The organism is Streptomyces sp. AC555_RSS877 (genome assembly GCF_019049245.1).
GTDB lineage: Bacteria > Actinomycetota > Actinomycetes > Streptomycetales > Streptomycetaceae > Streptomyces.
The window spans coordinates 112,893-166,959 of record NZ_JAGMUK010000022.1 but is presented as its reverse complement, the minus strand read 5'-3'; the positions used below and the strand labels follow the sequence as shown (position 1 = coordinate 166,959).

The window sequence follows — 54,067 nt, the reverse complement described above, 5'->3', positions numbered from 1 at the left end:
CTCAACACCCCCGCACCCCCCAAACACCCCACCGAGGGTGGCACCTTGGGCTTCGTTCACCTGACCGCTCAGGCCGGCGTCATCGAGAGCATGCCCACCCTGGAGGAGATCGCCGCACGGCCGGGCGTCGTGCATGCCGAGCTGAAGGTCGGCGTGGGCGATGTGATGGGCGACGCCACGACGGACTCCAACACCCGCGCCGGGCGCATCGTCGTGGCGGGGCCCGACGAGAGGACGACGGCGGACCTTCTCGCGGAGACGGCCGAGTGGTTCTCGTCGCGAGTGACCGTTGAGATCGAGGGCGCCCGCCGGGTGAAGCGGACGCCGTGCTGAAGTCACTCGCGACTCGGGTGGCCACCGCGGTGATCCCCGCAGGCCGGGCCGGACGCCTGCTGGTGGCCGGAGCCCTCGTCGACTCGTTCGGCTCCGGCCTGTTCGGAGCCTCGTCGACACTCTACTTCGTCAGCGTCCTGGACTTTCCGGCCTCTCAGGTGGCCGTCGTCCTGTCAGTCGCCGCGTTGTGCGGCCTGCTGAGCCCGGTGCCTGCGGGTCGGCTCGCGGACCGTTTTGGAGCGGTGCGGGTCTATATTCCCCTGGTGCTTCTGCGCGGTGTCGGGTACGCCTGCTACACCGTCGTCGACAGTGTGCGGTCCTACGCGGTGCTGACGTGCCTGCTCTACGCGGCGGACCGGGCCTGTTCCCCGCTCTTTCAGGTGATCGTCGCAGGAGCCTGCAGCGACACCGATAGGACCCACGCCCTAAGTTCCATTCGAGCGGTCCGCAACATCGGTATCACCGGTGGACTGTTTTTCGCCGCCCTGGTGCTGGCTTCTCATTCAAAGGCCGCGTATGACGCCGTTTTCCTCACCGACGGCGTTTCCTACGTGGTCTTGGCCGGCTTGGTCGCGCGCGCGACGAGTACGTCCGCTGGCCACGTGGTGATGCCTGCGAAAAAACAAGTCGCTCCTCCGGCCGGATCTCCGATCCGCAATCTGCGATTCATGTTGTTCACCATCTCTAATGGCGTCCTGATGCTTTACGACACGGCCATTACGGTCCTGCTTTCGATCTGGCTCGTCCAGCGGACGGAACTGCCCACCGCTCTGCTTCCGGTGCTACTGGGCTTCAATACCGTACTGACCGTGATCCTTCAGGTGTCGCTTTCCCGGCGAGTTTCCGGCGCACCTGCTTCTCTGCGTGTGATTCCGTGGACTGCGGCACTGATGGTTGCCGCCTGCGGGCTGTTCGCAACGGCCGAGTCAGTGCCCGTCTGGGCCTCGGCTGCGGCGGCCCTGACCGCGGTGATAGCCCTGACCTTCGCCGAGAACCTTCACTCAGTCGCGAGTTGGGAACTGTCCTACGCCATGGCACCAGCGGCAGCCAGAGCACACTACCTCGGGGCGTTCAGCATGGGAGTGACCGCGCAGAAGATCGTGGGTCCCACCCTGCTGGTCACGATGCTCCTGCCGCTGCGTGCTGGCGGGTGGGCGATCCTCGCGTCCCTTTTCGCCCTGGCTTCGATCGCCGCTCTCTGGTCGGCACGGGCGGCTCTGACTGCTCTCGGCGACCGCGCCACACGGGCAACGACCGGCCTGAAACCCACCGAAACCACCACCTGACTTCCGTTCATCTCTTCCGCTGTTCTAGGCATGCGCATGTCCGGACCGGACGTCCGCTGCCTCACCTGCGATGACAGCCGATCGGCAAGGCACCACCCCGTCCTGCTGACTCCCTCACTGACAGGCTGTGGCTTCCCGACGTCGTCGCCGCGCTCATGGCTCACACCCGAGTAATGCGCCCCATCACGTCTCCACACCCGCTGAGACCCGACATCCGACGTGTGACTCCGCCTCGCTTGAGAGACCTTGATGAGCCTCACTTCCGCAACCGCACCCACCGTCGAAGCGTCCGCACGGGCGCAGCGCACCAACCCCTTTCACTTCAAGTCGGCGCCCGGCCGCGGCCTCGTCGTCGCGGACGACGGCATTTTCCTCTTCGGTGGCGCATTGCTGTCCCCGATCATGCTGATCAACCGTGGCGCGCTGGACCACAACATCGCGGAGATGGCTGCCTACAGCCGCCGGCACGGAGTTCTCCTCGCGCCGCACGCGAAGACCGCGATGTCCCGAGAACTGGTGACCCGTCAGTTGCAAGCTGGCGCCTGGGGCGCGAGTGCGGCCACCGTGGCCCAGGTGCGCAGCCTGCGCTCATTCGGCGTGGCCAACGTGCTGCTCGCCAATCAACTGGTCGACACCGCCGCCATCGAATGGGTCGCCGACGATTTGCGGGCCCACCCGGAGCACGGCTTCATGTGCTACGTCGACTCAGCCGCCGGGGCCGAACTTCTCGATGAGCGCCTCACACTTGCCGGTACCGGAGTGGTGCTGCCGGTCCTGCTGGAGATGGCGCCGGCCAAGGGCCGGGCCGGTTGCCGCAGTGTCGCCGAAGCGGTGGCCGTCGCCCGCACTGTTGCCGCCTTGCCCGGGTTGTGCTTGGTCGGTCTGGCGGGTTATGAGGGCGTGATCGGATGCGACCGCGCCTCGGACACCACCACTGCGGTCGCCTCGTTCTGCGATCTGCTGGAAAACACCGCCCAGGCGATCGGGCTGGAGGGCCTCTTCGCCGTCGAACGGGTGCTGATCAGCCTGGGTGGAGCCTTCTTCGACGTGGTCACCGAGCATTTGTGCGCACGGTACGGAACGCGGCAGGACCGCCAACTCCTGATCCGTCCCGGCGGATATGTCAGCCATGACCACGGCATGTACGCCCGCAGTTCGGTCTGCGCCGAGCCGAGCAGCACCTTCCGGCTGCGTCCGGCCCTTGAACTGTGGGGCCGTGTACTGTCCCGCCCGGAGCCGGAGCTGGCCATCCTCGACTTCGGCCGCCGCGACGCACCGTACGACCAGGATCTTCCGGTTCCGCAAACGATCCGCGATCTCGACGGCACCGCGCCACGCCCCGCCACCGGCTGCACCGTCACCGCCCTTAACGACCAGCACGCCTACCTGTCGGTGCCCCGTGAAACGGAGCTGGTACCCGGGCAGTGGGTGGGATGCGGGATCTCACACCCGTGTACGGCATTCGACAAGTGGCGTTACCTGCCGATGGTCGACGACGACTATCTCACCGTAGGGGCCGTGACCACGGATTTCTGACGGAACCGCGCGACTGGCTCTCCTCCTCCCCGTACTACTTACCTCCTGCCTTCCCATCACCATGCAAGGAGACCCCTCCCATGAGACCTCTCGTGATCTACACCGGCACCAGCCTCGGCGACGCCGACATGGCCAAGACCGCCTACGGGATCGTGCGGTTCGCGCCGGAACGCGTCCACAGTGTCTGGGACACCAAGCACGGCGGGGCCCGCGCGCAGGACATTGTTCCGGCGGTCACGTGTGACGCGCCCGTGGTCGCCACGCTCGACGACGTCCCGGACGAGTACGACCTCGTCATCGGATTCGCGCCGATCGGGGGCGGTCTGACCGAGAGGCAGTACGCAGACCTTGCCTCGGCTGCCGGCCCGGGCGTTCGCATCATCAACGGACTGCATCAGGAACTCGAGCTGCCCGGTGTGGTCAACCTGCGGCACCTGCGCACCGGGGAGCGCCCCATCGCCCAGGGCCACCCGCTCGCCTCGTACCGCATCCTCACCGTCGGCACCTCCCATGCGGTCGGCAAGATGACCGCGACCTGTCAGCTGTACAACGGCTTGCGGCAGCACCGAGGAAAGGTGGAGTGGCTGGCGACGGGACAGACCGGCATGTTGATCGCAGGGCAGGGCCGCGTGCTGGACTCCATACCGGTGGATTTCGTTCCCGGCCACATCGAGCAGATGCTGATGGACGTTGACAGCACGGGGAAGGTGGTGATTGTCGAGGGCCAGGGGTCGATCTTCCATCCCAGCTACTCCGGACTGGCCGCTTCCCTCTTCCACACGGTGGCCCCGCAGGCGTACGTCCTCTGCGCGCGCGTGGGCCAAGAGAAGCATCTCGGCTTCGACTGGCAGGTCCCCTCGGTTCCGCAGGCCATCGAAGCCTACGACCGGCTTGCCACCGTCTTCGGTATCGACTCCTCCTGCATCGCGGTCAGTCTTGACTCCACCCGCGTCAGCGAAGAGGAGTACCTGGCGGAGAAGGAGAAACTGTCCGCCATCACCGGCCTGCCCGTGGCCGACCCCGTACGTGAGGGAGCCGACACACTGCTGACCGCCGAGGTCATGGCTCGTCTCCCGGAGCAGCCGTGAGCAAGGCTGAGAACCTGGCCCTCCTCGAGTCCTGGGCCCTGTCCGCGCCCGTTCCAGCATGGACGGTGGTCCGGCATGGGGAGCTCGTCGACCCACAGGCTCTGAACGCCCTGCCCGGTGACCTCTTCGCGGTGCGCAGCTCCGCCGACTGCGAAGACGGGAGCGAGCACAGCTTCGCCGGCCTGTTCGACACGATGCTCGGGGTGAGACGCGAGGACGTCGCACAGGCGGTTCGGACGGTCCGGGCGTCCGCGGACAGCAAACGATCTCGCACCTACCTTGGCCGCATCGGCATTCCACGGAACGGCGTCCGGATGGACGTGATCGTGCAAACCATGCTCCGCCCGAGGATCGCGGGTGTGGCCTTCTCCTGCCACCCCGTCCCGGGTGAACGGGGCCGGGTCATCGAGGTCGTTCGTGGGCTCGGTGAACTTCTGGTCAGCGGATCCATCGACGGCGACCGTGTAGTCATCGACCCTGAGAGCGGGGCTGTCACCTCCTATGAGGTGCACCACCAGAGCAGACAGCTCGTCACCGGTAGCCACGGCACCCGCATGACCGCTGTTCCGCTGCTGCGGCAGAGTGCCCGCAAGCTGACCCGGAGGGAGATTGGCGGCATCGAACGGCTGCTGCTCGACGTGCAAGACCGAATGGGCTGCCACGTCGACATCGAGTTCGCCTACGACGGCGACACCCTCTACCTACTCCAGGCCCGGCCCATGACAGTCGTGCCCGACGAAGCAAGGAGTGCCTGACATGTGTGGCCTGGTAGGGGTGGCAGGCGACGCTTGTCTGCTGGAACGGCTACCCGAGGCACTTCGGAGGATGCGACATCGTGGGCCGAACGCGCTGCGCGAGGCCGAGTTCACGTCCGACGGCTTCTCAGTGCGCATGGGTTTCGCCCGGCTCTCCATCCGCGACCTCTCCCCGGTGGCCGATCAGCCGCTGTCGCGCGGCACTGTCACCGTGTTGTTCAATGGGGAGATCTACAACGCCGACCACCTGCGCGGACACCTGCAGGCGCTGGGTCGGAGATTCCTCACGACGGGCGACTCCGAGGTGGTGACCGAGGCTATCCGCACCTGGGGTTTCGCGGACGCGATCGCCCGGTTGGAGGGCATGTTCGCGATCGCCGCGTACGACCACGCGGACGGCAGCGTGCACCTCGCGAGGGACCGGTTCGGTATCAAGCCCCTGTACTACCACCACAGTGCGGAGCGGCTCCTCTTCGCCAGCGACATTACCTCTCTGACGTGCATCGATCCGGCTCTTCGTCGCAGCATCGACCATGACGTGCTAACCCGCAAGATCCTCCTCGATCCCTTCATCGGCTTCCAGCCGGAGCGGACCGCCTTCAGCCCCATACAGGCCCTCGCTCCAGGAAGCGTCTTGACCTGGAGGCATGGCCACCACGCCAAGCATCGCCGCTACTACGACCTGCTGAGCGCCGCTCAGGACGGCAGCGGTCCCCAGGACCTGCACGAGCTGCTTCGACGGACCGTGCGCGAGCACATCGTCTCGGACGCACCACTTGCCTTCGCCCTCTCCGGGGGCTTCGATTCCTCTCTCCTCACCACACTGGCGGCCGAACTCCATGAGAACATCACCGCGTTCACGGTGGACCTGGGCTCGGACAGCATGGAGTACGGGGAAGACGGGCACTACGCCCGGCTACTTGCGCAGAGTCTCGTCGGGCTGCGCGGCCGGCACATCGTCCTCGACAGACTGCGCCCGTGGACCATCGACCGGATCGACCGGTGCGTCACCACCCTGGGCAGCCCGCTCTACGACGAACGCGTCCGGCTCTGGGACGAGATCTACAGCACGGTCGCCGCGCACGGCATCCGTGTCTTCATCAACGGCCAGGGTGCGGACGAGATGTGGTATGGCTACTACCCGAAAATTTGGAACTGGTTCACCAATCTCTACCAGGAGCCACACCACAGGAACTCCTACCGAAGCTACTTCGATGGGCGCTGGTCGTCATCGCCCCTGAGGGGAATCCTGCGCCCAGAACACGAGGTGCGACTCCCCGACCTCGCGAACGAGGTATTCGACGACGTCGAGGGCGGAGACCCAACGGGCGAGCCCGGCCGCAAACTCTCCCTGCATCTGGTACGCACGTGCCTGGGCGCGATCCTCGAGTTCGAGGACGCGCTCTCGATGAGGCACAGCGTCGAGGTACGTGTCCCGTTCGTCGACCACAAAGTGGCTGAGACGGCCCTGCGTATCCGCGCGGCCGAGCACATCGGGGACGGAAGCACCGGCAAAGCCGTACTCAAGGGCGCCTTCGCCGACCTGCTTCCCAGGGATGTAGTGCGCCGTCAGAAAGCCCCATTGCCCAAGCCGAGGCACGACAACGGTTCACTGCGCCGACTGTACGCCCAGCACCTGTCCGAATTGGTCGAAGACGGACTCGTCCAGTCCCTGTACTTGCCCCATGAGCTGAAGCGTCTACTGGAGCCCTGCGAGGCCGGAACCTTCTACGCAAACCCCGGCGAGGCCATGCTGCAGATCCTGAGCACCTGGCGCTTCAACGAGGTGAACCGTGCCTGACTTCGTCCTCCAGTGGGAATCCCCCCAGCTCGACTACTACTGGTGTCATCACCTGCTCCACGAGGTCTACGCCAAGAACCTGGTCCGTGACCGGCTCGGCGACCAAGAGAACGACTGGATCGCCTCGTGCGACGTCCACGGCTTCGGATTTCACCTCGATCGACGCGAGATTGACCGTCTGGCCCCCTTGGCACGGGCGTTTTACGCCGACCGGGAACGCCTGATGGCGTACTTCCGCGACATCGAGGCCCTGAGCCGGCAGGTGGAGACCTTGCCCTGGCACCCGACGCCGGGCGACGACCCCATCACTGAACTGAACAAGATCGAGCCGCTCTTCCACGAGGCCATCGGCCTGCACCTGTGCAGCCAGCCGCACCTGACCGCAGCGGTCGAGCGGGAGCTGGCCGAAGCCCTGGACACGCTCGATCTCGGCGACCAGGAACGCGACGAGGCGCTGGACTGGCTGCTGCGCCCACGCCGACTGCCCCTTGTGCTGCAGGAACGTCTCGACTGGTTCGAGCAGGTGCTCACGGCGCCTGCCGAGCTCACCGAGCAACGGCTACAAGGTCACTTGGGTACCTGGCGCTGTCTGACGGCCGGGGACTCCAAGCAGCCAACCACCGAAAGCGAACTCCGCGCCCGCCTTGAGGCGGACCGACGCTCAGCCGATCAAACCGCTGAACAGGCACAGCGGCTGCGGGACATCGCCGACGGCCGCGTTCCGCCCATGCCGTCACCGCTTCGCGGCCCACAGTCGGTGATGGAGTGGGCCGAACGCGCCCGGGAGCTGGCCTACCACCGCTTCATGACCAAGCAGACATGGCTGAAGCTCTGGTACCTGATGGAGCAGTATCGCGTCCTGCTGGGTCCGCAAAGCGCCGGGCTGATCACTCAAGAGGTAGACCAGGAACCATTGGAGGATGAAGACCGCTCCTGCTATGTCCTCCTCAGCACCGGCGGCTTCGTTGAGCTCTACTACAACGGCACTGATGAGGCTACGCGCGAACGTCACCTCAGTCCCCTCCAGCCACTGGGCGACCGACCGTTGAGCGGAAGCACCGGCTATCCGGGTCTGGTAGAGGGGATCGTCGTCGTCATCGACTGGAACGAGTCCCTGGAGAACAAGAGTCACCTCGTTGACGCGAACACCGTGCTGGTCGTACCGCAAACCACCCCGGACTTCGTCCCCGTCCTCAGCCGGTGCGCTGGTCTGGTGGTGGACGAGGGCGGCCTGACCGGCCACGCCAGCATCATTGCCCGCGAGATGCGACTGCCTGCTCTCATCGGTTCCCGTGTGGGGACCAAGCTGCTGCGTGACGGTGACAGGGTGCTTCTCAATGCTTCCGAGGGCTGGGTCCGGATTACGCACTGAGCTTGGCGTTTAACCTCGCCTGTCACTCGACCTGCTGATCTGCGGTTCTTCCTGGGACAGCGGACGCGGCCGTTCTCCACGCTTCGAGATGTCGAGTCACAAAGCTCAAGAGAACGGCCGCTGCGTATGAGTCTCCCCGCCCCATGAGGTTCCCCCGCTGTGCGGGGTGGCTGACTAGCTGGTCAGGGCGGTCTGACGTGGTTTCAGCTTCACTTGTTCGGTCGTTGCCTGGATGGCGTAGTGCTTCTCCTCGTACTCGATCGGGCTGAGGTAGCCGAGTCGTTTCTGGATGCGGCGAGGGTTGTAGAAGGTCTCGATGACCCCGTTGCCCAATTGGGTGAATGCCTCTGATCTCCGCCTTGGTGGGTGGTTGAGGGGTGGAGCCTGAGGTCGGGGGGGCTTGGGTCGTGAGCCCGCCTCGATCTCGGGACGGAGGGGTTGGGTGTCGATGCGGGCGGACTCGGGTCGGGATGTGCCCGAGGGAACACGGGTGGTGGCTTCGGCAGCGTTTCCCAAGGGGTGTCTGGCGATGCGGGTGCGGGACGCGCTCGGTCCGCTGTTCGACGACGAGGTCTTCAGGTCCGCGTTCGGCGTGCGTGGCCGCCCCGGTGTCGCTCCGGGCCAGCTGGCGCTGGTCAGCGTGCTGCAGTTCGCGGAGACCCTGACCGACCGCCAGGCGGCCCACGCGGTGCGCGCGAGAATCGATTGGAAGTACCTGCTTGGCCTCGATCTGACAGACCCGGGCTTCGATTTCACCGTGCTGACAGGGTTCCGCGACCGTCTCCTGGCCCACAGTCTGGAGGAGGAGATTCTGGATCTGCTGCTGGAACGGCTCACGGAGCTGGGGCTGGTGGCAGGCCGGGGCCGGCAGCGCACCGACTCCACGCACGTGCTTGCCGCGGTGAGGGACCTCAACCGCCTGGAGTTCGTCGGCGAGACGCTGCGGGCCGCGCTGGAGGCAGTCGCCGTCACCGCCCCCCAGTGGCTCGGGTCCTGGATGCCCCCGGCCTGGCAGAAACAGTACGGGGCACGAATGGACTCCTACCGGCCGCCAAGTGATGAGAACGAGCGGACCCAGCTCACCTGGCGCATTGCAGCCGACGGCTACCTGTTCCTTGAGGCGGCCTTCGCGTCAGCGGCTCCCGACTGGCTGCGGGAGGTGCCCGCCATCGGCATCCTGCGGACAGTGTGGCTGCAGCAGTTTCAGCGGACGGTCATGGGCGGGGTGCAGGAGGTGGCCTGGTGTGACCACAGACGTTAGTTGTCACATACCGAGGATAGTTGGCACCGTGATTCTGTGGGATCAGGATGACGGCCGAGCCGTGATGCGGCAGTTGGCACTTCGCCGCGAGCACTGGAAACGCCGTCGACTGCGACTTCGCGGCGATGGCGGCTCCAACTCAAGATCGAGAACTTACCGCCTGCCAGGCTGAAGTTCTCCGCTGGCGCCGCGTCCGAGGTTGCCCGTGGGCGTACACCATCGGCAGCGGCCGTTCTGGCGGGGATCTTGGAGATGCCGTTCGCGGACTCGAGGGCGGTGGATGACTGAGCCCTGCTGCCCTCTCGTCAGGTGACGTCCTCGAAGCGGGTGTGCGCATCGATCAGTTGGTGCAGGGGGCGGGCCGGCTCGCGATAGCGCGGCAACGTGGGCGGGCCCCATCCCTGGTAGGGCGGCAGCTCCGGCTTGGCACCGGCCGGGCGGGCGATCTCCTTGGGCTCGACAGCGACGATGTAGGACCAGCCGCGTTCCTCCAGGGCCAGGCGGAAGCAGACACTGCGGCCGTAACCGCAGTCGGCCACAATCACCGGCACCGACGGAAGCCAACCCGCCAGCCTCTCCAGCAGCCCCAGGGTCAGGCGGGGCTTGGGCACATGCCCCACCTCATCGGGCACGCCCGCAGCCGTGCGACGCCGGGTGTCGTGCGCCCATTCCTCGGGTAGGAACAATTCCCATTCCAGTGGGCAGGAGGCGGTATCCGTGGCCGCATGCACACTGACGGCGACCTGGCAGGTTGCCCGCTTCCCCAGTGCCCCGCAGTACTGCCGGGCCACCCCCACCGACGCCCGCCCGCACTTGGGAAACGCGACGTCGTCGATGACCCACACCTCGGGCTTGACGACCTGGACCAGCCGCTCGGCGATCCGCCGCCGCACCGGCGTCCACTGCCACGGCGACTGGTTGACGAACTGCTCCAGGGCCTGCATGTTCCCGTCCGGCAGCCGCTGCGCCATCGGCTGGATCGACTTGCGTCGGCCGTCCAGCATCAGCCCCCGCAGATAGCAATCGCTCTACATCGCAGGCATCTTTCTTTGGTCCGCACGATGATCCAAACGAAAGTCCCTAGGTGCGACTGGGCCAGCCGGAAGGCGACGTGGGGAGTGTCTGCGAGGTGACAGTGGACATGTCCGGCAGGCCGTTTTGTCACGCCTCGGCAAACCTGGCAAAAGGAAGTGATGACTGTGTCGGGCACTTCTTGCTCCGTGCCGCGTCCGCCGAGCACGCACCTGGTCACCGGGAATGCCTCGAAGCGCGGTGAACTCCAGCCTCTGGCGGGCCGCGGACCGGGTCCGCTCCGCTCGGGGCGTGCGTCGGCGCTACGGGGCGGTGGGACGCGGGGCGGGTGAGGACGAAGAGGTAGCCGCGTTCGTCGTCGAGACGCAGGGCGTGGGGGACGGAGGGACGGCTTCGGAGAGGTGCGGGTGGCGGCCCTGCTCCAGGCAGGTGTAGCGGGTGGTGACACACGCCAGGGGCGCGACCTCCTCACGGCTTGGGCACCCGGCGCGCCCCGCGCCCAGTGGCAGTCCGGCGGTGTTCGGGGTGAGGAGGGGGCGACGGGAGCGGAGAAAGTCGCCGAGTTCGCCGTTGTACCCCATTCCTCAGGTAGTTGGAGGCGCGTGGGACTGTGTGCGGTGCGAGGATGGCCCAGACGACGCTCAGGTGGCCGGTGCGGTAGAGGGCGGGGCCGTCGTCCCCCGGACCACGAGGTGTGGAGCCACCACCTGTTCCCCGGTACCGGTGTCGCGACCGTCCAGGCGTGCGATGGCCCGGTCCACGGCGAGGTGGGCGAGGCGGGGGATGTCCTGCCCGACGGTGGTGAGGTCGATATGGGCCAGGCGGGCCAGATGGCTGTCGTCGAAGCCGACGACGGAGATGGCGCCGGGGACGGGAATGCCGCTGCGGAGGAAGACATCGAGGACACCGGTCGCGCAGCGGTCGTTGAAGGCGAGGACCGCGGTGGGGCGCGGGTGGGAGGCGGCGAGAACCTGGGCGGCCTCGGCGCCCTCTGCCTCGGTGAGGCCCCCGGGCACGACGCGGATGTGCTCGGTGAGACCGTGGCGGCTCATGGCGGTGCGGTAGCCGCGTCGCCGGTCGGCTGCGCCGGGTGCCTTGCCGCCGTCGATGTGGGCGATGGCGCGGTGGCCCAGCGCCACGAGGTGGTCGACCGCCTGGCGGGCGCCCTTGTCGTCGGCGGTCCGTACGACCTCCAGGCCGGGGACGGGTGGCCGCAGGTGGCGGGCCACAGAGACGACCGGCAATTGCCCGGCGAGCTCCGTCAGCCGTGAGGCGGGGGCCTGTGGGCCTAGCAGGATCAGCGCCTCGCAGCGGTCGTCGAGCAGGGTTTCGACCGCACGCTGCTCACCCCGTTCGGCGGTCACGGCGCTCAGCGCGATCTGGTATCCGGCTGGTTCGGCGGTGGCGTAGATGCCCTCCACCAGGTCGGCGTGGAAGGGATGCTGGAGGCCGAACTGCACGCCGAGCAGGTGGGAGCGGTGGCTGCGCAGCAGTCTCGCCCGGGCGTCCGGGCGGTAGCCGATCTCCCGCGCGGCCTCCAGGACACGCTCGCGGGTGGCGGCGCTGGCCCCCTTCGCCCCGCGCATCACGATGGAGGCCAGCGCGGTGGACACACCTGCCCGCGTCGCCAGGTCGGCGAGCGTCGGCCGCTTCCCGTCCGGGACCGCCGGGGTCGCAGGCATCCTGTCCTCTCCTGGTCGGTCTCGTCTGCTGGGGACCGATTGTAGAACGTTCCATGTGGGCGTTGCTTCAGGAGGGGGCTCGGCAACGGCACGGTGACGTGAGAGGTACGACCCTGGCGGCGGCCGCTCGGGCTGGAGAAGGCGCCGCCGAGTCGGCGTCGTGTGCTCGGTGCTACGGCCGCACTGTCACCGGGCTCTCCCTGACGTCACCCACGCTGACCGCACCGCCCGTGGCGATCGAACCGATCGAGGCGAGGGCGATGCCCAGCGCGGCCCGAGCGTCCTCGCCGGTCACCGACGGAGCACGCTTGTCCCGGACGCTGTCGGTGAACTCGGCCAGTTCGGCAACGTAGGCCGCGTGGAAGAGATCCTGGTCGTAGCTGACGCACTCGGCGGCAGCGCCGGCCGCACCGTAGGACGTGAGGTGGCTGCTGCGCAGGTCACCCAGGGTGAGCATGCCGGTCGAGCCCTTGACCTCACCGCGGACGTCATAGCCGTACACCGCCTGGAAGTTGGCCTCCGCCGTGGCGATGGCGCCGTTGTCGAAGCGGATCGTCACCACGGCCGTGTCGAGCAGTCCGTGGTCCTTGAAGTCGGGCCGGATCAGGGCGTCGGCCATGGCGAAGACCTCGACGGGCTCTGAGCCGGGGTTGAGGTAGCGCAGGACGTCGAAGTCGTGGATGAGCGTCTCCAGGAAGATCGTCCATGGCGGGATGCGCGACGGGTCGTGCAGTTTGGGGTCCCGGGTGAGGGAACGCAGCAGCTGTGGGGCGCCGATGTCACCGGCGGTGATCTTCTCGTGGGCGGCGCGGAAGCCGACATCGAAGCGGCGGTTGAAGCCCACCTGGAGCGCCACGCCCGCCTCATGTGCGGCGGTGATGGCGCGGTCGGCTTCGTCGAGGGTGATGGCCATCGGCTTCTCGCAGAAGACCGACTTGCCGGCGCGTGCTGCGGCCTCGATGAGTCCGGCGTGGGTGCGGGCGGGCGTGACGATCACGACCGCCTCGATCTCGGGGTCGTCGAGCAGGTCACCGATCTCCGTGTACGTCTTGGGGCAGCCGAGACGATCGGCCAGAGCCTTCGCGGCCCCGGGTGCGGGATCGGCAATGGCGGCCAGCCGTACACCGGGGAGGCGGCGGGCCAGGGTCTCGGCGTGGAAGGAGCCCATGCGTCCGGCGCCGATGAGGCCGACCGCGAGGGACTGGGGGGAGGTCATGGCACATACTCCGTGATCTACGTCGTGGCTTCGGTGGTGGCGGCTGCCGTGGTGCGCGGACGCGAGGGCGGGCAGATATCCCGCGGCCGCTCCTGTCAGACGGTGAAGGCGGCCCGGAAGCGTTCCAGAGCGGCCTCGCTGTCGCTGGAGGCCCATGCCTCCATGGCGACGGTGCCGTCGTAGCCGATGTCTGCGAGGGTGCGGGCGATGGCCGGGTAGTTGATCTCTCCCGTGCCGGGTTCGCAGCGGCCCGGCACGTCCGCCACCTGGATCTCACCGATGAGTCCCGCGCCGTGGGCGCGGCGCACCAGCTCGATCAGATTCCCCTCGCCGATCTGGGCGTGGTACAGGTCCAGGTTCATGCGCAGACCGGGCCGGTTCACGGCGGCAACCAGCGCCAGGGTGTCGGCAGCCTTCGCGAAGGGCACCCCGGGGTGATCGACGGCGGTGTTGAGATTCTCCAGGGTGAAGGTGACCCCGGCGTTCTCGCCGAGCTCGGCAATCCGTGTGAGTGTGCGGTGCGCGGCCATCCACATCGCGCCCGTGGGCTCCCCGGGGACCGGCACCACGGGCAGCCCCTGGCCGTCCAGACCGGTTCCGTGGAGGTTCAGGCGAGTGCAGCCCAGGTGCTCGGCCGCCTTGAGTGACTCCTCGGCCGTGCGCAACAGTTCGGCGGCGCCGTCGTCATCGGTGAGGCTGCCGCTCACATACCCCGTCATCGAGACGATCTCGGCGGACGAGCGGGCGAGGGCATCGAGATCGTGCTTCGTCCAGTCCCAGATCTCGACCTGGAAGCCGGCCTCGTGGATACGCCGCGCCCGCTCCTCGATCGGAAGGTCGCGGAAGACCATCTCCGCACAGACCGCTAGTGCGTACATCGTGGTTCTCCTCATCTCCGGACGACCGGGAACTAGAACGTTCTATATACTCTGACCAGTACGCCAGTCACCATGAGTCGCTGTCAAGTGTCCGGTGGCCATGAAGCCTGTAACGTTCTAGAAATCTCGCGCGGAAGCCGTCAGCACCGCATGGAAGCCCGCCACGGCGCGTCAACTGCGCCGGGGGTCTCCATGCGCCGGCCACCGCGCGAGCCGGTGGCTTGGTTACTTGGGGGCTCTGCCCGGCTGCTCGTCGGCAGGGAGCGTCAGCCTCGGGCGTCGGGTGCCGGTCAGGCCGCAGCCGGCCAGGTGCTCGCGCGTGCTGACGGCGATGGGCAGCGGCACCTCGGGTGCGCAGGGGTAGAGGTCTTGTTCGACGATGACGAACAGCTCGGCGTCGAGGGTGGCGAGTGCGGTGACGATGTCGGCGGGGTTGGGGACGCCGGCGGGCGGGGAGACGCAGACGCCGCGTTTGACGGCCTCGCCGAAGGAGAGACTTTCGGCGGCGACCTGGGCCAGGACGGCGGGGTCCATCTGTTTGATGTGGACGTAGCCGACGCGTTCGCCGAAGCGGCGGATGAGGTCGAGGTTGTCGCCGCCGCCGTAGGCGACGTGGCCGGTGTCCAGGCAGAGGTTGGTGTAGCGGGGGTCGGACTCGTTCAGCAGCCGTTCGATCTCGGGCTGGGTCTGGATGTGGCTGTCGGCGTGCGGATGGATGACGAGGCGTACGTCGTACTCGTCGAGCAGCAGCTTGCCGAGCCGGTCGGCGGCCCTGCCGAAGCCCGCCCACTGTTCGGCGGTCAGCTCGGGCGACTCGGTGAACGCGCCCGTCTTCTCGTCCCGGTACATGGGCGGGATGAAGACGAGGTGGTGGGCGTCGGCGGCGGCGGTCAGGCCGGCGATCTGCCGGACGTGGGCGAGCATGTCGTCCCAGGCCTCGGGGCGGTGCAGCGCACCGAAGACGGTGCCGCCGGAGACCTGCAGGCCGCGGGCGTCGAGTTCGTCCTTGAGGCGCTGCGGGTCGGTGGGGAGGTAGCCGTAGGGGCCGAGCTCCAACCACTCGTAGCCGGCCTGGGCGAGTTCGTCGAGGAAGCGGGTGTACGGCACCTGGTGCTCGTCCTCGGGGAACCAGACGCCCCACGAGTCGGGGGCCGAGCCCAGGCAGAGGTTGCCCGCAGTGGTGCGGAAGGGGGGTGGCGCCGTTGCCATGGTGTGTCCTTCGGAGAGCGGCACGGAAACTCAGTTGGAGGTGGGGAAGTTGAAGCCCGCGCTGACCTGCTGCTTGGGCTGGGGCCAGCGAGTGGTGACGACCTTGGGGCGGGTGTAGAAGCGGATGCCTTCGGGGCCGTGGATGGGGGAGTCGCCGATGAGGGAGTCCTTCCAACCGCCGAAGGAGTAGTAGGACATCGGCACGGGCACCGGCACGTTGATGCCGATCATGCCTACCTTGATGTTGCGCTGGAAGCGGCGGGCGGCTTCACCGGAGGCGGTGAACAGGGCGGTGCCGTTGCCGTAGGGGTTGGCGTTGATGACGTTGATCGCCTCGTCCAGGGTCTCGACTCGGAGGATCGCCAGCACCGGGCCGAAGAGTTCCTCCTTGTACGCCGCCATCTCGGTGGTGACGTGGTCCAGGAGGGAGGGGCCGGTGAAGAAGCCCTCGGCGTAGGCCGGGTCGTCGAGCTTGAGACCGCGGCCGTCGACGACGACGGTGGCGCCCTGCGTGGCGGCGACGCCGACCGCGCTCTCGACGCGCTCCTGGGCGGCCTTGGTGACCAGCGGCCCCATCTCGGTGCCGGGCTGGTCACCGGGGCCGACCTTCACCTCACGGGCCTTGCGCTCCAGCACCTGCACGAGTCCGTCGGCGGCGTCGCCGACGGCGACGGCGACGGAGACGGCCATGCAGCGCTCGCCGGCGGAGCCGTAGGCGCCGGCGGTGATGTGGTTGGCGGCGAATTCGAGGTCGGCGTCAGGCAGGACGACGGCGTGGTTCTTGGCGCCGCCGAGGGCCTGGACGCGCTTGCCGTGCGCGGTGGCCTGTTCGTGCACGTACTTGGCGATCGGAGTCGACCCGACGAAGGAGACGGCCTCGATGCCGGGGTGGGTGAGGATCGCGTCGACCGCGTCCTTGCCACCGTGCACCACGTTGAAGACACCGTCGGGCAGGCCGGCCTTCTTGTACAGATCGGCGACGAAGTTCGCGGCCGACGGGTCGCGCTCACTGGGCTTCAGGATGAAGGTGTTGCCGGTGGCGATGGCCATGGGGTGCATCCACAGCGGCACCATCGCGGGGAAGTTGAACGGGGTGATGCCGGCGACGACGCCGAGGGGCTGGCGGAAGTTGTGCACATCCACGCCACGCGAGACCTGGTCGGAGAAGGAGCCCTTGAGGATGTCGCCGAGGCCGCAGGCGAACTCGACGACCTCGCGGCCCCGGGTGATCTCGCCGCGGGCGTCGTCGACGGTCTTGCCGTGCTCGGCGGAGATGATCCGGCCCAGCTCCTCCTCGTGCTCGAGGAGCAGCTGGCGGAAGGCGAACATCACCTGCGTGCGCTGGGTGAGCGACGATTCCGACCAGGTCTCGAAGGCGGCAGAGGCAGCCTGGACGGCGGCGTCCACGTCGGCCGCGCCGCCGAGGACGACCTGGGCCTGCTCGGCGCCGGTGGCCGGATTGAAGACCGGCTGGGTGGCGGTGGCGGTGCCCTGGACGGGAGCGCCGTTGATCCAGTGCTGGATGGTGGTCACGGTGCGGGTTTCCTTTGCGGGGACGGGACTTACAGGTAGTGGCGCTGGTTCTGCTTCTGAGCGGCGTACGTCTCGTAAGCGGAGCGCGTGGTGTCGAGGGCGGAGGTCTGGCTGACGGGGACGTCCCACCAGCCGTGGCCGGGCGGGTTGGGGCCGTAGAGATCGGTCTCGACGTGCACGACGGTGGTGCGGGTGGCGGCCTTGGCCTTCTCCATCGCCGCCCGGAACTCCTCCACCGACGTGGCGTGCAGGACGTCCGCGCCGAGGGAGGAAGCGTTGGCGGCGAGGTCGACCGGGAGGACGTCGCCGTCGAGGAGGCCCGAATCGCCGTCGCGGAAGCGGTACTTGGTGCCGAAGCGCTGGCTGCCGAGTGACTCCGACAGTGAACCGATCGACGCGAAGCCGTGGTTCTGGACAAGCACGATGATGACCTTCAGTCCCTCGGAGACCATGGTGACGATCTCCTGGGCCATCATCAGATACGAGCCGTCGCCGACCAGCACGACGACCTCGCGGGTCGGGTCGGCCATCTTGGCACCGGCACCGGCGGCGACCTCATATCCCATGCAGGAATAGGCGTATTCGACGTGGTAAGCCTTAGGGTCTCTGGCGCGCCACAGCTGCTGCAGGTCGCCGGGCATGGAGCCGGCCGCGTTGATGACCACGTCACGGTCGCCGAGGACCTCGTTCAGGGCGCCGAGGATCTGCGTCTGGGCGGGCAGATCACCGGTGTTCCGCTCGGGAGCAAAGCACTCGTCCTCGATCTGCCGCGTCCGGGCGATCAGCTGGCGGATGTGACGGCGGTAGGTCTCCTCGACCTCCCAGCCGTCCAGCGCTCCGGCGAGGGCCTGGATGCCGAGCCGGGCGTCGGCGACCAACGGCTCCGCCGAGTGTTTGACGGCGTCCAGGCGGGCCACGTTGAGGTTGACGAAGGTGACGCCCGGATTACCGAAGACGGTGTGGCTGGCGGTGGTGAAGTCGGAGTAGCGGGTGCCGATGCCGAGCACCACGTCCGCCTCGCGGGCGAGTTCGTTGGCGGCATACGAGCCGGTGGAGCCGATGCCGCCGGCGGCGTAGGGGTGGTCCCAGGGGACGGCGCCCTTGCCGGCGTGGGTGTCGGCGACCGGGATCCCGGTGGCTTCGGCGAACGCGCGCAGCACGGTCTCGGCGCCGGAGTACACGGCCCCGCCGCCCGCCACGATCAGCGGCTTGCGGGCATTGCGCAGCAGACGGGCGGCCCGCTCGACGGCGGCCGCCTCCGGCACTGGGCGGCCCACGTGCCACACCCGCCGCCGGAAGAACGACACCGGCCAGTCGTACGCCTCGGCCTGCACGTCCTGCGGCAACGCGAGGGTGACGGCACCTGTCTCGACCGGATCGGTCAGCACCCGCATGGCCGCGAGGGCGGCCGGGATGAGCTGCTCGGGACGGGAGATGCGGTCGAAGTACTTGGATACGGCGCGGAAGGCGTCGTTGACGGTGACGTCCCCGCCGCGGGTGTCCTCCAGCTGTTGCAGCACCGGGTCGGCGGCGCGGGTGGCGAACATGTCAGAGGGCAGCAGCAGGACCGGGAGCCGGTTCGTGGTGGCCAGCGCCGCGCCGCTGATCATGTTGGTGGAGCCGGGGCCGGTGGAGGCGGTGCAGGCGAAAGTGGCCAGCCGGTCCCGCATCTTGGCGTAGGCCACCGAGGCGTGGACCATGCCCTGCTCGTTGCGGGCGAGGTAGTAGGGCAGGTCGGCCTCGCCGGTCGTGGCCGCTTGCAGCAGCGCCTGGCCGATGCCGGCCACGTTGCCGTGCCCGAAGATGCCCCACACCCCGGGGATGAGGCGCTGCTCCTGGCTGTCGCGCTCGCTGTACTGGTTCGCCAGGAAACGCACCAAAGCCTGAGCGGTGGTCAGTCTGATCGTGTTCATCAGTGGTTCTCCTCGGCCGCGAACGGCAGCCGGTCATCGATGTCCTGGGCGTCCCAGGTCGAACGCACCCAGCCATGGGCGGGGTCGTCGCAGATCAGCCAGGCACGGTCTGGGCCGGGGCCGGCCATGACGTTGAGGTAGTACAGGTCGTAGCCGGGCGCGGCGATGGACGGCCCGTGCCAGCCGTGCGGGATCAGCACCGTGTCCCCGGAACGCACCTCGGCCAGCACGTCGATCGGCCGCTCGGCGGTCCCGTACACCCGCTGGTAGCCGAAGCCGTTCTCGCCGCCGGAGACCTCGAAGTAATAGATCTCCTCCAGCTCCGACTCCTGGCCGGGCCGGGCCTGGTCGTGCTTGTGCGGCGGATACGACGACCAGTTGCCGCCGGGTGTGAGGACCTCGCAGACCAGCAGCTGCTCGGCCTCGAAGGTGCCCGGCAGGCAGTAGTTGTTCACCTGCCTTGAGCAGGCCCCGGCACCGCGCAGCTCCACGGGCACGTTCTCCTTGGACCCGTACCGGGCGGAGAGTGAGCTCCGCCCGGTACGGGCGCTGGGCAGTGCGAACCGGCCGCCGGCCGCACTGCTGATCAGGGCCTCCGACTCGCGGGGGAGGTAGGCGAAGTCGGTGACCGAGGCGAACACGCCTGTCCGACCGGTGAGTTCGAAGACGCTGCCGTCCGTGGTGACGGTGCAGGAGCCCGTCAGCGGCAGGACCAGGAACTCGGAGTCGCCGGTGGACACGGCGTGTGCCTCGCCCGGCTTGAGGGTCAGGATCCTCAGGCCGGAGTATCCCCAGCCCGCCGACTCCGGCGTGACCAGGAGGTCATAGGTGCCATCGGAAGAAGTCCCCGTCGGCAGGTGGTACTTACTCACAGCAGGCTCACCGCCTTGTCCACCGCACCGGCGACGTCACCGTTCGAGGGGTAGAGCAGAGACCGGCCCACGACGAGCCCCTGCGCGGTCGGCTGCTGCAACGCCTTGCCCCATGAGGCGAAGGCCGCGTCCGCGTCCTTGACCTCGCCGCCCAGCAGCAGCGCCGGGAGGGTGGAAGAGGCCAGCACCCGTCCCATGTCCTCCACCACCGGAAGCTTGAGCCAGGTGTAGGCGGTACGCCGGCCGAGCCCCGAGGCGATGGTGACGGACTTGACGACGGCATCGGTGGACAGATCGTTGCGGATCTTCCCGTCCTGCCAGGCGGACAGGAACGGCTCGACCATCGCGATAAGCTGACGGTCATTCAGCTCATCGATCGCTCGGGCACTGTTCTCCAGGACGGCCGGTGTGGCGGGGTCGCCCAGCGCGATGCGGGTGAGCATCTTGCCGCCGTCGAAGCCCATCGCGGCGATCGTGGCGGCGTCGTAGCCGGTGAACCGGTCATCGATCTCGAACACCGACCCGGCCAGGCCCGCCCGGTTCATGGAGCCGAAGACGCTCTTACCGTCCAGCACGCCGAGCAGCAGCAGGTCCTCGAGGATGTCCGCGGTTCCCAGGACACCGGTCACGCCGGGCCGTTCCAGCGCGATGCACAGGCGCTCCAGCAGTTCGAACCGGTCCGCCATCGCATTCGGGTCCCCGCCGACGCCGTTGGCGCCGCGGGCAGGGTGGTCGGCGGCGATGATCATCGCCTTGCCGTGCTCGCCGAGCAGGGAGGGAGCCTTCACCCGGCGCGCAGCGGCGGCCGCGACCGCGCCGGGGTCGCCCACCCGGGCGTTCACGATCCGGCTCACAATCTCGGACAGCACGTCGTCACACCTCTTGCTGGGAGTCGTTGGTGGATGTTCCGGCCGCCTCGCCGAGCTTGGCGTCGACCTCGGCCTCGGTCGGCATCGCGTCGGAGCAGGAAAGTCGGCTCGCGACAATGGCGCCGGCGGCGTTGGCGAAGATCACGGTGCGGCGGGTGTCCCAGCCCGACAGCAGGCCGTGGCACAGCGCGCCGCCGAAGGCGTCTCCGGCGCCGAGCCCGTTGACGACCTCCACCGGAACCGGCGGGATCTCGACGGTAGAACCGCCCCGGTCCATGGCCAGGACTCCCTTGGGGCCCTGCTTGACTATGGCCAGCTCCACTCCGGCGGCCAGTAGCGCCTTCGCCGCCGCATACGGCTCACGCTCGCCGGTGGCCACCTCGCACTCGTCAAGGTTGCCCACAGCAACCGTCGTGTGCCGCAGGGCCTGCGCGTAGAACCCGCGCGCCTGGTTCGGGTCGGCCCAAAACATCGGCCGCCAGTCCAGGTCGAAGACCGTCGTCCCCGCCTTGGCCCGGTGAGCGAGGGCGGCTAGCGTGGCCGAGCGGCTCGGCTCCTCGCTGAGCCCGGTACCCGTCACCCAGAGGACCGCCGCGTCCCGTACTGCCCCCAGGTCCAGCTCACCAGCGGTGATGTCCAGGTCGGGGGCCTTTGGGAGCCGATAGAAGTACAGCGGGAAGTCATCCGGTGGGAAGATCTCGCAGAAGGTCACCGGCGTCGGTGCGATGTCCGACGTACCGACGAACCGGCTGTCGACGCCGTAGCTCTCCAGTGCCTGCCGGACGAAGTCCCCGAACGGGTCCCTGCCCGTCTTTGTGATCACAGCCGAGGAGTGCCCGTACCGGGTCGCGGCCACCGCCACATTGGTCGGGCTACCCCCGAGATACTTGCCGAACGAGGTGACCTCCGCCAGCCCCACGCCGGTCTGAAGTGGATAAACATCCACTCCCACGCGGCCAATGGTCAGCACTTCGAACGGCATAACACTGATTTCCCTTCGCTCCGGAGACTCCGGGGGTGGAGAGGTGGACTTGGCGTCTCAGTTGGTTGCGCCCGTCGGTGGCGGAGACGTGTGGGCGGGGCCGGCCGCCACGGTTATCAGGAGGCGGCTTCCTTGGTGACTGCTACGGGTGCGGTGAGGTCGGCCTCTTCGGGGAGTTCCTCGACGTCGACGCCGCGGACCTGGGACAACTCGTGCTTGAGCGCGGCGAGTTCGGCGCCGCCGGCCATGTGGTTGGTCAGCTCCTCGAGCGTGATCTGGCTGCGCTCGGCGGAGAGTTCCATGGTGCCCAGGCGCAGCACGCTGAAGTGGTCGCCGACCATGTAGGCGTGGTGCGGGTTGTGGGTGATGAAGATGACCCCAAGCCCGCGGTCGCGGGCGGCGGCCACGTACTTGAGGACCACGCCGGACTGCTTCACGCCCAGGGCCGCGGTGGGCTCGTCCAGGATCAGGACGCGGGCGCCGAAGTAGACGGCGCGGGCGATGGCAACGCACTGGCGCTGGCCTCCGGAGAGGGTGCCGATGGGCTGTTCGAGGTCGTCCAGGACGATGCCCATCTCGCGCAGCTCGTGGTCGGCGGTCTGCTTCATCTTCTCGATGTCCAGACGGCGGATCGGCCAGGGGCCCTTCGTCATCTCGGAACCGAGGAAGAAGTTGCGCCACACCGGCATCAGCGGGACCACGGCCAGGTCCTGGTAGACGGTCGCGATGCCCTTGTCCAACGCCTCACGGGGGGTGGAGAAGCGCACCGGGGCGCCGTCGACGAGGAACTCGCCCTCGGTGTGCTGGTGCAGCCCCGAAATGATCTTGATGAGGGTGGACTTGCCGGCGCCGTTGTCGCCGAGCACGCAGGTGACCTGGCCGGGATGCACCGTCAGGCTCACGCCGTGCAGGGCACGGATGTTGCCGTACGCCTTGCCCGCGTTGCGCAGTTCAACGACCGGGAAGTTCTTCTCGGGGGCCCTGTCCGCGAGGACAGCGCCGTGGGTGCCGGTTTCGTTGGTTGTCATTCGGGTCACCTCCGGGTCGCTGTGCGCTGGACCCACAGATTGATCAGGACGGCGCCAAGGAGCATCACGCCGAGGAAGGCCTTGAACCAGTCGGGGTTCCAGCCGGCGTAGACGATGCCCTGCTGCACCATGCCGAACATGAACGCGCCGAAGACCGGGCCGATTGCGGAACCAGAGCCGCCGGTCAGCAGACAGCCGCCGATCACCGCGCCGGAGATGTAGATCAGCTCGATGCCCACGCCCTCGCCGGACTGCACGGTGTTGAACGAGAACAGCTGGTGCATGCCGACGAACCAGGCGCCGACGCCGACCAACATGAACAGCGAGATCTTCGTGAAGGCGACCGGGACGCCGACCGCGCGGGCCGACTCCTTGTTGCCGCCGACCGCGAAGATCCAGTTGCCGTACTTGGTGCGCAGCAGCACCCAGGTAGCGATCGCCGCGAACAGCAGCCACCAGAAGACGGTGATCTTCACCTGGACGCCGCCGATGTCGAAGCTGGAGGCGAAGACCTTCCTGGCCTGGTCGAAGCCGTCCATGGTGCTGATGTCGTCGGTGGCGACGTTGCCGGTGACCAGCTTGGTCACCGCGAGGTTGACCCCTTGCAGGATCAGAAAGCTGCCCAGGGTGACCAGGAAGCTCGGCAGGCCAGTTTTGACGACCATCCAGCCGTTGAAGAAGCCGACCGCCAGCGACACGATCAGGGCGGCGATGACGCCGACCCAGACGTTCATGCTCAGCTGGTAGGCGGTCATGCTCGCGGTCAGCGCCGAGGTGATCACTCCGACGCCGGCCGACAGGTCGAACTCGCCGCCGATCATCAGCAGTGCCACCGGGACGGTCACGATGCCCAGGGTGGAGGACTGGTAGAGGATGTTCGCCATCGAGCTGGCGTCGCGCACCGGCGGCGCCGCGATCAGGAAGAACACGTAGACGGCCACGGCACCGAGGAAGACGCCCACGTCGGGGCGGGCCAACAGCCTTACGATCATGGACCGTTCGGCGGTGCGCCCGTCGGTGTCCTTGGGGCCGGTGGCCGGCGGTGTGGTCACCGCCGGCTCGGCGTGCTGGGTCATGCTCGTCACCGGGTTCCCTTTGCGGCGAAGGCGGCGACCTTGTCGACGTTGGACTTGTCGACGAAGGCAGGGCCGGTCAGCACGGGCTGCTCACCGCCGCCGCTGTAGTTGCCGTTGTTCTTGTAGAGCCACAGCGCGTCGACGGCCAGGTAGCCCTGGAGGTAGGGCTGCTGGTCGACGGCGAACTGGATGGAGTTCTCCTGGATGGCCTTGATGAGGTCCTTGTTGAGGTCGAAGGTGGCGACCTTCGCCTTGCTGCCGGCGTCCGAGACCGACTGCGTGGCGGTCAGCGCGATCGGCGCGGCAAGCGTGACCACCTCGTCGATGGACTTGTCTGCCGAGAGCTTGGCGGTGATCGTCGACTTCACCGACGGCATGTCGGTTCCGTTGACGTAGAGGACGTCGGTCTTGCCGGAGAAGGTCTTCTTCACGCCGTCGCAGCGCTGGGTCAGGGCGATGTTGCCCTGTTCCTGGACGACGCAGACGGCGTGCTTGGCACCGATGTCACTGAGCTTCCTGCCGAAGGCCTCGCCCGCCACGCTCTCGTCCTGGCCGAAGTACTCCAGGAGGCCCAGGCTCTTCCACTGGCTCAGGCCGGCGTTGAGGCCGGTCACGGGTATGCCGGCCTGCTCCGCCTTGGCCAGGACGGACTTCATGGCGTCCGGCTTGGCCAGCGTGACGGCAATGCCGTCGACCTTCTGGTCGATCGCGTTCTGCACCAGGTTGGCCTGGTTGCCCGCGTTGGGGTCGGCGGAGTAGATGAGCTTGATGTTGTCCTTGGCCGCGGCGGCCTCGGCGCCCTTGCGGACGGTGTCCCAGAAGGTGTCGCCGGGGGCCTGGTGGGTGACCAGCGCGACGGTCATGCGGGGCGTGGTGGCCTTGCCCGCCGACGCGCCGTTCGCGGTCTCCTCGGACTTCTTGCCGCCTGAGCTGCTGGAGCAGCCGGTGGCGAGAAGAGCGCCGGTGAGAACGGTGGCGGCCAGTGCGGCGGCTCTGTGGTGTCTGTGCATGTCCCTTGCACCTCGCTGTGCTGATCAGGGTGGGAATGGGGTTCCGGCCTCGGGAGGGCCGCGCCCGGCCGAGTGGCGCGGGCGAGCGGTTGATGAGAACGCCGTGTGCGGCGGAGCGTGTCGTCTGCGGCAGCCATCGGGTGTGTGCGGCTCGGCAGCCTCTAGAACGTGCTACTAGTACGTTCTAGATGCCCGTACTATTGAATGCCCTGTCGGCGGTGTCAAGAGGTTTGTCAGGACGTATCGACAACATGGACTGCCTGGCCGCCGACGTGATCTCGAAGATGTCGGGCGTACGCTCCTCTTCCTGCCGTTTGATCCGGCGTCCGGAAAGGACCGCGCTGACGGACGAAGCATCCGTGGTGAACCTGATCGGCCATCTCATCGAGCGCCGACTGAAGCTGTCCCCCACTTTGACCCGGGATGTCGTGGTCCAGCGGAGCTACGGGTGCCGATGCCCAACGGGGTCGACCTGCCGGCCGATCTCTCGGCACCACGATGCCTCCGATGACAACGGTGGCGGAGCTTCCACGGACGGCGTCGCCAAGGTGGTTCAGGAGTGTGGTGCCCTCAACGGAGTACGAGGAGGCGCCGTCGAGGGTGACGATGCCGTACTCATAGGTCTGGTCGGCGACTTCCGAGACATCCGAAATCACCCGGTAGCCAGCGGAGTGATTCACGGTCGCGCTGTCCTAGGAGGAGAGCGTCTGGGGCAGCGGCAGCTTCTCCACGTGTGCCGGCCGTACCTGGAACATCACTTCGGCGCGGCTAACTGCAGGTGGTATCCGGTTATGACGCCCATTGCTCCAGCTCCGACAAGCAGTAGGTGGGGGACAGCGACGCGTCGTAGGGCACAGGTGTTCCTCTTTGTGGGTGAGAGGAAGAAACCCGGAGGCCAGCTCCGCGTGCGGCGCTGGCCTCCATGGCGGTTGGATTGACTTCAGAGGGTCATACGACGACGGTGCGGATCTGCTCACCCCGCCTCCAACGCTCGAATGGCGTCGTTCACCTCGTGCAGTGGTACGCGGCGCGTGACCATCGACGCGAGATCCAGGCGGCCTGTCTCCGCCAACTCCACGATCAGCGGAATGTCCCGCCGGGCCTGCGTACCGCCGTAGAGGCTGCCGCACAGCGGTTTGTCGTCCGAGGCCAGGGAAAGCGCGGGCATGGTGATCATCGCGTCGGCGGCCGGCATTCCGACGAGGGCGACCGTCCCGCCGCGGCGGGCGGCGTCCCACGCCTGGGTGATGGTCGTGGGGTTGCGCACCACTTCGAAGGTGTGGTGGGCGCCGCGTCTGCCGGTGAGACGCCGGACTTCGTCGACCAGGTCGGCGCTCGTGGGGTCGATCGTGTCCGTCGCGCCGGAACCGAGCGCGGCCGACCGCTTGTTCTCCAGGGGATCGACAGCGATGATCCGGGCGGCACCGGCGATCCGCGCGCCTTGGATCACCGCCTGACCGACACCGCCGGAGCCGATGACCACGATGCTCGAAGCGGGCTTCACCTGAGCCGTGTTGAACACCGCCCCCAGGCCGTTGGTGATGGCGCATCCGATCAGCGCGAGCTGTTCGTCCGGCAGGTCCGTGGTCACGGGGACCACGCTTGCATCGTGCACGGTCATCGCCTCGGCGAAGGTGCCGAGGCCGACAAAGGCTGGAACCTCCGTGCCGTCGGTCCTTTTGACGCGCGGCGCCGAGGTCATGGCCATGCTGTTGTCGCAGAGGTGGGTCATGTCGCGGACGCAGTACCAGCAGGTGCCGCACACAGCGCCCACGGTGCCGATGACCCGGTCGCCGACGGCGACGGAGGTCACCTCGGAGCCGGTCTCCGGCGCCCTCGTGGCCGAGGACGAGGGGCAGTGGCATCGGCAGGTGGCCGGGACGGCGACGTCGGTGTGGCAGACCCCGCTGGCGCCGACTCGTACGACGATGTCGTGCGGGCCCGGTTTGCGGGGGTCGACCTCCTCGACCGACAGGTAGTGGCCGTCGGCGAGGCCAACAGCAGTCAGCATCCGTGCTCTCTCCTCATGAACGCGAACAGGTTGAAGGGGCGGGGGGTTGGTGATCCGACGGGTCGGCTATGCCGGAGGCACGACGGGCTTCATCTGGGACGCGGACTTCCGCGCCGAGGTGGTCCGGGTGGCAACCGAGGCCTCTGCGGGTGCCACGGAGCCGAACCGGCCTAGAAAAAAACTAGGCCCTGAGATGGCGCTGAAGGAGAAGCAGGCCGCGGCTCTCTCTGGGGGAGTTGCTCATTCCCATGACGGCGGCGATCGGCGCGGCTCTGTCGGGCGGGGCCGACGAACAGGTGGCGGAGCAGTTCGACGTCGGCCTGCAATTCGCGGCCTGGCGTATGAATGCTTCAGGCGCTCGGAAAATCGCTCAGCGGACGCGTCAGAAGCGAGCGGCGGGAATTCGACGTTAGTCGATCAGGATCCCGCGTCGGCGCTGAGAGCGAGAGCGATGCCCCCGGCGCCTCGGCACGGATGTTTGCGATATCGACGTTGCGTGTGACGGACCGTCGACGTCTGCCAGTCACCGACGAGTCGTTCCTTCGCATCCACGCCCGCCGGGCTCTGTCAGTGTCCAGTACAGATCTCCCGACGCCGACTGCACGCTCCAGGAGCTGATGTGCCCTGCGGCCGTCAATTGGTCAAGTGCATCCGTGAAATCCGTTGCGGCCAGCCCGCACTCGCGTGCCAGCTGATCCACTTCAGCTGTTCCATGGGTGCTCTCGGGAGCGGTATGGGCCTTGATACACATGGCAATGAGCTGGGAAAACGGGGCGCAGCCCATGCGGATGCCGCAAGCGGCTCGCAGCGCCCAGTCTGCGGCAGCGAGCCGGTCGGGACGGGCCGGGCATTGGGCGAAGAGCCCGACGTCGAGGAGCTGGATGACCACAGCGCGTGCGTTGGAGTGCGACGCGGGCAGGGTTGCGCATAGCCATCGTGCCTGGTGGAGATCCCGCCAGGAATCCGTGGCAGGTTCCAATCGAAGGCTGCGCAGTACCCCGAGCGGCAAGCGGACTTGAGCCGAGTCGTTCATGCGCAAGGCGCATTGCAGGGCGATCAGTCGGGCGGCAGGGCTGGTCTCAGTCGGCAGCGCGGAGGCGAGGTAGTTGAGCATCTCCCGCACCCGGGTCTGCCTGTCCGGGCCTCTGGGGCTTCGGTGCTTTCGACGGATGTCCGCATGCGCCGGCGGCGCCGTCGCAGCGTTGATGAACGTGTCGGGAACGACGGCCGCTTGTGAAGTAGCGGCGGCGCAGGCCGTGCACGCGTCCGCGAGGCGCCACAGCCGTCCGCCTCGCTCGCGTGCGAGCACGAGCCGGATGGGCCCACCGCAGCCTCGATGGCGCGAGTGCCAGCTGCAGCCGCGCTCGTGGCACTGGCAGGTACGAAGGTGGGCAGGGAGGAGATCGCGGCGAGCGTGTCGTGCCAGGTGGGCCAGGAGCTCCGACCGAGCGGACGTGCCGCTGAGCAGTCGGTCGCTGTGGGAGCACTGCTGGCATACGAGGATCGGTCCGCCGGGCTGCGGGCGCAGTTCCACGGTCCAGGCGCGCCGGACGCCGGGTCGCGTCGTGCAAAGCCTCATGGGTGGCGTGTTCCTCCCGTCATGTCTGCGCCGTACCCGCAGAGGGTGGGGTGGCCCGCACACGGTAGTGCAGACCTCTGCCCTTCACTTGATGGTGTCACCTGCAGAAATAGGGCAGAGGTCTGCACTGACAGGGCAGTGGTCTGCACCGTCGGATTGTCGGGTGACGATCTTCCCGCCCGACCCGGATTTCGAGGCGCTGCGTCTGGAGCTTGCCCGGCTGCGGGCGGCGCGCGGCTGGACCTATGACGAGCTCGCTGCTCGAAGCGGCCTGGCCAGAAGGACCCTCATCGAGATTGAGCAGGGGCGCACCATCGGCACTCTCAAGACCTGGCACGCCCTCGCCCATGCCTTGAACACTCCACTCGACGAGCTCTTCGGAGTCGTGTGTGAGGGGCACGAGCCCCCGGGGCCGACCGGCGGTGACCGTTGACTGGGAGGGCTCGCGCCAATCACCCGGACCGGCGAAGCGACACGAACCTCTGATCGACAACTCGAATGTGCGTTTCACGGAATGGGGCTGTTCGAGGGACTCTCCAGCCTTGGCGCTGTGGATGCGGCGTGTTGCCTGGCACCTTCGCACGCATGCGTTCTTCATCCACACCGCGGCACTGGGACGACAGCCCCGCTGTCGCCTACCCCCGACGCTCACTGCGTATCGAGCACGACAGCCCCAGTCGGCTCCTCCGCTGCGCTCAGCGTGATCGCTGCCGAGAGTGCGGCAACCCGGTCGAGTGGTACCACCGCAGCTTTGCGCGGCCCGTCCGCCTGCACCCCCGGGAAGTGCCTGCGGCCGAGGTGCCCGCCGCCTACCGTTGGCACGTCAGCTCTGGTGTCGCCCATCCGGCCGGCGATGGCAGACCCTGGTGCCGCTTGGCTCACGCCCCAGTCTGCCCCGCCCGCGACGCTGCGCCCGAAGCCTCCGCGCTGGACGGGCTGCGCCGGGATCTGGCCCTGCACACACGCCGTCTGATTGACACCGGCGTGTTCACCCCGATCACCCCTTCGAGCCGGCCAACGGCACAACCGGACGGCTGCCGACCCGCCAGACCCGTAGTGCAGTTCCTGTATGTCCGCTACCTCGCTGCGCAACCTGTGGACGAAATCCAGTGCGTGGCGCAGACGCGGCATCGCGACCGCTGCTCGCAGAGGCTGCTTACGGACGGCCCCGTGGGCGTCTGGAGGCTGGTACCCGCTACGGCCACACGGGGGCAACTGGCCTTGCCCTGTGAGCTCATGGCTGTATATGACCTCACCGCCCTGCCCTACGCCGAGCAGCTGCGCTGGCGCATGCAGCGCTGTTCCACCCACACCGCAACCCAGTCAGCAGCGGACCTCGCGCTGGCCGACTGGGAGCCCTTCGACCCCATGCTCCACCGCGAGCACATCCACAACCGCCTGCCGAACCACGTCCGTCGTCCGCGCCCGACGCACCACGAGCATGGAACGGCTGGGTCGTGACCTCGCACCATGGCATTGAAATCCTGCTGACCAGGCCAGCCACCAATGGCGAGCTCCACCGAGCACGTCGTACGGTGTCACTCGCAGCGAACGCCAACCGCACCCGGTTGATGGCCGTCCAGCCGGCCAGGACCCCCGGCCGCGCGCTGCGGTCACTACGGCGACGGCTGCACCACGTTCTGCCCATCGATGTCCTGGCCACCCACTACCCCGACCAGCACGGGCAGGTCCTTCTCAATCTCGAGTTCAGCCGTACCGCGCGAGCGGCGATCCGCCAGGCCGCGACCGCCAGAGGACAGCGTCCCGGAGACTTCGTCGCCCGGAGCCTGACCGCAGCCCTCGATCGGAACGAGAGAGAACGCTCCTTGCAACTGACGGCGCAACTCGAAGGCCTGCTCGCTCTCCACTCCTCCGAGGACGTACTGGCTTGCACAGCCCACATCCTGCTCCGTCGTCGTGATCCGGCCGTATCTGACTCGTACGCCGCCGGCCGCGCTGGGCGGAGCCAGTCGCACGCGCACCCGAACCCTTAGCCCTTCTCCTCCGTGGAGCCCTTGTTGCACACGCCCACAGACGAACAGGCTCACGCTGTCGAAGCATTCCGAGATGGCCATCACCTCGTGCTGCAGGCCGGCGCCGGCACAGGAAAGACCAGCACGCTGAGCCTGCTCGCCGCGAGTACCAAACGCCGAGGGCGCTACCTCGCCTTCAACAAGGACATCGCACACGACGCCTCCGCACGCTTCCCGCGATCCGTGATGTGCAAGACCGCCCACGCCACGGCCTACGCAGCCCTTGGCCACCGCTTCGCTCGCAGACTCAACAGCCCCCGCCAACCCGCGTGGAAGATCGGGCAGGCCCTCGGCATCACCTCTCCTGTCCGAATCGGAGATCACGAGATCAGCCACAGGACGTTGTCACACAGCGTCCTGCGCACGGTGACCCGCTTCTGCCACTCGGCTGATCGCACGCTGGCTTCTCACCACGTACCCGCGCTGCGCGGCCTGAGTGCGCCGGACGAACACGCCCGCCTCGCCGAGGTCGTGACGTCGTTCGCGGACAAGGCGTGGGGAGACCTGCAGAATCCCGAGCAGGGCGTGGTCCGTTTCGAGCATGACCACTACCTGAAGATGTGGGCCCTCACTGAACCAAAGATCGACGCCGACTTCCTTTTCCTCGACGAAGCACAGGACACCAACCCCGTCCTGGAACAGGTCTTCGCCGCTCAACGTGCCCACACCCAGCTGGTCATGGTCGGCGACTCCGCTCAGGCGATCTACGGCTGGCGCGGAGCCCGGGACATCATGACAGGCTTCGAAGCCACCCACCTCACCCTGACTCGATCCTTCCGCTTCGGCCCCCTCCTTGCCGAACAAGCCAACCGGTGGCTCGCGTTCACCGACGCGCCCATCCGACTGACAGGCACCGAGGCGATCCCGACGAAGGTCGGTCTCGTCGCCTCCCCGGACGCGGTGCTGTGCCGCACCAACATCGGGGCCATGACCGAGGTCATGCGACTGCTGGCCGCCGGCCACCGCGTCGCACTGACGCGGGGAGGGCATACGCTCGTCGCGCTGGCGCTGGCTGCACGGGACCTCAAAGACGGCCGTCGCACCGCCCACCCAGAACTCGTTCTCTTCGCCTCCTGGGGCGAGCTGCAGGAGTACGCGGATCACGATCCGGCCGGCCGCGATCTGCAGCCTTTCGTAGAACTTGTCGACCAGCACGGACCCGAGGCCATCATCACCGCGGTCCACGCACTGACCGACGAGGACAAGGCCGACGTCACGGTCTCCACGGCCCACAAGGCCAAAGGCCGGGAATGGCCCACGGTCAAGATCGCCGATGACTTCCCCCCGCCCCCGGACAGCGATCAACACGACGACCGTGGTTGCCCGATCCCGGAACCCGTGAGTGAAACGGACGCCCGCCTCGCCTACGTCGCCGTGACACGCGCCCGCAGTCGGCTCGATCTCGGTGGTCTTTCGTGGATCGACCTCATTCCAGCCGCCTCGGACGGAGTGGTTCAGTGAGCGGAGGCGACCGGCGGGGCGGTGGCTTCGTCCGTGGGGAGTGCGGGGTATCGAGTTTCCTGTGCGAGGGTCTCGGGGAGCACGGCGACGACGGCGATGCCGTGGGCGCTTCCCGTGAACATGCCTCGGCGCGGACGACTCCTACCTGCTCCAGGCCCTCGGCAAGGCGCCGGGGCCCCCTCCGCGGCGTGGCCGTCATAGACCCCGGACGTCGGGGGGAAGAGCTCGACCGGCTCGTGGAGACGGGTGCGTGCGGGATCCGCCTCAACCTGATCAGCGGCCCGGTACCCCCGCTGGAAGATCGGCTCTGGCAGCGACTGGTGCACGAACTCGCCGCCCCTGGACTCCACTTGGAAGTCCAGGCACAGCAACGCCAGTGGGAGGACCTGGAACCCTGGCTGCTCGGCTGGCCCGGCGCGGTGGTTGTCGATCATCGGGGGCTGCCGGCGGCCTTGTCTCTGTCCTACCCCGGATCCGCTGCGCTCTCCCGCCTGCTGGCCGAGCACGTGTGGGCGAAGGCGGCCGTGCCTTGTCGTGCAAATGGCCGTGCCTACAGCACCCCGACCTGGCTCACGGCGGAACTCAACCCCACCGAAGCCCTGCGGATACTGTGCGCCAACCCAGCGCGACTGTTTGCTTGGACGCCCTTTCGTCGCGCGGGCCGACGACGACGTACAGGGCCGCACTCAGGCACGGTTGAGCAGGGGGCCGCCTTCCACGGCCAGGGCCGGCGAACGGTGACGGCCGAGCTGACGTTTCCGAGGGCGTTGTGCGAGCGTGAAGGTGCGGGCAGCGCGGCTTGGCTCGGGGTTAGGACCCAAGGAACTCGAGTGCCCTTGCCACGAATTCATCGTGGTACTGGAAGATCCCCGCGTGTCCGGCATCCGGGTAGAGGGGCACGAGTTCGCTCCGGGGCAGGCGGGCGGCCAGGTCGAGGGTGTTGTGGCTGGGCACCATGCGGTCGTTCTCGCCGTTTGCCACGAGCACCGGTTGGCGAATCTCCGACGGTGCCTGGCGGCCCCATTGTCTGATGGCCTTCAGCTGGGCTCGGAACGCCGGCAACGAGATGTCCTCGTCGCGGTGGTGCGTGCGCTCCTTCAGCCGTTCCAGGAAGGCCCGTCCCGCCCGCCGACCGCCCTCGGTTTCGGTGAAGAAGAGGGAGAGCTTGGGATCCTGGCGGGTCAGGGCGCCCTTGAGCGTGGCCTGGAGGGTGAGCGCCGGGACCTTGTCGATGCCGGGGCCACCGGCGGGGCCTGTGCCCGCCAGGATGACCTTGCGGATGAGGTGAGGTTCTTGTTCAGCGATGACCTGTGCGATGAAGCCGCCCATCGACAGGCCGAGCAGATCGACCTGGTCGAACTCGAGGGCTCGGATGAACAGCACCGCGTCGCGGGCCATCGCCTCGATCGTGTCCGGCGTGGAGCCGCTCGATCCGCCCACCCCGCGGTTGTCGAAGGCGATGACCCGGCGTCGTGCGGCGAGTCCGTCGACGACGCGCGGGTCCCAGTTGTCCAGGACCCCGGCCAGGTGAATCAGGAGGATCAGCGGTACGCCGTCCTCAGGGCCGAGTTCCCGATAGGCGAAGTCCTCGCCGCGGACGGACACGGAGCGGGTCGGCGCGTTCTGGTAGGACGACGAGGGCGAGGAGGACGGTGAATTCCGCGGTGTGTTCATGTCCAGGTCCTTCTGTAGCGAGTTTCAAGGACGGAGTTCTCTTCGCCAGCGCCCGATGCACTGCACCGACACTGTCGACCAGGTCACACAGTGGTGGGTACCGACCCATGTCATCCGGCTCGTTCTGATCACCCCGGCATCCGCCTCGCCGAGCGCTGAGGCGGCGCCAACCGAGGGACATTGGATTACACTCATAATACTGTGCATGGAGACGATGGATCGCAAGCGGGCCCCCGCAGTCGACCGCACTCCATGGTGCGCAAATGAACGCCCCCGAGTGAGGGGATACCGCGCCACCTGGCACGGCACCTCGCCGCCGAACGGGCGGCCGCTGGAGCCTCGAATCCATTGAAGTACGATCGAAATGCGACATTATAAGGGTGCCCGCCAAGAGCAAGCAGCCTCTCCGACGAGCAAAGGAGCGCGCGGTGCGCTACGGGAAAGAGCACAAGCAGGCGACCCGGCAGCGGATCATCGAGGCGGCCGGTCGCCGGTTCAAGCGGGACGGCATCGACGGCTCGGGCATCTCAACCCTCATGACGGACGCGGGGCTGACCAACGGCGCCTTCTACACCCATTTCACGTCGAAAGACGACCTCGTGGCCACCGCGGTCTCCGACCAACTGCAGGCGCAGAACGCGAGGATCGTCGCGCAGGCGGCACCCGGTCGCGCAGGACTTGAGCAGATCGTGCGCCGGTACCTGTCCGCCCAGCATCGCGACAGCTCCGACGACGGCTGCCCCTCCGCCGCCCTGCTCGACGAAATCCGGCGCTGCACAGACCCGACCAAGCAGGCTTACACCGACGGCGTACTGATGGTCATCGACGGCATCGCCGCCCGCCTGGCACCCGACGATCCCCTCTCGGTCCGCACCAAGGCGCTCGGCGCCTACGCCATGATGGCCGGGACGCTCCAGCTCTCCCGAGCCCTCACCGACCGGCAGCTTGCCGACGAACTGCTCGAACAGGGCATCCACAACGCCCTCGCCCTGCTGGGCGTGGAGCACGGGCATTCCAGCCCCGCGATGTGACACACCCGCACCCCTTGGATGGTTCCGACCCGGAACTCGGTCGACCTGGCGCGCGAGTGCCGAACGGCGAGTTGGTCCTCTACCCCGACGCCGGCCATGGCGGCATCTTCCAGTTCCACGGGCAGTTCGTGGAGACGGTTCTCGAGTTCCTCGAGCGGCAAAAGGCGTGCGGTGCGGTCGTAGTCTGGGCCGAGGGTGGTGCCTCAGGGGCGTGGCGCCCTTTGGGCGAGCGGCTCGAGGCGCCCGTTCACTGACGCGACCTCGCCTTGCGCCTCACCCCATGAACGCGAGAGCGTTCTCGATCCCCAGCTCAAGGACCTCATCGGCGCGCTTCCGGTCGGACAGGGCGCGGGACAGCTGCATCGTCCCCACCAGCATGGTGAACAGCCCGATGGCCTTGGCCTGAGCGGACCGCGGGTCCTCGGGTGTCAGGCGGGCGGAGATCTCCTCCAGGATGGCCCGCGCGCCGTCGCTGTAGGCCTGCCTGGTCCCGTCCTCGCAGCGGCCGATCTCGTCGAGAAGGGCGGCGGAGGGGCAACCGAGGCCGGGGTGGTCCCGGTGCTCGGGAGACAGGTACTCGCGGATGAGGTCCTCGAGTCCCGGGCGGCCGGGCCGCAGGGTGCTGTAACTCGCGACCTGCGTGTGCAGTTCTTCGGCCACGACATGGGCGACGAGGTCGTCCTTGGACGCGAAGTGGGCGTAGAAGGCTCCGTTGGTGAGCCCCGCGTCCGCCATCAGCGTGGAGATACCCGAGCCGTCGATGCCGTCCTGCTTGAACCGGTGGCCGGCCTTTTCGATGATGCGTCGCCGCGTCACCTGCTTGTGCTCCTTGGCGTAGCGCACCACGAGCTTTCTCCGTTCGCTCCGTAAGGCCATGCTTCGCACTCAAGGGTAATCGATGGCCTGACGCACGTAATATCATGACCGGCGACCCCATGACCGGCGTGCTCACGACCGGATGCGGGCACCGGGTCCGAGTCGGGCGGTGACTTCCGCGGGGCTGAGGGTGGAGTGCTCCGCGGAACACTCGACGACGACGCGGACCGGGGCGTCGCAGTCGGTGTGACGGATGTCCAGTACGGGCCCCTCGGGGCCGAGGGCGTACGCCTCGCCCCACTGGCTCAGCGCCATCAGGACAGGCCACAGATCCCAGCCCTTGCGGGTCAGGCGGTACTCGTTGCGGGAGCGGCTGCCCGGCTCCTGGTATGGGACGGTCTTCAGGATGCCGGCCGCGATCAGCTTCCGGAGGCGGTCGCTGAGGACGGCTTCCGACAGGCCGATGTGGCGGTGGAAGTCGTCGAAGCGGCGGACCCCGTTGACGGCATCACGCAAGATCAGCAACGTCCATTTCTCTCCGACCACGTCGAGCGTGCGCTGGACAGGGCAGTTCTCCGTGCTCGCCTCAAGCCACTCCATCCCGCCAGCGTAAGGGTCTGGCTTCGTCATTGACAGTCAGGCGAGCGGGAAACTAGCTTCGTTTTCAAAAGTCAGATGGAAGGTGCCCGGCCGTGGGACGAACGCGTACGTATCAATGGGAAGATCCCGCGATCCTGGCGGAAGCCGCCGGACGCATGGCCGGCATCGACTTCCTGCGTGAGTTGCAGGCGGGGCGACTGCCGGCGCCGCCCATCAATTACTCCATCGACTTCACTCTGAGCGAGGTGGAGCCCGGCAGGGCGGTCTTCTCCCTGACACCGGGTGAGGAGCACTACAACCCGATCGGCAGCGTGCACGGCGGCATCTTCGCCACCCTGCTCGACTCGGCGGCTGGTTGCGCAGTCCAGTCGACCCTTCCGCAGGGCGTTGCGTACACCTCGCTCGACCTCACGGTGAAGTTCCTGCGACGGATCACCGTGGACACGGGCACGGTACGCGCCATCGGCACGGTGGTCAGCAAGGGCCGTAAAACCGCCCTGGCCCAGGCGCAGTTGGTCGACGGCACGGACCGTCTGCTCGCCCACGCCACCAGCAGCTGCATGCTCTTCCCGGTGTCACCCTCGCAGGGGTGAGCCTCGGCGGCGACCGGTATCGGTCCGGGCCGTGACGTCGCACTGCCTCGATCGCGGCGCAGAGCGCCGGGGTGTGAGGTGAAACCGCTGCGGCGCAGGTCGGTCGCGGCCCGTGACTCCTCGGGTCGCCGGCCTCCGTGCGCCGCAGCTGTGTCGAGGCGGCGAAGGTGGTGGTTCCCTCGGGCGCCGGGCTGCTCTTCGTCAGGCGGCGTGGGTGGGGTAGTCGGTGTAGCCGGCCGCGCCGCCGCCGTAGAAGGTGGCGGGGTCGGGGGTGTTCAGGGGGGCGTCGGCGCGTACGCGCTCGACGAGGTCGGGATTGGCGAGGGCCATGGTGCCGACGGTGACGACGTCGGCCAGACCGTCTTCGATGTCCTTGGCGCGGGCGGCGATGTCGGCACCGGCCCGGTTGAGGATCAGCGTGGTCGGCCACAACTTGCGGAGGGTGGAGAGGAGTTCCTCGTCGCCGCCGTGACCGATGTGCAGGTAGGCGAGGTTGAGGGGGGCGAGGGCGCGCAGGAGGTGCGGGTAGAGCTCGTGCGGGTCGCTCTCCGCGAGGTCGTTGAGCTTGAAGGGGTTGCCGGGAGAGATCCGGATGCCGGTGCGGCCGGCGCCGATCTCGTCGGCAACGGCCGTGGCGACCTCCACCGCGAAACGGATGCGGTTGTCGAGGGAGCCCCCGTACTGGTCGGTGCGCTGGTTGGTGCTGGGGAAGAGGAACTGGTTGACCAGGTAGCCGTTGGCCCCGTGGATCTCGACGCCGTCGGCGCCGGCCGCGATGGCGGCCGCGGCGGCGCGCCGGAAGTCGTCGACCGTCGCGGCGACCTCCTCGGTGGACAGTTCGCGCGGCTCCGGCATCTCCTGGAGCCCGGACGGGGTGAACGTCTGGCCGCCCGGCTTGATCGCGGAGGGTGCCACCGGCTGCCGGTGGTGGGGGGTGTTGTCCGGGTGGGAGATGCGCCCGGTGTGCATCAGCTGGATGACGATGCGTCCGCCGGCCTTGTGTACGGCGTCGGTGACCTTGCGCCAGCCGGCGATGTGATCCTCGGTGTAGATGCCCGGGGTCACCGGGTAGCCCTGGCCGTCGGCGGAGGGCTGGGTGCCCTCGGTGATGATGAGCGCGTGCGAGGCGCGCTGGGCGTAGTACTCGGCGTTCAGCTCGGTCGGCACGCCGTCCGGGGTGGCCCTGCTGCGGGTCAGGGGGGCCATGGCCAGCCGGTGCGGCAGGGCGATCTCTCCGACGACGGTCGGGTTCCACAGGGCGTTGAGCATGGGTCATTCCTCAGGTGGTGTGTGGTGGTGCCGAAAAGGGCGGGGGCGGACACCGCGTGGACGTGGACACCTGGCTCTTCTGCCTCCGGGTCCGAAGACGCACCCGCCCTGCGCCCGCCGGTCGAGTCGCAGTCGGCAGTGGCCTATTAAATTACGAACGTAATACTAAGCGGTCGGGTGGGCTGTGGCAAGTGGGTCCCGGCAGGGGGCGCGAAGCCGCGCGGCGCAGCTCGCGCAAGGACCTCACGCCAGAGCGGTGGGAGTTCCGCAACGGAAGCTGGAACCGCCTGCTCCGCCTAGATGACCTTGTCCTTGCGGGTGTGCCGTGTGCTCCAGTATTCGGTGGGGTGGGCGACGAGGAGCAGGCCGCGGCCGTCGTCGTCGAGACCTGGGCGCGGCGCAGGTGCGGGGCGGTGCTGCTGGCGTCGGAGATTCGCTCGTCAGGGCGGACTGAAAGATCATCCGCAGTTTGATAGGGCTCTTGCCGTAGCGGATGGCGGTCGTCACCAGTTCGCTGACCACGAGTTCACTGACCGCGAGTTCGGGGGGTGAAGACCAGTTCCTCCAGCTCGCAGAGGGCGGTTCGTGAGGTGTTGTCCGTTTGCAGGTGAGGTTGGGGCAGGGCTGCTGGTCGCGGGGGCTTGGTCGGCTACTGCTTTCTGGTGAAGCTGCCGGCGTCGGCCTCGGTGAGGACGTCGAGCCTGACGAGGCGTTTCAGCTTGGCGCGGGTGCCATCGATGTTCTTCGGCAGCGGTTCGTGGTCGAGGGCTTCGTAGACATCACGGGCCCGGAGGGGGTCGGTGACCTCGTTGAAGACGGCGAGGATGCGGGGGTAGTCCGGGTGCTCGGGCAGGTCGGGCGCGGCGGTCTGGGCGGGGAGACGGTCAGCGAGAGCAGTAATGGTCTTCCGGTTGATCGTCAAGTGTTCGTCATCACCGACGCGGCGCTTTCTGCCGCACACGCTGCGCCCCCTTCTCCGCCGTGACGTTCACGGCTGACGGCGTGCCCCCGTGCTCGACCGGTAGGCCGCCACACGATCCCACTCACCTCGGAACTTGCTTGCGGCCTCTCGGTCGCCCCGATAGCATTATGATCGTAAGGTAATGAGTGGTCGCCCTCCCCGTGATGACGCTCGTGACCGGCGGGTCCCGGGCTCGGAAGGGGTGGTCGCACTCGCGCAAGTCGGAAACGTGCCAGACCCTGCTCGTCCAACCCGCCTGTTCGACCCGATTCCCCTGTCCGTCACCGGGGCGGAGCCGCTCCGTCCATCCACATTGGAGAAGCACATGTCTTCCTCGAACGTCGAGCCCCGAACGTCCGCCGCCGACTTGCACCGGCTTGCCGATGAGTACGTCAGGCGCGTCAACCTGCGCGACCTCGACGCCCTGTTCGCCCTGTACGCGCCGGACTTCCGCAACCACGCCGCCGATGGCACCACCACCGGCCTCGAGGAGGCCCGCGCGGTGCTTGCGTCGTTCCTTGACGCGGTCCCCGACTTCGCCGCCACGCCGGTCCGTGTCGTCGCCGAGGACGATTGGTTCGCGATCAGCTTCATCCTCACCGGCACGAACACCGGGTCCTTCAACGGCACTCCCGCCACCGGCCGATCGATCAAGGTGCTGGAGGTCCGTATGTTCAAGGTGGCCGACGGGAAGCTCACCGACCACTGGGGCCTCATCGACCTGGCGACGCTCTTCGCCCAGTTGCAGTCCTGAGAGGGTTACGTGAGTTGATGCCTGTTTCCCCCTTTCGGGAGGGGCAGGCGGGCCGGCCGCAGCCGCCGGGCGGCTACGGCCGCGGCTGGGTGAACAAACCCTGCCCGGTCTCGACCAGGATTCCGCGCTCGGTCAGCCGCTTGAGCTTCAGGCGGGTGTTGTTGAAGGTGTTGGACGCGATCTCCATGTCCATCGCCTCGCACACCTGCCGCGCCCGCAGCGGAGCGTCGGCCGCGGGGAATACTGCCAGGATCTGCCGGTAGGCCGGATGGTCGGGCAGCTTCGGCGCCGGCGGCGCGGGTGGCTGCGGATCGGGCAGCTCCAGCAGTGTCTTGCGGGTGATCCGGATCTCCTCAGCGGCCCTGCCGAGCTCGTCCAGCCGTGCGGTCAGCTGCTCGATCTGCTCTCCCGTCGTCTCGGCCTGCGCGGCGATCTCCCGTTCCCGCTCCTCCAGCCGGGCCAGCACCGCCCCGAGGGTCAGCTCCCCGCCGGTCATGTGCTGCGCCAGGCTGCGCTTGCGGCCCGGTACTTTTTTTGCCGCATCACACCCCGTCGACTCCGCGGGCACCCGGCCGCCGCATGCATGCTCTGGGTGTCGAGCACCACCAGGCTCGGGTCCGCTTTCCGCCGCGCCATCTCCCGCACCTGCCAGCGCAGCAGGTCGTGTATGGTCTGGTCGGTGCCGTCGTCGCGCCACTTGGCGAAGTTGGTACATCACCGCGCCGCCCGGCGGCAGGTCGTGCGGAAGCAGGTCCCACTGGCGGCCGGTGCGGCCCTGGTAGAGGAGTGAGTTGACGATCTCCCGCATCTCGTACCGTCCCTGGTGGCCGCTGACCGAACGGTGTGCGGCCTTCCACGCGACAATCACCGGCTCGATATCTCAGGTGGTCAGTTGATCGGATGCCTGGACGCGGGCCGTAGAGACGACTGCCAGGTCGCTGGGGAGACCCCAGGTCGCGTGATCGGCGTCAAAGGCTCCGGTGGGGCAGTCCGCCGGGCGCTACCGCCCACCGCAAGCCAGGGAAGGCGACAGCCGATCACGGGGTGTGACCGGCGCGGCGGAGAACAGGGCGCAGGGCCTCGATGACACCGGGGTCGTCCACTGTGGAGGGGATCGGTTCGTCGTGCCCGTCGGCGATGCCGCGCATCGTCTTGCGGAGGATCTTTCCCGAGCGAGTCTTGGGCAGGGCGGCCACGACCGTGACGTCCTTGAGGGAGGCGACGGCGCCGATGCGTGTCCGTACGAGCTGGACGAGTTCGGCCTCGACCTCGCCCGGTTCGCGGTCGCTGCCGGCTTTCAGGACGACGAAGCCGCGCGGGATCTGTCCCTTGAGTTCGTCGGCGACGCCTATGACGGCGCATTCGGCGACGTCGGGGTGGGCGGCCAGGGCCTCTTCCATGCTGCCGGTGGACAGCCGGTGTCCGGCGACGTTGATGACGTCGTCGGTGCGGCCCATGACGAAGACGTAGCCGTCGTCGTCGAGGTGGCCGCTGTCGCCGGTGAGGTAGTAGCCGTCGTAGGCGGAGAGGTAGGAGGCGACGTAGCGGTCGTCGTCTTTCCAGAGCGTGGGGAGCGCGCCGGGCGGCAGGGGAAGCCTCACGACGATCGCGCCGTCGACGCCCGCGGGCACCGGCTTGCCCGAAGCGTCGAGGACGCGGACGTCCCAGCCCGGCAGCGGGCGGGTCGGGGAGCCGGGCTTGAGGGGAGCGGCTTCGATGCCCACAGGGTTGGCGACGATGGGCCAGCCGGTCTCGGTCTGCCACCAGTGGTCGATCACCGGGACGCCCAGCAGGTCGCTCGCCCAGTGATAGGTCTCGGGGTCGAGGCGTTCACCGGCCAGGAAGAGATAGCGCAGGTGGGAGAGGTCGTAGCCGGCGGTGAGCGCCCCCTTCGGGTCCTCCTTCCTGATCGCCCGGAAGGCGGTAGGCGCCGTGAACATGGTCTTGACGCCGTACTCGGCGGCCACCCGCCAGAACTGGCCCGCGTCCGGGGTGCCGACCGGCTTGCCCTCGTACAGCACCGTGGTCGCGCCGGCCAGCAGGGGCGCGTAGACGATGTACGAGTGCCCGACGACCCAGCCGACATCGGAGCCGGTGAACATGGTCTCGCCCGGGCCCACGTCGTACACGGCGCCCATCGACCAGTGGAGGGCGACCGCGTAGCCGCCGCAGTCACGCACGACTCCCTTGGGCTTTCCGGTGGTTCCGGAGGTGTAGAGGATGTAGAGGGGGTCGGTTGCGGGGACGGGAACACAGTCGGCCGGTGGCGCGGTAGCCACCAGGTCGGCCCAGTCGAGGTCGTGAGGCCCCAACTCGGCCGTCTCCTGTGGGCGTTGCAGGATCACGCTCTTCTCCGGCTTGTGGACCGCGAGCTCGATCGCCCGGTCGAGCAGGGGCTTGTACGCGATCACACGCTTGCCCTCGATTCCGCAGGAGGCGGAGACGACCACTTTGGGGGCGGCGTCGTCGATGCGAAGGGCGAGTTCACGAGGGGCGAACCCGCCGAAGACGACCGAGTGGACCGCGCCGATGCGTGCGCAGGCCAGCACCGCGACAACGGCCTCGAGGACCATCGGCATGTAGATGACCACGCGGTCGCCGTGTCCCACGCCGAGCTGTGCGAGTGCTCCGGCGAAGGCCGCCACCTCGTCCCTCAGCTGTTCGTAGGTGTAGGTGCGCCGGGTGCCCGTCACGGGGGAGTCGTGGACGAGCGCGGGTTGCTCGCCCCGGCCGGCTTCGATGTGCCGGTCGAGCGCATTGAAGCAGACGTTGAGCCGTCCGTCGGGAAACCAGCGGTAGAAGGGTGCGCCCGAGGAGTCCAGAGCGCGTCGCGGAGCGACATCCCAGTCGATGCCCTCCGCCGCCTTCAGCCAGAAGCTCTCCGGGTCCTCGGTACTGGCGCGGAAGACATCTTCGTATGTTCCCATCGCGCACTCCTTTGTGGCATCAAGGGACGGTGATGTGGCTGGGTGGGGAACGGTGTCGGACACAGGCACCGCATGCCGGCCGACATGGTCTGGCAGGATGCCGGCGACCGGCGGGAACCGGTCACCGGCATCGCGGTGGTGCGGCGGTCCGGCCGAAGGGCCGCTCCGCCCAGTGTGCCTTCAGCTCACGCGCCGAGGTGCTTGCGCAGCCATTGGCCCATCTGCTGGATCGCCTGGTCCACCTCGGGTACGCGCCCGGCGCCCAGGATGAACGAGTGCTGCCCTTCGGGCATCGGGTGGACCTCTGAGGTGACCTTGAAGTCCGCGAGGCGTCGGCCGAGTTCGGCGCCGTCGTCGGCGAGGGTCTCGTACTCGCCGTAGTGGACGGTCGTGGGCGGCAGGCCGGTCAGATCGGCGTTTGCGATGCTGATCGCGGGGTCGGTGAAGTCCACGGCGGGATCCTGCAGCCAGGCTCCTCGGAAGAGTTCGAGGGTGCTCCTGCTGAGCATCTTGTCGTTGTCCTCGTCCTCGTCCACCGACGCGTTCTGGATGGTGAGGTCGGTCCACGGCGAGACGCTGACGATCGCGCCCGGCGTCGCCTCGCCCTTCGCGAGCAGGCGCAGCGGGAGCATCACCGCGAGGGTGCCGCCGATCGAGTGGCCCGTGCTGCCGATGTTCCGCGGCTCGTAGCCCTGCGAGAGCAGCCACCGGTACGCCGTCTCGGCGTCGTCGAGCTGCGCCGGGTAGGGGTGTTCGGGCGCCAGGCGGAAGTCCACGACGAGGGAGCGGGCTCCGGCTGCCTTGGCGATGTGGCCGGCGGCCTTGCGGTCCGAGTGCATGGAGGCGGTGACGGATCCGCCGAAGTGGAAGTGGAGCAGTGCCTTGTCGGGATCGGCACCATCGGGGATGGCCCAGAGGGCGGGAACGCCGCCCGCGTCCACCTCGGCGTACGTGACGCCTTCCGGCTCGGTCGACGCCTTGTGGTTCGAGTCCACGATGTCGCGGATGACGGCCAGGTCGAGACCGGGTGTCGACGACTTCGCGCTCACGCTCGCGAGGAACTCCGCGAACTCGTGTGCCTCTCGGCTTACGCCCATGGTGGTGCTCCTTCGCAGGTTGCTGCCACGCCCACGTCCCGCGTGCAGCCAGGTTGATGTGCTGGTCCTGACGCTACTGGCTGAGTATAAGAAAGTAAACGCAGAACAGTAGGGGGCACCTCTGGCTGCGGGCGCGGCGGCGCAGTGCGGGCGACCGAGGGTGATCAACGCTCCAGAATCTCTGCCGTTGCGGATCAGCGGTCTGAGGTCCGACTGTCTGGGAGGAGCAGTCCCCCCGTCGCCTGGGCCGGTGCGGCGGAACGCCTGATGGTGATGCGTGAGGACGCCGGACTGCAGCCGTGTCTGTCTGCCGGGACCGTCCCGGATCCGACGACCGATAGGCTTGGCGCCAGCCTGTCTGTGGGGCGTTCAGGGCGGCCGGATGCGGGACTACAAGGCTCCGCACACGAACCTCAGCATCACGACAGCGCCACGGACGAGAAGATGACTCTGTTCGGGACCGGCGTTCCTGTCGGTCGCCGTCGTCGACGCGCTCAGTCGTGCCGTCGAGGCGTACGTGAGCCGCAAGGCAAATCCGCTCTCCGGCGGCCTCGCGCTGAACGCTCTCGTCCGTGCCGGGGTAGATGGCGTGGGGCGAGTCGACCATGGCACGGCATGAGCCGCCCGATCGGCGCGCACTTCCACGTCGCTCATGGTCTGTCGAATGCGATGCTCTTCCCCGCGGTGACGGCGTTCTCCGTACCGGCCGCCGAGAGCCGGTACGCCGACTGCGCCCGCGCGTTCGGAGTTGCCGCCGACGGCGACGGCGATGCCCTGGCGGCCGGGAGGTTCGTGGAGGCGCTCCGCGACCTGTGCGAGGATCTTGACCTTCAGCCGTAGATCTGCGAGTAGAGGTCCTGGATCTCGTCCACGGTGGGCACAACGGGGTTGTTGGCGGGGTTCCGGACACGAGCGCCTGCTCAGCCATGAGGGGCGACAGTCGGCGACGGAGGAACGGTGATGGCACAACAGCCAGGTCCGCGCGGAGTACGAGATGAGACGCATGACTGACATTGCTGAGGGCGAGGTTCTCACCGATGTGCACCGGGGCGTCGGCCGGATCCTTCTGAACCGACCCAAGGCGCTCAACGCCCTGACGACAGGCATGGTCGCGGCCATTGACGGTGCGCTCGCCGCATGGGAGCACACACCGCTGTCCGCTGTGGTGATCGCCAGCACCAGTGTGAAGGCCTTCTGTGCCGGCGGCGACATCCGCACGATCCGCGAGCACAGCCTCGCTGGGGATGCCGAGGCCAGTGAGCGGTTCTTCGCCTCCGAGTACCGGCTCAACGCCCGGATCGCTGAGTATCCCGTGCCGGTCGTGTCGCTCATCGACGGCATGTGCATGGGCGGTGGTCTCGGTCTGTCGGTCCACGGCACCTTCCGCGTCGTCACCGAGCGTGCGGTGCTGGCGATGCCCGAGACCGGGATCGGTTTCTTCCCCGACATCGGGGCCAGCTACTTTCTGCCGCGGCTGCCCGGCGCGATGGGCATGTACCTGGGACTGACCGGGCACCGTCTCGACGCTGCCGACGCCCTGTACGCGGGGCTGGCCACGCACTTCGTCCCCACGGACAGGCTCGGTGCGGTCGGAGACGCCCTGGCGGACAGCCCAGGCGCCCCGGTGGACGTCGTCCTGAACCGCCTTGCCGACCGTTCGCCGGTGGGGGCGAGCAGGCTGGCGGAGGTACGCGGGGAGATGGACTGGGCGTTCGGCGCGCCGACCCTCGGTGAGATCGAGAAACGCCTGCGTCACCTCGGCACCGCCTGGGCGTCAGACGCGTTGATCGCCTTGGAGTCCGCCTCGCCGCAGAGCTTGGAGATCACTCACAACCTGCTGGCCCGAGGCAGACAGCAGACGTTGCGCGAGTGCCTTGACGCCGAGCTCACTCTCACGCGCACGACCATCCGCACGCCGGACTTCCTGGAGGGCGTCCGAGCGGCCTTGGTCGACAAGGACCGCAGTCCCATCTGGGAACGTGAGGCGCAGGGCGGGCAGACGCCGCCGGCCTGACCGGGAGTGCAGGGTGAGCGGCTGTCCGTTGTCCGCACTGCCGCACTGCCGCACTGCCGCACTGCCGCACTGCCGGACAGGTTGTTCTTGCCGAGTTGCGCGGCGCGGATCGCGGTGACGTGCCCCCGGTTCCGCCGCCGATGGTGACCACGCCGTAGCGCGTGCTCACGAAGTGCCCCCGTTCCGGGGACATGGTCGGCTCGTGGAGCGAGCGGTCATGCGGCGCGGATGTGCTGCGCCAGGGTGGCGTGGATCTGGTCGCGGATGTCGGCGAGCACGGCCTCGTCGCTGCGGTGCGGGCACACGGTGGCGGTGGTGCTGATGTGGATGATCGCGGTGATCACCCGCGCCAGCGTTGCCGCGTCGGCGGCGCCGATGTCCTCGTTGCGCGTGAGCAGGCCGGTGATGCCGTCCTCGACGCGGCCGGCAAGGGTCAGACCCACTTGCCGGTATGGCTCGGCCGGGTCGCCGAAGACAAGTTCGCGCAGATAGGTGCGGCCGTTCTCGAGGTGCTCCCGCACGCACTCCACCAGGGGGCGGATGAGAGCGATGACCCGCTCCAGCGCGCCCTGTCCGACGGCGGCGTCGGCGGCGGCGAGGCCGGAATCGACGGCGGCGGCGAACTTCTCGTTCTGCACCATGATCAGCAACTCGGCCTTCGTGGACGCGTACAGGTAGAGCGTCCCGATGGCGACATCGGCCCGGCGGGCGACCTGCTGCGTCGTGACCCTGTCGACGCCGTGTTCGGCGAACAGCTCGCGGGCGGCGGTCATGATGCGCTCGCGCTTGTCCTGTTTGGCCCTCTCGCGGCGCCCGATCGGCATGTGATCGCTTCCCATGGGAACCCCCCTTGACAAGAATTATGAGTGGACTCATAGTTGAGTGTACTCGGATTGACCGGATGGGGCGAGGCTGTGAGGCCCCCGGATGTCGCGCCGGGTTTGCCGATCCAGTCTCAGACCTGGATGAATAGGACAAATATTAGGAGTGGCGCCCCATGCGAGCGTTCGTCGTCACCAAGTACAAGGAGCCGCTGCAAGAGGCGGAGGTCCCCGAGCCCACCGTGGGGGAGCACGACGTGCTTGTGCGAGTGGAGGCCGCCGGGCTGAACCCGCTGGATGAGAAGATCCGCGCCGGTGAGTTCAAGCAGATCCTGCCCTACAAGCTGCCGCTGATCCTGGGCAACGACGTCGCGGGCACTGTCATCAGCGTCGGGACGGCGGTTCGCGGCTTCAAGCCCGGAGACGAGGTCTACGCCCGGCCCGACCAGGACCGCATCGGCACGTTCGCCGAGCGCATCGCGGTAGCGGAGGGCGACCTGGCGCTCAAGCCCGCTTCGATCAGCATGGAAGAGGCCGGCTCACTGCCGCTGGCGGCGCTCACGGCGTGGCAGGCGCTGGTGGAGCGCGGGAAGGTGCGGCCCGGGCAGAAGGTTCTCATCCACGCCGGCGCCGGCGGGGTCGGTTCGATCGCGATCCAGCTCGCCGCGCACCTCGGTGCGCACGTCGCCACGACCGCCAGCGCTTCCAACGCGGACTTCGTGCGCGCGCTCGGCGCGGACACGGTGATCGATTACCGCAGCCAGGACTTCGAGCAGCTTCTGACCGGCTACGACCTGGTGCTGGACAGCCTCGGTGGCGAGAACCTCGAGAAGTCCCTGCGGGTGCTCAAGCCCGGCGGCAAGGCCATCGGGATCGCCGGTCCCCCGGACCCCGCGTTCGCCCGCGAGGCCGGCCTGAACCCGCTGATGCGCCTGGCGGTCGCAGCCTTGAGCGGCAAGATCCGCAAGCAGGCGAAGAAGCTCGGCGTGACGTATGAGTTCCTGTTCATGCGCGCCAGCGGCGACCAGCTCCGCCAGATCACCACCCTCATCGACCAGGGCGTGGTGCGCCCGGTCGTGGGCAAGGTGGTCCCCTTCGACCAGACCCCGCACGCGCTGCAGTCGCTGTCCCAGGGCGGCATCCGCGGCAAGGCCGTCATCGGCAACAGCTGACCCGCCGCAACCGCGAGGGGCGACACGAAACACACAGCGACACAGAACACGCAAGGAGAATCCGTCATGAGCAGCACTGACACCCCGAACGAAGCCGTCATCACCTCCTACGCGAAGGCCCCGGCCCGCACCGTCAGCGCCGGTGGCGTCACGTACGCCTACCGCGAGCTGGGCCCGAAGGGCGGCATCCCCGTCGTCTTCTTCGTCCACCTCGCCGCGACCCTGGACAACTGGGACCCCCGCATCATCGATCCCATCGCGAAGGGCCGTCACGTCATCGCCTTCGACAACCGCGGTGTCGGAGCGTCCACCGGTCAGGTGCCGGACAGTGTCGAGGCGATGGCCGACGACGCCTACACCTTCATCAAGGCGCTCGGGTACGACAAGATCGACGTCTTCTCCTTCTCCCTCGGCGGCATGGTCGCCCAGGCCCTGGTGGTGAAGCACCCCGAGCTCGTCCGCAAGCTGGTCCTCACCGGCACCGGCCCCAAGGGCGGCAAGGACATGGACAAGGTAGCCAGAGTCACCTACTGGGACATCCTGCGCGCCACGTTGACCCGTTCGGACCCCAAGGAGTTCCTGTTCTTCAACCGCAACGCCACCGGCAAGCCCGCCGCACGCGCGTTCGTCAACCGGCTCAAGGAGCGCACCGTCGACCGCGACGTGGACATCAAGACCAAGGCGTTCCAGACGCAGCTGAAGGCGATCAAGAAGTGGGGGCGCTCCGCCCCTGACGACCTGTCGTCGATCACGCAGCCCACCCTGATCGCCAACGGCGACAACGACCGCATGGTGCCGTCGGTCCTGTCGGAGGACCTGCACCGGCGCATCAAGGGCAGCGAGCTGATCATCTACCCCGACTCCGGGCACGGCGGCATCTTCCAGTACCACCAGGAGTTCGCCCCCGTCGCGGTCGAGTTCCTGGCCCGATGACCACCACCTGACCAGGAAAAAGGGCAACATCATGCGCACGTCACCGGTCGCCGCGCCCCCGGAAGTGAGGAAGCCTCTCGCCTCCTCGATCCTGCTGTGGGTGCGCACCGACCAGCCCCGCCAGACCGGCATGGACCACTGGAAGGGCCCGCACTCAGGGATCATCTCCGCCACCCCGGGTCTGGAGGAGTACCGGCAGATCCACCTCGCCGAGCACAACACGGGCCTGTGGCCGGCCATCGACGGGGTCCAGACCGCGATCCCCGCCGACCGGAAGATCGACGGCGTCGCGGAAGTCACCTTCCAATCGGTGCTTGCACCCCTGAAAGGGCGCGAGCAGACGAAGCTGGCCTACGCCGACGAGATCAACGTGTTCCGCCGCACCCTGCTCTACGCCGGCCCGCCGAACTCCTCTCGGTGGTACGACGTCGCAGGCCGCGGAGAGGCGGTCGGTGCCCGCGCGCTGATCTACCTTCGCCGCAGGGACGGGGTCGGCGCCGGCGCCCTCCGGAAGTTCGTCAACAAGCAGCTCGCCCCCGCGCTCGCCGGCACCGGAGTGCTGAAGGAACTGCGCACGCAGACGTTCCTGCCCTGGACGAAAAAGCTCTGGGACACCCCGGACGTCGCCCACGACAACCCCCACGACCAGCACTTCCACGCCTCGGTCAGCCTCGGGTTCACCGACACCGCGGCACGGGACGCCTTCTTCACCGGCAACGCGATCGAGGACCTGTCCAACCGGCTGGCACCGCAAGTCTCCGCGATCCACGCCTACGACGTCGCCGCCGCCCTCACCTACGTCAAGAACGGCGAGATCCTCCCGCACTACCAGGAGTGAGCAGCGCAGACGGGAAGCGGGACCGCCGGATCTGCTCGGCACATCCATCCGCCCCGGCTTCCTTGCCCTCCTCACACCCCCATCGCCGTCTGATACCCACCACGCATCCGGAGCCAGCCATGAGCGAGCAGCAGAGCACCATCCACTACGAGCGCACCTCACCGCAGATCGCGAAGATCACCTTCGCCAACCCGCCCGTCAACCTCATCGTCGGCGATACGGTCCTGCGCCTCATCGAGATCGTCACCGAACTGGCCACCGACCCGGACATCCAGGTCGTGCTGTTCGACAGCGCCACCCCCGACTTCTTCTACAACCACTTCGACCTGGCCGCCGCCGCCGACTTCCCCGCCCCCGAGGACCCGGACGCGGTTCCGGCATGGACGAATCTGGTCCTGGAACTCTCCAAAGCGCCGTACATCACGATCGCGGCCATCCGTGGACGCACCCGCGGCGGCGGGAACGAGCTCGCCCTCGCCCTCGATCTGCGCTACGCCAGTCGTGAGAAGGCGATCTTCGGACAGCCCGAGGTCGGCAGCGGACTGCTGCCCGGCGGTGGTGGCAGCGAACGCCTGCCCCGGGCCATCGGCCGCGACCGCGCCCTGGAAGCCATCCTCACCAGCGACGACTACGACGCCGACACCGCCGAACGCTGGGGCTGGATCACCCGCGCCCTCCCCGACAGCGAACTCGACGCCTTCGTCGGCACCGTCGCCGCCCGACTCGCCTCCTTCGACCGCACCTCACTCGCCTCGGCCAAAGCCCAGATCAACCGGGCAACCCTGCCCCCGGACGGGGACCTGGTCGCCGCGTACGGCGAGTTCGCCCACTCCCTCACCCTTCCCGGTTTCCTCACCCGGGCCGCAGGCACGCAGGCCGTCGTCGAACAGGCCGGCATCGACTTCGAGTACCGTCTCGGGCACTACATCGGCATCGCCAACCAGCAAAGCTGACACCCATCAGAAAGTGAGCACGGACGCAGCGGATGCTGCGTCCGTCCTCATTTGCCGCGGGGCCCACCTGATTTCCGACGTCTTCGGCACGATGGTCGGATCGGGCTGCTGCCGGATCGACCGCCGATGTCCTCCACCGCTCGATGGCCGCTACAGTGCACCGCTTCTGGACACCGGTCGGCCGACCGTTCGCACGCCATGGATCACTGGGTCCCTGACGTGAAGAGATCGCGTCGGGACCGAACAACAAGCTCAGGCTTCCGTGCTGTGCAGGTCCGGGTAAAGCGCCTCGACCGGGCCGCTCAGAGCCGCCTTGACCCCCTTGGTCAAGTCGTCGGCCAGGACCTCGTATTCTCCGGCCTCGACGGCGTCGTAGACGGTCGTCACCAGCTGTGTCGGCAGCATCTTGGGGCCGTCGGCGTGCGCGGCCATATCGGTGTCGACGTAGCCCATGTGCACCCCCGTCACGTGGACGCCCATGGGTGCGAACTCGATGCGCAACGAGTTGGTGGCCGACCACAGTGCGGCCTTGGAGGCGCTGTAGGCGCCGCCGAAGGCATACCAGCTGGCAACGGAGTGCACGTCGATGAGGACTGACCCCTTGTTGGCGGCGAGGATCGGTGCGAAGGCGCGGGCGAGGAAGACGAAGAAGTTCGTCTCCATGTTCGCCCGGATGTCTGCCTCGGTGACGTCCAGCAGGCTCGTGCTCGGCGGGGTGGCGCCCGCGTTGTTGACGAGCACGGTGACATCCGCCGCGGCGGCCACGGCCGCGTCGATCGACGTGCGGTCGGTCACGTCAAGGGTCAGGGGGACGATGCGGTCGTCGTCCCAGGCGCGGGGGGAGCGGGCGGTGGCGTAGACCTTGACGGCGCCGCGCGCCAGGGCGTCGTGGACGAAGTGGGTGCCGATACCGCCATTGGCGCCGGTGACGAGGACGACTGCTCCATCGAGGGAGGGCATGGGTTCCTTCTTTCCGAGGGGGATGTGAAGTACGTGGCTGCGCACGGATGGGGCAAGGACACATCGCCCCGCGATGGGAGAATGAGCGGAGCCACATTCGAGCCCACATGACATTGAGTACAATCATAACTGATTACAGTCAGAATCTATTCCTGGAGGACACCGCCATGCCTCTCGGACGGCGCGAGCGGAACAAGCAGGAAAAACTCGACCGCATTGTCGCTGCCGCCAGTGATCTGTTCGCCGAACACGGCGTCGATGAGGTCACGACCCAACAGATCGCGGACAAGGCCGACATCGGCACCGGGACCCTGTTCCTTTATGCCAAGACCAAGGGCGAACTCCTCCTCCTTGTCCAGAACGCCAAGTACGTCGAAGCACTTGAGCGGGGCCGGGCGGACGCCGAGACCGTCCCAGGCGTGCTGGACGCGGTGCTGGCGATCGTCCGGCCGATCGTCGAGTGCAACCGCGTCCAGATCGACAACGGACGCACCTACCTGCGAGAGATGGTCTTCGGTGACCCCGAGGAGCCCCGGCACGGCGCGGCACTCGCCATCGTCGCGCAAACCGAGGAGGCCGTCGCCGCCGTGCTGCGCCGAGACGAGCGGGTCACCGAGGGCGACGCCGCGACGCTGGCACACATCGTGTCCGCCGTGATGTTCCTCAGCATGGCGGTGAGCGTGAACATCGCCTTGAGCGTGGAGGAGATCGTGCAGGACATCCGGGGGCAGGTCGAGGTCCTGCTGCCTCGCTGAAGTGCGGCCCGGTCTCCGGCCCGGGTGACCATCCGGGCAGTCCTCGGTTGCGGTATGGCCCGAATCCCCGAATGGCAGGTCATCCGGCCGTTGCTGCCCATACCGGTACGACTGGACGGCTGGGGCAGCCGGCAGGAGGGCTACCGCCACCGCGTGCTGCTGGGATTCCCGAGATTGCCCACCTGTACGGCGTCGGGTCCCACTCCCACCCCGCGCCTAGACCGCGCGCTGAGGAAGGTCGCTCGAAGGGGCGGCGGGGTGGTTCTGCCGGTGTTCGCACTGAGGCGACTGGGAGCCGGCCTCGTGCTGTTCAAGGTACTGAGCTGGGCTTGCGTCGGTCGGCTGCGGTCAGGCTTCCGGACTGCTTGCCGCCGGCTGGTCGCTGTTGCCCTGTGCCAGTGACGCGAGAATCTCCTTGCGGCAGACATCGAGGATTTCGTCCGCCAACGGAGAGCCGTCCGGGCATGCCCGCGACAACATGATCGCGCCGACCGAATGGGCGAGCATGTCGATCACCATCATGCGGGCCGCGCGCTGGTCCGCATCCCCCGGCGTATCGGTTGGGGGCTGAAGGGCCGTCAGCAGGTTCTCGATCCCGGCCGCGAACTCTGTTTTGAGGTCCGCCGACTGACGTGCGGCGTCGCCGCCGAGGGCCGCGATGGTGCAGCCGTCGCCGCGCCCGTCGCGATGCTCCCGTGAGACGTAGCGCTCGACGAACTCGGCGGGGTCCAGGCCTTCTGCCCGTGCCGCGGTCGTCGAGAGCCCGCTTGCGGACGCTTCGGCCATCAGGTCGGCCTTGGAGCGGAAGTGCTTGTAGAACCCGCCATGGGTGAACCCGGCGGCTGCCATCAGCTCTGCCACGCCGACACCGTCATAGCCGCGCTCCCGGAACAGCCTGGAGGCTGTCGCGACGATGTGGGCACGGTTCTGCTCTGCCTGTGCCTTGGTGACCCGCATGTCCAGCCGTCCCTTCGTCGGTCGACGCTCGACGGTCCAGCATACATAGATGTCGATCGACATCTAAGACCTTGACTTTTTAGATTACGACCGTCATATTATTGTTCACCCCTCCAGAAAGGCTCAGGCCATGAGTGACACGCATGTGACCGCACCGACTCAGTACATCGAGGTTGACGGCGACCGGTTCGCCTACCGGCGCTGGGGCAAGCCCTCGGGCGTCCCGATCTTCCTGGTCCAGCACTTCCGCGGAGGGATGGACAACTGGGACCCGCTGCTCACCGACGGCCTGGCCGAAGGCCGGGAGGTCATCCTGTTCAACGGCCGCGGCGTCGCCTCGTCATCGGGCACGCCGCGTAACCGGATCGAGGACATGGCCGACGACATCGCCGCGGTCATCCGGGCACTGGGGCTGGAGCAGGTCGACCTGCTCGGCTTCTCGCTCGGCGGTTTCCAGGCGCAGGAAGTCACGCTGCGCCACCCCCAGCTGGTGCGCAAGCTCCTCCTGCTCGGCACCGGCCTCCGAGGTGGGGACCCGACAAGTGACCCCCAGGTGCCTCAGTACGCCCTGAACCCGGTCCCCACCCTGGAGGACTTCCTCTTCCTGTTCTTCGGCCGCTCGGAAGCCGCGAAGCAAGCGGGCAAGGCCTTCTGGGAGCGCCGTCACCAGCGGGTCGACCAGGACCCGCCGAGCTCGCCCGCGGTCGCACAGGCGCAGTTCGAAGCGACTATGGCCTACGCGGAACCGCTGCCGGGCGAGAACCCCTACGCCCACCTGAACGCGATCACCCAGCCGACGCTGGTCCTCAACGGCGAGAACGACGTGATGATCGCCTCGATCAACTCCTGGCACCTCGCCCAGAACATCCCCAACGCTCAGCTGCTGATCTACCCCGATGCCGGGCATGGAGCGCAGTTCCAGTATCCCGAGCGGTTTCTGAAGCACGCCATTCAGTTCCTCGACGAGTAACGCCTGCAGGGCTTCGGTGCAGTCGCTGACGCCTGGTCCGTGCGCGAGAATCCGGCAGGCCGGACCCCGGCCGCCGGAGCGGCTGGCTCAGGTAGGCGCATCCTCCGTGAGCGAGGCGGGGTGCGCCGTCGCCCGGCCGCCCTGCCCGCTCCCACG

The 54,067-nt window shown here is 68.0% G+C and carries 51 protein-coding genes and 4 pseudogenes; 25 read left to right on the top strand and 30 right to left on the bottom strand.

What is annotated here, in order from left to right; genetic code table 11:
- The 7 genes and pseudogenes from KUM49_RS10160 to KUM49_RS50195 all read left to right on the top strand — a co-directional run.
- Positions 1–333 (top strand): annotated as a pseudogene (locus KUM49_RS10160) (hypothetical protein); the annotation flags it as partial.
- Positions 327–1,619 carry an MFS transporter gene (locus tag KUM49_RS10155; protein ID WP_217236398.1) on the top strand — a complete coding sequence of 431 codons (1,293 nt, stop codon included), beginning with the start codon at positions 327–329 and terminating at the stop codon, positions 1,617–1,619. The pseudogene KUM49_RS10160 and the gene KUM49_RS10155, both read left to right, overlap by 7 nt.
- A gap of 249 nt (positions 1,620–1,868) precedes the next feature.
- On the top strand, positions 1,869–3,155 hold the full coding sequence (locus KUM49_RS10150) for an alanine racemase (RefSeq protein WP_217236397.1): 1,287 nt from the start codon (positions 1,869–1,871) through the stop codon (positions 3,153–3,155).
- A gap of 80 nt (positions 3,156–3,235) precedes the next feature.
- Positions 3,236–4,243 (top strand): DUF1611 domain-containing protein, encoded by a 1,008-nt coding sequence (locus KUM49_RS10145; RefSeq protein ID WP_217236396.1) that lies wholly within the window; start codon positions 3,236–3,238, stop codon positions 4,241–4,243.
- Entirely contained in the window at positions 4,240–4,998 is a 759-nt protein-coding gene (locus tag KUM49_RS10140) for a PEP/pyruvate-binding domain-containing protein (RefSeq protein WP_217236395.1), read from the top strand. The genes KUM49_RS10145 and KUM49_RS10140 overlap by 4 nt, the downstream gene beginning before the upstream one ends.
- A gap of 1 nt (position 4,999) precedes the next feature.
- Entirely contained in the window at positions 5,000–6,799 is a 1,800-nt protein-coding gene (gene asnB / locus KUM49_RS10135) for an asparagine synthase (glutamine-hydrolyzing) (protein WP_217236394.1), read from the top strand.
- Positions 6,792–8,171, top strand: a complete 1,380-nt coding sequence (locus tag KUM49_RS50195; RefSeq protein ID WP_217236393.1) for a PEP-utilizing enzyme — start codon at positions 6,792–6,794, stop codon at positions 8,169–8,171. The genes asnB and KUM49_RS50195 overlap by 8 nt, the downstream gene beginning before the upstream one ends.
- A gap of 174 nt (positions 8,172–8,345) precedes the next feature.
- On the opposite strand, the gene KUM49_RS10125 is transcribed toward KUM49_RS50195, so the two are convergent.
- Positions 8,346–8,504: an IS3 family transposase gene (locus KUM49_RS10125; RefSeq protein WP_217236392.1), complete on the bottom strand. Its 159-nt coding sequence runs from the start codon at positions 8,502–8,504 to the stop codon at positions 8,346–8,348.
- Positions 8,505–8,706: 202 nt separating this feature from the next.
- On the opposite strand from KUM49_RS10125, the gene KUM49_RS10120 reads away from it, so the two are divergent.
- A complete protein-coding gene (locus KUM49_RS10120) occupies positions 8,707–9,432 on the top strand; it encodes a transposase (RefSeq protein WP_217236391.1) in 726 nt (241 codons plus the stop codon).
- A gap of 305 nt (positions 9,433–9,737) precedes the next feature.
- Here the strand turns inward: KUM49_RS10120 and KUM49_RS10115 are convergent, their stop codons facing one another.
- From KUM49_RS10115 to KUM49_RS48195, 15 genes are all read right to left on the bottom strand, one after another.
- Positions 9,738–10,448, bottom strand: coding sequence for an IS701 family transposase (locus KUM49_RS10115; protein ID WP_374200143.1), 711 nt, complete (start codon positions 10,446–10,448; stop codon positions 9,738–9,740).
- Positions 10,449–11,105: 657 nt separating this feature from the next.
- Positions 11,106–12,146: a LacI family DNA-binding transcriptional regulator gene (locus KUM49_RS10110; RefSeq protein ID WP_217236390.1), complete on the bottom strand. Its 1,041-nt coding sequence runs from the start codon at positions 12,144–12,146 to the stop codon at positions 11,106–11,108.
- Positions 12,147–12,318: 172 nt separating this feature from the next.
- Positions 12,319–13,362, bottom strand: a complete 1,044-nt coding sequence (locus tag KUM49_RS10105; protein WP_217236389.1) for a Gfo/Idh/MocA family oxidoreductase — start codon at positions 13,360–13,362, stop codon at positions 12,319–12,321.
- Between the two features lie 95 nt (positions 13,363–13,457).
- Positions 13,458–14,240 carry a TIM barrel protein gene (locus KUM49_RS10100; protein WP_217236388.1) on the bottom strand — a complete coding sequence of 261 codons (783 nt, stop codon included), beginning with the start codon at positions 14,238–14,240 and terminating at the stop codon, positions 13,458–13,460.
- Positions 14,241–14,465: 225 nt separating this feature from the next.
- Positions 14,466–15,449 (bottom strand): TIM barrel protein, encoded by a 984-nt coding sequence (locus tag KUM49_RS10095; RefSeq protein ID WP_217236387.1) that lies wholly within the window; start codon positions 15,447–15,449, stop codon positions 14,466–14,468.
- A gap of 30 nt (positions 15,450–15,479) precedes the next feature.
- Positions 15,480–16,982 (bottom strand): CoA-acylating methylmalonate-semialdehyde dehydrogenase, encoded by a 1,503-nt coding sequence (locus KUM49_RS10090; RefSeq protein ID WP_217236386.1) that lies wholly within the window; start codon positions 16,980–16,982, stop codon positions 15,480–15,482.
- A gap of 29 nt (positions 16,983–17,011) precedes the next feature.
- The gene (gene iolD, locus KUM49_RS10085) at positions 17,012–18,895 is read right to left on the bottom strand and encodes a 3D-(3,5/4)-trihydroxycyclohexane-1,2-dione acylhydrolase (decyclizing) (RefSeq protein ID WP_217236385.1); all 1,884 of its coding nucleotides are present in this window, start codon (positions 18,893–18,895) and stop codon (positions 17,012–17,014) included.
- A complete protein-coding gene (gene iolB / locus KUM49_RS10080; protein WP_254401022.1) occupies positions 18,895–19,752 on the bottom strand; it encodes a 5-deoxy-glucuronate isomerase in 858 nt (285 codons plus the stop codon). The genes iolD and iolB overlap by 1 nt, the downstream gene beginning before the upstream one ends.
- An 11-nt stretch (positions 19,753–19,763) precedes the next feature.
- Positions 19,764–20,636 carry an aldolase gene (locus tag KUM49_RS10075; RefSeq protein ID WP_217236383.1) on the bottom strand — a complete coding sequence of 291 codons (873 nt, stop codon included), beginning with the start codon at positions 20,634–20,636 and terminating at the stop codon, positions 19,764–19,766.
- A 4-nt stretch (positions 20,637–20,640) separates the two neighbouring features.
- The gene (gene iolC, locus KUM49_RS10070) at positions 20,641–21,618 is read right to left on the bottom strand and encodes a 5-dehydro-2-deoxygluconokinase (protein ID WP_217236382.1); all 978 of its coding nucleotides are present in this window, start codon (positions 21,616–21,618) and stop codon (positions 20,641–20,643) included.
- A 116-nt stretch (positions 21,619–21,734) separates the two neighbouring features.
- The gene (locus KUM49_RS10065) at positions 21,735–22,646 is read right to left on the bottom strand and encodes an ATP-binding cassette domain-containing protein (RefSeq protein WP_217236381.1); all 912 of its coding nucleotides are present in this window, start codon (positions 22,644–22,646) and stop codon (positions 21,735–21,737) included.
- Positions 22,647–22,651: 5 nt separating this feature from the next.
- A complete protein-coding gene (locus tag KUM49_RS10060; RefSeq protein WP_217236410.1) occupies positions 22,652–23,722 on the bottom strand; it encodes an ABC transporter permease in 1,071 nt (356 codons plus the stop codon).
- 5 nt (positions 23,723–23,727) lie between these two features.
- Positions 23,728–24,732, bottom strand: coding sequence for a substrate-binding domain-containing protein (locus tag KUM49_RS10055; RefSeq protein WP_217236380.1), 1,005 nt, complete (start codon positions 24,730–24,732; stop codon positions 23,728–23,730).
- 973 nt (positions 24,733–25,705) lie between these two features.
- Positions 25,706–26,743, bottom strand: a complete 1,038-nt coding sequence (locus tag KUM49_RS10050) for a zinc-binding dehydrogenase (protein WP_217236379.1) — start codon at positions 26,741–26,743, stop codon at positions 25,706–25,708.
- A gap of 523 nt (positions 26,744–27,266) precedes the next feature.
- Entirely contained in the window at positions 27,267–27,857 is a 591-nt protein-coding gene (locus KUM49_RS48195; protein WP_254400998.1) for a hypothetical protein, read from the bottom strand.
- 628 nt (positions 27,858–28,485) lie between these two features.
- Between KUM49_RS48195 and KUM49_RS10040 the strand changes: the two genes are divergently transcribed.
- The 3 genes and pseudogenes from KUM49_RS10040 (at position 28,486) to KUM49_RS50185 (ending at position 29,783) form a co-directional block, all read left to right on the top strand.
- Positions 28,486–28,755, top strand: a complete 270-nt coding sequence (locus KUM49_RS10040) for a helix-turn-helix transcriptional regulator (RefSeq protein ID WP_217236377.1) — start codon at positions 28,486–28,488, stop codon at positions 28,753–28,755.
- 65 nt (positions 28,756–28,820) lie between these two features.
- A pseudogene (locus tag KUM49_RS50190) lies at positions 28,821–29,288 on the top strand (DUF6083 domain-containing protein); the annotation flags it as partial.
- 270 nt (positions 29,289–29,558) lie between these two features.
- A complete protein-coding gene (locus KUM49_RS50185) occupies positions 29,559–29,783 on the top strand; it encodes a hypothetical protein (RefSeq protein WP_308406593.1) in 225 nt (74 codons plus the stop codon).
- A 155-nt stretch (positions 29,784–29,938) separates the two neighbouring features.
- Here KUM49_RS50185 and KUM49_RS10030 read toward each other — a convergent pair whose 3' ends face one another.
- Positions 29,939–30,190 carry a hypothetical protein gene (locus KUM49_RS10030; protein WP_217236375.1) on the bottom strand — a complete coding sequence of 84 codons (252 nt, stop codon included), beginning with the start codon at positions 30,188–30,190 and terminating at the stop codon, positions 29,939–29,941.
- Between the two features lie 150 nt (positions 30,191–30,340).
- Between KUM49_RS10030 and KUM49_RS10025 the strand changes: the two genes are divergently transcribed.
- Positions 30,341–31,816 (top strand): UvrD-helicase domain-containing protein, encoded by a 1,476-nt coding sequence (locus KUM49_RS10025; protein ID WP_217236374.1) that lies wholly within the window; start codon positions 30,341–30,343, stop codon positions 31,814–31,816.
- Here the strand turns inward: KUM49_RS10025 and KUM49_RS49770 are convergent.
- Complete coding sequence (locus KUM49_RS49770) at positions 31,810–31,938, bottom strand: hypothetical protein (protein ID WP_302185418.1); 129 nt, start codon at positions 31,936–31,938, stop codon at positions 31,810–31,812. The genes KUM49_RS10025 and KUM49_RS49770 overlap by 7 nt on opposite strands.
- On the opposite strand from KUM49_RS49770, the pseudogene KUM49_RS50645 reads away from it, so the two are divergent.
- A pseudogene (locus KUM49_RS50645) lies at positions 31,918–32,340 on the top strand (amidohydrolase); the annotation flags it as partial. The gene KUM49_RS49770 and the pseudogene KUM49_RS50645 sit on opposite strands and share 21 nt — an antisense overlap.
- Before the next feature lie 286 nt (positions 32,341–32,626).
- On the opposite strand, the gene KUM49_RS10020 reads toward KUM49_RS50645, so the two are convergent.
- Entirely contained in the window at positions 32,627–33,490 is an 864-nt protein-coding gene (locus KUM49_RS10020) for an alpha/beta fold hydrolase (protein ID WP_217236373.1), read from the bottom strand.
- A gap of 428 nt (positions 33,491–33,918) precedes the next feature.
- Here KUM49_RS10020 and KUM49_RS10015 point away from each other — a divergent pair, with 428 nt between their 5' ends.
- Positions 33,919–34,521: a TetR/AcrR family transcriptional regulator gene (locus KUM49_RS10015; protein ID WP_217236372.1), complete on the top strand. Its 603-nt coding sequence runs from the start codon at positions 33,919–33,921 to the stop codon at positions 34,519–34,521.
- Between the two features lie 273 nt (positions 34,522–34,794).
- Here KUM49_RS10015 and KUM49_RS10010 read toward each other — a convergent pair whose 3' ends face one another.
- Both KUM49_RS10010 and KUM49_RS10005 read right to left on the bottom strand, forming a co-directional pair.
- Positions 34,795–35,367, bottom strand: a complete 573-nt coding sequence (locus KUM49_RS10010) for a TetR/AcrR family transcriptional regulator (RefSeq protein WP_055705492.1) — start codon at positions 35,365–35,367, stop codon at positions 34,795–34,797.
- A gap of 102 nt (positions 35,368–35,469) precedes the next feature.
- A complete protein-coding gene (locus KUM49_RS10005) occupies positions 35,470–35,937 on the bottom strand; it encodes a helix-turn-helix domain-containing protein (protein ID WP_109005512.1) in 468 nt (155 codons plus the stop codon).
- Between the two features lie 92 nt (positions 35,938–36,029).
- On the opposite strand from KUM49_RS10005, the gene KUM49_RS10000 reads away from it, so the two are divergent.
- Positions 36,030–36,530, top strand: coding sequence for a PaaI family thioesterase (locus KUM49_RS10000; RefSeq protein WP_217236371.1), 501 nt, complete (start codon positions 36,030–36,032; stop codon positions 36,528–36,530).
- A gap of 201 nt (positions 36,531–36,731) precedes the next feature.
- Here KUM49_RS10000 and KUM49_RS09995 read toward each other — a convergent pair whose 3' ends face one another.
- The 3 genes and pseudogenes from KUM49_RS09995 to KUM49_RS09990 all read right to left on the bottom strand — a co-directional run bounded on the left by KUM49_RS09995 (position 36,732) and on the right by KUM49_RS09990 (position 38,721).
- Positions 36,732–37,799 (bottom strand): alkene reductase, encoded by a 1,068-nt coding sequence (locus KUM49_RS09995; RefSeq protein ID WP_217236370.1) that lies wholly within the window; start codon positions 37,797–37,799, stop codon positions 36,732–36,734.
- Between the two features lie 296 nt (positions 37,800–38,095).
- Positions 38,096–38,330, bottom strand: a pseudogene (locus tag KUM49_RS48190) (ATP-binding protein); the annotation flags it as partial.
- 118 nt (positions 38,331–38,448) lie between these two features.
- A complete protein-coding gene (locus KUM49_RS09990; protein ID WP_254400995.1) occupies positions 38,449–38,721 on the bottom strand; it encodes a hypothetical protein in 273 nt (90 codons plus the stop codon).
- A 364-nt stretch (positions 38,722–39,085) separates the two neighbouring features.
- Between KUM49_RS09990 and KUM49_RS09985 the strand changes: the two genes are divergently transcribed.
- Entirely contained in the window at positions 39,086–39,514 is a 429-nt protein-coding gene (locus KUM49_RS09985) for an ester cyclase (RefSeq protein WP_217236369.1), read from the top strand.
- 73 nt (positions 39,515–39,587) lie between these two features.
- Here KUM49_RS09985 and KUM49_RS48185 read toward each other — a convergent pair whose 3' ends face one another.
- From KUM49_RS48185 to KUM49_RS09965, 3 genes are all read right to left on the bottom strand, one after another.
- Positions 39,588–40,382, bottom strand: a complete 795-nt coding sequence (locus tag KUM49_RS48185; RefSeq protein ID WP_308406590.1) for a transposase — start codon at positions 40,380–40,382, stop codon at positions 39,588–39,590.
- 169 nt (positions 40,383–40,551) lie between these two features.
- Positions 40,552–42,441, bottom strand: coding sequence for a propionyl-CoA synthetase (locus KUM49_RS09970; RefSeq protein ID WP_217236368.1), 1,890 nt, complete (start codon positions 42,439–42,441; stop codon positions 40,552–40,554).
- 185 nt (positions 42,442–42,626) lie between these two features.
- Complete coding sequence (locus KUM49_RS09965; protein WP_217236367.1) at positions 42,627–43,538, bottom strand: alpha/beta hydrolase; 912 nt, start codon at positions 43,536–43,538, stop codon at positions 42,627–42,629.
- Between the two features lie 469 nt (positions 43,539–44,007).
- Here KUM49_RS09965 and KUM49_RS50640 point away from each other — a divergent pair, with 469 nt between their 5' ends.
- From KUM49_RS50640 to KUM49_RS09955, 3 genes are all read left to right on the top strand, one after another.
- The gene (locus KUM49_RS50640) at positions 44,008–44,157 is read left to right on the top strand and encodes a hypothetical protein (protein ID WP_362244096.1); all 150 of its coding nucleotides are present in this window, start codon (positions 44,008–44,010) and stop codon (positions 44,155–44,157) included.
- Positions 44,154–44,378, top strand: coding sequence for an iron-containing alcohol dehydrogenase (locus KUM49_RS09960; RefSeq protein WP_055705485.1), 225 nt, complete (start codon positions 44,154–44,156; stop codon positions 44,376–44,378). Before KUM49_RS50640 ends, KUM49_RS09960 begins: the two co-directional genes overlap by 4 nt.
- A 163-nt stretch (positions 44,379–44,541) precedes the next feature.
- Positions 44,542–45,552 carry an enoyl-CoA hydratase/isomerase family protein gene (locus KUM49_RS09955; protein ID WP_217236366.1) on the top strand — a complete coding sequence of 337 codons (1,011 nt, stop codon included), beginning with the start codon at positions 44,542–44,544 and terminating at the stop codon, positions 45,550–45,552.
- Between the two features lie 215 nt (positions 45,553–45,767).
- Here the strand turns inward: KUM49_RS09955 and KUM49_RS09950 are convergent, their stop codons facing one another.
- Positions 45,768–46,391, bottom strand: coding sequence for a TetR/AcrR family transcriptional regulator (locus KUM49_RS09950; protein WP_217236365.1), 624 nt, complete (start codon positions 46,389–46,391; stop codon positions 45,768–45,770).
- A 158-nt stretch (positions 46,392–46,549) separates the two neighbouring features.
- On the opposite strand from KUM49_RS09950, the gene KUM49_RS09945 reads away from it, so the two are divergent.
- From KUM49_RS09945 to KUM49_RS09930, 4 genes are all read left to right on the top strand, one after another.
- Positions 46,550–47,545, top strand: coding sequence for an NADP-dependent oxidoreductase (locus tag KUM49_RS09945; protein ID WP_217236364.1), 996 nt, complete (start codon positions 46,550–46,552; stop codon positions 47,543–47,545).
- A gap of 66 nt (positions 47,546–47,611) precedes the next feature.
- Positions 47,612–48,478 (top strand): alpha/beta fold hydrolase, encoded by an 867-nt coding sequence (locus KUM49_RS09940; protein WP_217236363.1) that lies wholly within the window; start codon positions 47,612–47,614, stop codon positions 48,476–48,478.
- A 31-nt stretch (positions 48,479–48,509) separates the two neighbouring features.
- On the top strand, positions 48,510–49,316 hold the full coding sequence (locus KUM49_RS09935; RefSeq protein WP_217236362.1) for a strictosidine synthase: 807 nt from the start codon (positions 48,510–48,512) through the stop codon (positions 49,314–49,316).
- 119 nt (positions 49,317–49,435) lie between these two features.
- Positions 49,436–50,269: an enoyl-CoA hydratase/isomerase family protein gene (locus KUM49_RS09930; RefSeq protein WP_217236361.1), complete on the top strand. Its 834-nt coding sequence runs from the start codon at positions 49,436–49,438 to the stop codon at positions 50,267–50,269.
- A 252-nt stretch (positions 50,270–50,521) separates the two neighbouring features.
- Here the strand turns inward: KUM49_RS09930 and KUM49_RS09925 are convergent, their stop codons facing one another.
- The gene (locus tag KUM49_RS09925) at positions 50,522–51,229 is read right to left on the bottom strand and encodes an SDR family oxidoreductase (RefSeq protein WP_217236360.1); all 708 of its coding nucleotides are present in this window, start codon (positions 51,227–51,229) and stop codon (positions 50,522–50,524) included.
- Positions 51,230–51,396: 167 nt separating this feature from the next.
- Between KUM49_RS09925 and KUM49_RS09920 the strand changes: the two genes are divergently transcribed.
- Positions 51,397–51,984: a TetR/AcrR family transcriptional regulator gene (locus tag KUM49_RS09920; protein WP_055705477.1), complete on the top strand. Its 588-nt coding sequence runs from the start codon at positions 51,397–51,399 to the stop codon at positions 51,982–51,984.
- A gap of 348 nt (positions 51,985–52,332) precedes the next feature.
- Here KUM49_RS09920 and KUM49_RS09915 read toward each other — a convergent pair whose 3' ends face one another.
- Positions 52,333–53,004 (bottom strand): TetR/AcrR family transcriptional regulator, encoded by a 672-nt coding sequence (locus tag KUM49_RS09915; protein ID WP_254400994.1) that lies wholly within the window; start codon positions 53,002–53,004, stop codon positions 52,333–52,335.
- Between the two features lie 67 nt (positions 53,005–53,071).
- Here KUM49_RS09915 and KUM49_RS09910 point away from each other — a divergent pair, with 67 nt between their 5' ends.
- The gene (locus tag KUM49_RS09910; RefSeq protein ID WP_217236359.1) at positions 53,072–53,911 is read left to right on the top strand and encodes an alpha/beta fold hydrolase; all 840 of its coding nucleotides are present in this window, start codon (positions 53,072–53,074) and stop codon (positions 53,909–53,911) included.
- The last annotated feature ends 156 nt before the right edge of the window (positions 53,912–54,067 follow it).

What these genes read in the sequence shown, in the direction of transcription:
- KUM49_RS10150 (WP_217236397.1), top strand. Translation starts at nt 1,869, where the DNA reads ATGAGCCTCACTTCCGCAACCGCACCCACCGTCGAAGCGTCCGCACGG.
- KUM49_RS10145 (WP_217236396.1), top strand. Translation starts at nt 3,236, where the DNA reads ATGAGACCTCTCGTGATCTACACCGGCACCAGCCTCGGCGACGCCGAC.
- asnB (WP_217236394.1), top strand. Translation starts at nt 5,000, where the DNA reads ATGTGTGGCCTGGTAGGGGTGGCAGGCGACGCTTGTCTGCTGGAACGG.
- KUM49_RS10110 (WP_217236390.1), bottom strand. Translation starts at nt 12,146, where the DNA reads ATGCCTGCGACCCCGGCGGTCCCGGACGGGAAGCGGCCGACGCTCGCC.
- KUM49_RS10105 (WP_217236389.1), bottom strand. Translation starts at nt 13,362, where the DNA reads ATGACCTCCCCCCAGTCCCTCGCGGTCGGCCTCATCGGCGCCGGACGC.
- KUM49_RS10100 (WP_217236388.1), bottom strand. Translation starts at nt 14,240, where the DNA reads ATGTACGCACTAGCGGTCTGTGCGGAGATGGTCTTCCGCGACCTTCCG.
- KUM49_RS10095 (WP_217236387.1), bottom strand. Translation starts at nt 15,449, where the DNA reads ATGGCAACGGCGCCACCCCCCTTCCGCACCACTGCGGGCAACCTCTGC.
- iolD (WP_217236385.1), bottom strand. Translation starts at nt 18,895, where the DNA reads ATGAACACGATCAGACTGACCACCGCTCAGGCTTTGGTGCGTTTCCTG.
- iolC (WP_217236382.1), bottom strand. Translation starts at nt 21,618, where the DNA reads ATGCCGTTCGAAGTGCTGACCATTGGCCGCGTGGGAGTGGATGTTTAT.
- KUM49_RS10065 (WP_217236381.1), bottom strand. Translation starts at nt 22,646, where the DNA reads ATGACAACCAACGAAACCGGCACCCACGGCGCTGTCCTCGCGGACAGG.
- KUM49_RS10060 (WP_217236410.1), bottom strand. Translation starts at nt 23,722, where the DNA reads ATGACCCAGCACGCCGAGCCGGCGGTGACCACACCGCCGGCCACCGGC.
- KUM49_RS10055 (WP_217236380.1), bottom strand. Translation starts at nt 24,732, where the DNA reads ATGCACAGACACCACAGAGCCGCCGCACTGGCCGCCACCGTTCTCACC.
- KUM49_RS10050 (WP_217236379.1), bottom strand. Translation starts at nt 26,743, where the DNA reads ATGCTGACTGCTGTTGGCCTCGCCGACGGCCACTACCTGTCGGTCGAG.
- KUM49_RS48195 (WP_254400998.1), bottom strand. Translation starts at nt 27,857, where the DNA reads ATGCTCAACTACCTCGCCTCCGCGCTGCCGACTGAGACCAGCCCTGCC.
- KUM49_RS50185 (WP_308406593.1), top strand. Translation starts at nt 29,559, where the DNA reads ATGGCTGTATATGACCTCACCGCCCTGCCCTACGCCGAGCAGCTGCGC.
- KUM49_RS49770 (WP_302185418.1), bottom strand. Translation starts at nt 31,938, where the DNA reads ATGTTCACGGGAAGCGCCCACGGCATCGCCGTCGTCGCCGTGCTCCCC.
- KUM49_RS10020 (WP_217236373.1), bottom strand. Translation starts at nt 33,490, where the DNA reads ATGAACACACCGCGGAATTCACCGTCCTCCTCGCCCTCGTCGTCCTAC.
- KUM49_RS10005 (WP_109005512.1), bottom strand. Translation starts at nt 35,937, where the DNA reads ATGGAGTGGCTTGAGGCGAGCACGGAGAACTGCCCTGTCCAGCGCACG.
- KUM49_RS09995 (WP_217236370.1), bottom strand. Translation starts at nt 37,799, where the DNA reads ATGCTCAACGCCCTGTGGAACCCGACCGTCGTCGGAGAGATCGCCCTG.
- KUM49_RS09985 (WP_217236369.1), top strand. Translation starts at nt 39,086, where the DNA reads ATGTCTTCCTCGAACGTCGAGCCCCGAACGTCCGCCGCCGACTTGCAC.
- KUM49_RS09970 (WP_217236368.1), bottom strand. Translation starts at nt 42,441, where the DNA reads ATGGGAACATACGAAGATGTCTTCCGCGCCAGTACCGAGGACCCGGAG.
- KUM49_RS09965 (WP_217236367.1), bottom strand. Translation starts at nt 43,538, where the DNA reads ATGGGCGTAAGCCGAGAGGCACACGAGTTCGCGGAGTTCCTCGCGAGC.
- KUM49_RS09960 (WP_055705485.1), top strand. Translation starts at nt 44,154, where the DNA reads ATGAGCCGCCCGATCGGCGCGCACTTCCACGTCGCTCATGGTCTGTCG.
- KUM49_RS09955 (WP_217236366.1), top strand. Translation starts at nt 44,542, where the DNA reads ATGACTGACATTGCTGAGGGCGAGGTTCTCACCGATGTGCACCGGGGC.
- KUM49_RS09950 (WP_217236365.1), bottom strand. Translation starts at nt 46,391, where the DNA reads ATGGGAAGCGATCACATGCCGATCGGGCGCCGCGAGAGGGCCAAACAG.
- KUM49_RS09945 (WP_217236364.1), top strand. Translation starts at nt 46,550, where the DNA reads ATGCGAGCGTTCGTCGTCACCAAGTACAAGGAGCCGCTGCAAGAGGCG.
- KUM49_RS09940 (WP_217236363.1), top strand. Translation starts at nt 47,612, where the DNA reads ATGAGCAGCACTGACACCCCGAACGAAGCCGTCATCACCTCCTACGCG.
- KUM49_RS09935 (WP_217236362.1), top strand. Translation starts at nt 48,510, where the DNA reads ATGCGCACGTCACCGGTCGCCGCGCCCCCGGAAGTGAGGAAGCCTCTC.
- KUM49_RS09930 (WP_217236361.1), top strand. Translation starts at nt 49,436, where the DNA reads ATGAGCGAGCAGCAGAGCACCATCCACTACGAGCGCACCTCACCGCAG.
- KUM49_RS09925 (WP_217236360.1), bottom strand. Translation starts at nt 51,229, where the DNA reads ATGCCCTCCCTCGATGGAGCAGTCGTCCTCGTCACCGGCGCCAATGGC.
- KUM49_RS09920 (WP_055705477.1), top strand. Translation starts at nt 51,397, where the DNA reads ATGCCTCTCGGACGGCGCGAGCGGAACAAGCAGGAAAAACTCGACCGC.
- KUM49_RS09915 (WP_254400994.1), bottom strand. Translation starts at nt 53,004, where the DNA reads ATGTCGATCGACATCTATGTATGCTGGACCGTCGAGCGTCGACCGACG.
- KUM49_RS09910 (WP_217236359.1), top strand. Translation starts at nt 53,072, where the DNA reads ATGAGTGACACGCATGTGACCGCACCGACTCAGTACATCGAGGTTGAC.